Origin of the sequence: Epilithonimonas zeae, assembly GCF_023278365.1 — a bacterium.
Classification (GTDB): domain Bacteria; phylum Bacteroidota; class Bacteroidia; order Flavobacteriales; family Weeksellaceae; genus Epilithonimonas; species Epilithonimonas zeae_A.
Map to the genome: position 1 here is coordinate 3690064 of NZ_CP075338.1, position 57671 is coordinate 3747734.

Sequence of the window (57671 nt, forward strand, 5' to 3'; positions counted from 1 at the left end):
AGAACTCCTACAATTCAATAAAAAAGCAACAGAAGCTTACTTGTATCCAACCGTAGGATTGCAGGCAAACTACGGCTGGGGAGGACAAGGATCGAGATTTCCTTTGACTAATGGACTAAAAAATGATGTTCTTTGGAGCGACTATTCAGCAATTGGGTTGAATGTTAATATTCCAATCTTTACAGGTGGTGCTACCAAATCTAAAATTCAACAGGCAGAAATCGATATTTTGTCTTTAGATCAAGATATTCAGGCAACTCAGTTGAGTCTAAGTTTAGATTATAAAAATGCCATTACTAATATGGAAAATTCCATTATCAATATTGAGAGTATGAAAAATAATGTGTCTTTAGCTGAAAAAGTACAAAAAGATACACAAGCTAATTATCAATATGGATTGGCAACTTTAACAGAAGTTCTTGATTCTGAAAATGCACTTACAGATGCGAAACAGAATTATACAACAGCGTTATTAGATTACAAACAAGCTGAAATCAAGTTGATAAAGGCGAAAGGTGAACTTAATACTTTACAAAATCCATAATATCTCAATTGACAAAAAAATAAATTTCAAATGAAAAAAACTTTAATATATATCATCGTTGCGGCTGTGCTAATTGGATTGGCTGCTTGGAAAATTACTGATAACAAGAAAAAACAAGAAACTGAAGTAAAAGAAGTTGCAAAGCAAGTTGACAAAATTAATGTTAACGTGATTACCGCTTCTCGTGAAAATATTGATACAGATTATTCTGCAAACGGAACTTTTATTCCAAAACAAGAGACACAGCAATCTTCAGAAATTTCCGGACGTATCGTGAATGTGTTGGTAAAAGAAGGTTCTAGAGTAGGCGCCGGACAAGTTTTAGCAACGATTAAAAGAGATGCTATAGAAGTGGATGTAACTCAGGCTCAAAATACTTTGCAAAACGCAATTATTGATAACCAACGTTACGAAAATGCTTTCAAAACAGGTGGTGTTACAAAACAACAATTGGATAACTCTAGACTTCAATTGAAAAATGCACAAACTGCTGTGAGAGCTCAAGGTGTAAAAATCAATGATACAAGTGTAAGAGCGGGGATTAGCGGAACAATCAACAAAAAAATGGTTGAGCCTGGAATGGTGGTTGCCCCGGGAACTGCTTTGTTCGAGATTGTTAATATCAATACTTTGAAATTGTCTGTTTTAGTTGATGAGAGTCAAGTTGGAAGAATTCAATTAGGACAGGAGGTTAAGATTAATGTTAATGTGTTACCGGAAGATTCTTTCAGCGGTAGAATTACTTTCATTGCGCCTAAAAGTGATGCTTCTTTGAACTTCCCGGTTGAAGTAGAAGTTTCCAATAATGGTAAATTAAAAGCTGGTATGTACGCGACAGCAGTTTTCAAAACCAATCACGGTGCAGAAACTCAGAATATGTTAACTGTTCCGGCAGAAGCATTCGTAAATGGAGTAAGTTCAGGACAATTATTTGTTGTGAATAACGGCACTGCAAAATTAATTAAAGTTCAAACCGGAAAAGTTTATGGCGATAAAGTTCAAATCCTAAGTGGACTAAATGGTGGTGAACAAGTCATTACAAGTGGACAAATCAACCTGGATAACGGTTCAAAAATCAATATTGTAAAGTAACAGAAGATGAAGTTAGCAGAAATATCCATTAAAAGACCTTCGCTCGTTATCGTACTATTTACGATTCTGACGCTGGGAGGTTTGTTGAGTTACTCTATGATGGGGTACGAATTGATTCCGAAGTTTGAAACCAATATGGTAACAATCTCTACAGTTTATCCTGGAGCTTCGCCTGCAGAGGTGGAAACTTCCGTAACCAGAAAGATTGAAGATGCGGTTGGATCTTTGGAAAATGTTAAAAAAGTAGAATCTTCTTCTTACGAGAGTTTATCGGTAATTATGGTTCAGTTGAACACAGGTGCCGATGTCAACTATGCTTTGAATGATGCACAAAGAAAGGTAAATGCAATTTTAGCAGACCTTCCGGAAGATGCAGATCCGCCTTCACTACAAAAATTCTCACTGGATGATCTCCCGATTATGACTTTGAGTATTTCCAGTAGTAAAATGAATAACAAAGACCTTTACGATCTTTTAGATAAAAAAATTGAACCCATCTTTTCCCGTGTAAACGGTGTAGCTCAGGTTGACCTTGTTGGAGGACAGGAGAGAGAAATCCAGGTAAGCTTGGATGAAAAGAAAATGCAGGGTTACGGTCTTGCAATTGCAGATGTACAGCAGGCGATTCTTTCTTCAAACCTGGATTTCCCAACGGGAGCTTTGAAGACAAGAACTTCCAGATCTACTATCAGACTATCTGGAAAATATAGAGATGTACAGGAAATGAACAACCTTGTGGTTTCCAACAAAGATGGAGCGCAGGTTCGTTTGTCTGATATTGCAACGGTTTTTGATACTCAGAAAGATGTTGAGAAAGTGGCTAGATACAATCAGAATTCTACCATTTTGATGCAGATTAAAAAGCAATCTGATGCTAATGCCGTGTCGGTTTCAGAATTAGTTAAGAAAACCATTGCTCAGGTTGAAGGTAATTATAAAGTTCAGGATATCAAAGTCAATATTGTAGATGATACAACAGACTTTACACTTGAAGCAGCGGATCACGTAATTTTCGATTTATTCTTAGCGATTATTTTGGTGGCAGTTGTAATGTTATTATTCCTTCACAACATCAGAAATGCCTTCATCGTAATGGTTTCAATTCCAGTATCATTGATTGCAACGGTAATCGGAATGTACCTGATGGGATACACCTTGAACTTGATGAGTTTATTGGGACTTTCACTCGTTGTAGGTATTCTTGTGGATGATGCGATTGTAGTTTTGGAAAATGTTTACCGACATATGGAGATGGGGAAAAGCAGAATCCGTGCAGCATATGACGGAGCATCAGAAATTGGATTTACCGTAACAGCAATTACGATGGTAATTGTGGTGGTGTTCTTACCGATTGCGATGAGTTCAGGATTAGTTTCCGATATCCTTGCGCAGTTCTGTGTGACCGTAGTTATTGCAACAATGTTCTCATTATTGGCTTCGTTTACCATTATTCCTTGGTTATCTTCAAGATTTGGAAAGTTGGTTCATTTGACAGGTAAAAATCCTTTTGAGAAATTCATCCTTTGGTTTGAGAAACAATTGGAGAAATTTACACATTGGATTTCCGGAATTCTTGAATGGGCACTAAAAACAACATTAAGAAGAATAATGACTGTAATCGTGACATTTATTATTTTGATTTCTTCATTTATGTTGGTGGCATTTGGATTCATTGGAGGTGAATTCTTCCCTAAAATGGACAGAGGACAGTTCCTTGTTCAGATGGAATTACCAAAAGATGCTTCTGTAGAGAAGACCAATCAAGTAACATTAGCAGTTGAAAAATACTTGAGAAATGATAAAGATGTAGTGGATATGATTACCACAGTTGGTCAGCAGTCATCAGGTTTTGGTGGAGCTCAGGCAACTTTGTATCAGTCAGAAATTCAAGTAATCTTGGTTGATAAATCTGAACGTAACGAAAGTACCGATATCAAATCGGCTAAAATCAAGAGAGCTTTAGAAGAAAAATTCACTGGAGTTGAGTTTAAAACAGCACCAATCGGATTGATGGGAGCAGATAACGCACCAATTGAAATGGTTGTAACGGCTCAGGATAATGAAACAGCTAATAAAGAAGCAAATAGAATTCTTGAACTATTGAAAAAAGTTCCTGGTTCTGTAGATGCGGAATTGTCAACTGACTCAGGAAGCCCGGAAGTTCAGGTGAATATTGACAGAGATAAAATGGCTTCTTTAGGTTTGAATCTTTCCAGCGTTGGACAAACGATGCAAACTGCTTTCTCAGGAAATACTGACGGAAAATTCAGAGCTGGAGAATATGAGTATGACATCAACATCCGTTTTGGAGATGCCAACAGACAATCTATTGATGACGTTAGAAACCTGATGTTCACCAATCCTCAGGGAGAACAAATCAGATTGAGCCAATTCGCTGATGTGAAAATGGGATCTGGACCAAGTTTGTTGGAACGTAGAGATAAAGCGCCATCTGTAAAAGTAAAATCTAAAGTTGTTGGTCGTCCGGTAGGAGATGTTGCCAACGAATGGGCAGCGCAGTTTATGGATAACGAAAAAACAAAACCAGCAGGTGTAAGCTATATCTGGAGTGGTGATATGGAAAACCAGACCGAAGGTTTCGGTACTTTAGGAATTGCTTTGTTAGCGGCTATTGTATTGGTTTATTTGGTAATGGTTTCCTTGTACGACTCGTTTGTATATCCGTTTGTGGTATTATTCTCAATTCCATTGGCATTGATTGGAGTAATGGTAATTCTGGCAATCACAGGAAATTCATTAAATATCTTTACGATGCTGGGGATGATTATGTTGATTGGTTTGGTGGCGAAGAACGCGATTATGATTGTCGACTTTGCGAACATGAGAAAAGCAGCGGGAGCTAACACACACGACGCATTGATTCAGGCCAACCACGCTCGTCTTCGTCCGATTTTGATGACAACAATTGCGATGATCTTCGGTATGATCCCGATTGCGATTGCAAAAGGAGCTGGAGCCGAGATGAACAACGGTTTGGCTTGGGTAATCATCGGTGGTTTGACATCGTCATTATTTCTGACTTTGATTATTGTACCAGTTGTTTATTCATTGTTTGATTCAATGTTGAGAAGATTAGGCAAAGATGAAAAAATAGATTATGATGCTGAAATGAAAGCAGAATATAAACACAGAGAACTAAGTGAAGACGGATTTACGCCTAAACACGTAGATTAATATATAATTAATTAAGTTAACCGAGAAGCGCATCAATTTATTGATGCGCTTCTTTTATGAATTTTATAATCAAAAAAGCTTCCATATAAATATGAAAGCTTTAATATATTTTAAGATAGAAGATTAATCTGCCATTGCTTCACCAGATTTTCTATAGATAAAATTGCCATAGATATGTCTTCTTGCAAAACGACTGGGTGACTCAGAATTAACCATTTTGATATAAGTATTTCTTGGAACACCAATGTACTCGAACATTTTTCCGTTCAAATGCTGCACTTTCAAAATCGATTTTTCAAGATAGAAATCAGTGATAATTGAGTTGGTGATGGTTTCCGTGTATTCTTCTTTATATTTTTCCTGAGTTTCCTCATTAATGCTGACTAAGAAATGATAAGCTTCTATCACAGATTTGCTTTTCTCTTCCGCTTCCAGTTTTCCGGCTTCATCATTGATGAATTTATCAGGATGTGTATCCTTCATCGTGTTTCTGTAGATGGTTTTTAGATCCTTCAAAGTGGCAGTTTTGTCAACGCCAAGAAGTTTTCTGTGTTCAGCAATTCGTTTCATAATATGATTCCTTATTTCGGGGTGCAAAATTAAGCTTTTAAAATTTATAAATCATAACTTATTCATTATTAATTTATTTATGAACAAAAACCTAGGTCGTCTGTTCTCGATACAATTGCCTTAAGAATGAAAATTACTTGTAAAAATTAAGTTTCGAATTTTCATAAATGTATTTGGTACCATTGTTTTTGATGAATATATCTTTACTTCCAGGTTCCAAAAGCAGAGAATCTGCATCGAAAGTGAAGTTTATTTTCTGATTGGCTTCTTTGATTTTCAAAATTTTGGTCATTGGCAAATCCATTTCTTTGTATTCGATGTCCATATTTCCAAGGTACTTGATATCTTTTCCATCGATTAGGAAAGCTTCTCCGCCCATAAAATATTCATAAGCAATCTGGAAAACAATGATGATTTTATCATTGTTTTCATTCCTGAAAAAATGTGGTTCGAAAAGATATATATCTCCAAATCCAATAGACTTAAAAATGATTTTGTTCTGTTGGTTTAAAACCAGCAGCCGTCTTCCATTATCTTTTTCCGTATCCGGATGTACTATTTTTCCATCCACAGGCTCATAATAACCGGTAACAATCTTGTATTGATTCAGTTGGTGCGTTGTAAAAGTGTCAAATCCTTGAAGGCTTATATTTTTAATTGAATCTGCTTTGAATTCGTGATAATCAATCAATTCAGGATTTTTGTTTTCTATAATTGCTTGATTGGGTTTGGGATTTGCCGAAACCTTATTTTCTATTGATTTCTTATCACATTGGATTAGAAATATAACAGTGAATAAGACAATTAAACGCTTCATTCTGTTAAGAATTATTTATTAATCAAAATCTTTTCTATTGACTCTACAATTTCCTTTTCTACAGCTTCTTCATCAAGTGTTTTCAAGGTATAAGTTTGTTCTTTCAAAGCTGCAGTGCCTTTACCATTCTGAAAAATCGTGTCGAGATGAATACCGATTTTCTTGTAATACTTATCGGCAGTGAACATTATATGAGGAAACTTATTATTGGTATAAAAATTAGAATCTACATTTCTCGAAATTTGAAGCTTGATGTTTGGTTGTGCATTGATTCCTGTTCCGCTTTTGCTCTCTTCATTAAAAGTGATTTTGCAACCAAATCCATTCTGTCTCAACATTCGTCTGAACTCCTGCATTTTTGGGTCAATCAGATTTTTACACAACGTTTTGAATCCTTCCACAAAAAGGTCTTCCTCACTTTTCTGCTTTTCCTGACTTTCCTTTAGCCTCTCTTCTTCCGATTTTAGATTCGAAAATAAAGAATTGAGCCTGTTTAAATTTTCTTCTTTCATTTGATGTTGTTTTCTGAATTAATTTTTTAACTCTGATAATCCGTTGTTAAATAATTTTCAAATATAAAGAAAATCATAAAGTGCTAATAGAGCAGATTAAATGATAAACATTAGAAATTGGACTTTAAAATAATTATGTTAAAAAGAAAACCTTATCTTTGAATGTAATTTTATAAAAATGAAAAAACTTTTTTTTACATCTATATTGGCTCTAACCATTGTTTCTTGTACCAGCAGAGTAGGGAACGCTTCTAAAGTGGGAAAAAGTCAGGCATCGGTTACAGGAACGCAATGGGTTTTGGCAGATGATGTTACCAATAAACCAACTTTGCAAATTGAGCAAAACAGAATCTCGGGTAATGCAGGCTGCAACAATTACTTTTCTGATGTAACAATTGATACTTCGGCGGGAAATTTTTCTGCGAAAAACATTGGCTCTACAAGAAAAATGTGCAACAATATGACGACAGAAAATAGTTATCTTGGTGTTTTGAAAGAGGTTAACAAATATGTAGTGACAGAAACTACTTTAGAGTTGTATAAAGACAATTTGTTGTTGTTGAAATTCAATAAGCAACAATAATCTAAAATATTAAACACAAAAAAAGGAACTCAATTTGAGTTCCTTTTTTATTATTCTTCGTCGTCTTCGTCGTCGTATTTAGCAAGTTCTTCATCACACCACTTGAAGGCTTCTTCTACAACTTTCGTAGCTTCAGTAGCTACAGTTTCTTCATCATCTCCTTCCAAATCGTCCAACCACTCTACATCCTCTTCTTCTACGTTAAGGATGAAACGCGGGTACTCTGTGTGTACTACAAAAAGATCTTCTGGAAAATCAGAATTGTCGGCTAATAAAAACTTAGGTAATTTCATATGTAAAATATTTAATTTTAAAGATTAATTAGAGCTTCACTCTATGGTTCAAAGATAGAAAAATTCCCGAAAACTACTATTGATAATTATTTTTTTTGATATTGATTTTCTGCTCTACTTTATACCTTGTTAAAACATCTTTTTTTAGCGTATCAGAAGGTTTGAAGGTGATGTAGATTCTAGGATTTACAGTACTTATCAACTCAGCAGTTTGCCCGTCATTATCCATTTGATCTTTCATGAAGAACTTCAATTCTTTGTCCATCATTTTTTCTTCTTTTAAAAATTGAGTAATTGCTTTTCTGTTTTCAAGGTAATCTCCTTTTGATAACCAACTGAAAACAAATCCGGTCGCCAAACTCATAAAAGCAATAGCATAAGTGGTATCATCAAAAATTTGAAATATTTTTCTGAAGAAAACCATCCAAATCCCCATAGAAAATGGTGCTAACAAACGATAATCTATAGCGTTTACGGGATAAACATATTGAATTAAAAAAGAGCAAATAATGCAAATTATGGAAACAATAATGATGAATTGTTCTGCCTCAGAAATTTTAGTTTTGATGAATAAAAATAGCACTGCAACTATTGTTAAAATTCCCATCCCATAGATTCCATAATTGATGATTCCACCGTTCGGGTCAGCCATGTGAATAAATGGATTAAAAGTTGTTGTTAAGCCTTGAAACAATTCTAATAAAAAAGTGGGTGTAGATTTTAAACTGAATTCTAAGGATTGATTAATATAGTCTTTGTTAAAATAATCTATAAAAGTTACTTTATAAAGGCCATAAAAACCAACACCCAAAAAGCTTGAAATTGCAAAGGATTTCCAATAATGTTTCCCGATTTTCATCAATCCAAAAACAAGACTTCCAACACAAAAAAACAAAGCGCTGTAGCGAATATTAAGCAGCAGAATCAATACAAGTGTAAGATAAAAAATACCTTGGGTTTGACTGATTCTGTTTTTGATAATTTGACTAGCTGTGAAGAAAAATAATATGACGAAAGGCAATGTCAAAGCTTCGGACATCGTATAAGAAAGAATACTCACAAAGCTGAATAACGCTGACGAAATCATCAATTCTTTGAAATAAAATTTCCTTTTATAAGCAAAAATTAAAATGAAGGTATAAGCTAAAAGTCCGACTAGTTTGCTGCTCCAAAAATCATCAAAACCAAAGATGGTAAAGAATTTAATAAACAGAGGATAACCCAAAGGCGCTGTTGTATTATCAATGATCGGAAACATCTCAGATTGCCTTAGATATCTTATAGAATCTGGACTCACGCGACCTTTTTCATTCGATAGAAACCGGAAGATTATCATTATATAAGTCAGGATAATCAATAAAATCTGAAGCGTTTTCTCGTATTTTGGATTTAGTTTTACAGATATCATAGTTTAAAAATAAAAAACTTTGTCAAATCAATATTGACAAAGTTATAAATCGTAATTTAAATTGAAGTATTTACTGCTTATAAAGTCTCTTCTTCTCTGCCAGATAATACTGAACATCTTTATCGATGTAAGTAGAAAACACATTTCCAAGATTATCAAAATACGTTTTTGGTAAGACCATTTTCTTTTTTATCGGTGGCATTTTGACAAGTTTTGTCTTATTGTCATCAAAATAATTCCATTCTCCAATATAAGTATTCGTCAGAAGATTAACGCTGGATTCTCCGCTTCCATCATTATTGGCGGGACCAAATTCATAGCGTTCCATTCCTATCAAACGCATTTTTCCGGTTTCTTTTTCATAACGAAATTGATAAGTGTATCCGGCCCGCATTTGATTGAGGTTGACTTTAAACCCATTTTTAGCCTTATCAAAAAATATTTCTCCAGAATCTTCAAATTGATCAGAAGATACTTTATTGAATTTCTGAGAAGAAAGCTGATATACAACCGCTCCGTTATTAGAATCCAAATAAACTTTGTCTTTGATATTGTCGCCATCAAAATCTGCAGAAAGCATTTTTTCCTGAGCAAAAAACAATGTTGGAAAAGTCAGCAGAATTAGAAACTTTTTTGAAAACATCTCAGTCTATTTTAAAAACATTTTCGAAACTTTTTCAGCCTTTTTACTTTCCGAATAATCGTAGAAACCTTCACCGGATTTCACTCCTTTTTTTCCAGCCATTACCATATTGACTAATAATGGATTGGGTGCATATTTAGGATTTTTGAAACCGTCGTACATCACATTCAGGATTGCTAGACAAACATCCAATCCGATGAAATCTGCCAATTGCAAAGGTCCCATTGGATGCGCCATTCCAAGTTTCATCACCGTGTCAATTTCTTCAACACCAGCAACACCGTTGTAAAGTGTTTCGATAGCTTCATTAATCATTGGCATTAGGATTCTGTTAGCTACAAATCCTGGATAATCGTTCACTTCAGTAGGAACTTTTCCCAGTTGTTTAGATATCTCGAAAATCGTGTCAAAAGTCTCTTTGGAAGTCGAGTAACCCTTGATGATTTCTACCAATTTCATAATTGGAACAGGATTCATAAAGTGCATTCCGATGACTTTCTCAGGACGTTTTGTTGCTGCTGCAATCTGTGTGATAGAAATAGATGAGGTGTTAGTTGCAAGAATACAGTTTTCCGGTGCTAACTCATCAATCTGGGTGAAGATTTTTAATTTCAAATCCAGGTTTTCCGTTGCTGCTTCTACTATCAAATCAGCATTAGGAGCAGCTTCTTTCAAATCTGAGAATGTTGTAATGTTGCCAAGTGTAGTGGCTTTTTCTTCTTCGGTCAGATTTCCTTTGGCAATAATTCTGTCAAGATTGGTGGTGATGGTTTTTATGGCTTTATCAAGATTTTCCTGTTTCACGTCTACCAAACTTACCTGAAATCCGCTTTGAGCAAAGGTATGCGCAATGCCATTTCCCATAGTTCCAGCGCCTATTACAACAATATTTTTGATCATAATTTAATATTTTTATTCATAAATTCACGAACCTTTCGGTTTGCCTTTGTTTTTAATTTTTATGAGTTTTTTTTGCTTCGATTCTAATACTGTCAAAGAATGGATTTCCAAATTTTGCTTCCATCTCTAAATTCATCATTAGTTGATAGCATTTTTTACTTTTCTCTAATTTCTCTTCTGCTTCAATAATGCAAGAAGGCGGATATTTTGTTTTATAAATAACCTTTATGTTTTTGCTTTTCAAAATCTCACTAAATTCTTTATTGAAAGATTTATCATCAGTTAAATCTTGATATACATAATAAATATATTTCCCTTTTTCAAAATCTGATTTAGCCAGTTTTTCAGCATCTTGACAATTGGGGATTGCTTCTTTTTTTTCTGAGCAGGACAATATACTTAGAAAGCAAAAAGATATTATAAGTACAATTTTCAAAATTTTATTTTAATTTTTCTCGAGATAATAAAGATACTCTGTCGTTCCCGAAGCTTTGTGATTTCTGTTTTCTTCTTTATCGGCACGGAAACGCTGATACTCGGTTGTAAATATATCATATTTCCCGAATTTGGAAAGTATGTTTCTAATTTCACTTTCAGGCATCAATCCTTCGTTGTTGTAGCTTAGAAAAATATGTTGAAAATGAGCGTTTTGGATAAGGTTTTCAAAGCTTTTTGAAACCTCAATCTTGCTGCAGTATTTTGATTTTTGATAATTCCTCAGTCCCGTTTTTCCTTTTGGAGAGAAATTGTCATATTTCGCAATCGTGTTCAGAAGATGATAGTTGGCGCCGTATTGCCGTGCGTTGTAAGGCGGGTCGAGATAAAGAATATCGCCTTCGATCGTTTTGATTAATTCGTTGGCATCTTCATTATAAACCTCGTGATTGTTTTCAGTCAGTTCAAAATTAGCAGGCTGAAGTTCCAGTTTTTTCTGAGCCGATTTTTTGATTTGTTTCAAAAACGCACCATAAACCGAAGCCGTGTTGGCGATTTTATCAGCCGCTTCCAAAAGTGAACAAAGCAAAAAATAATATTGATCTTCGCTTATTTTCTGAGATGATTTCCAGTTTTCAATTTTTTGTCGAACCGAATCTATTTTTTTTCCGTTCTCTTCTGAAAAATAAAGCCGTTCTGATGTCCCATTTTCCGAATATTCATTAAAAATAAAACCAGATTTTCCATTAATAAGATTCAGTTCTTGAATCAGGTTTTTAAATTCAAATTTTTGATGATTCCCGATGTAATTTCGGTTAAGAACATAACTGTAAAATTCGAAATCGTTGCTGATGATTTTCTTGGTTTCTGCTTTGAAATTTCTGCCGACAATTCCGGTTCCAGCGAATAGATCGCAAAATGTTTTTTCGTTTAGATCTCTACCAACAACCTGATAAACGCTTTTTTTGATAAAATCCGAAAGTTTGTTTTTGGAACCGATGTAATTCATTAATAATTGGTCATAAAGGCTTCGAGAGCCTCAGCCTGACAAGGGTAAATTAGATTTGTCACACTGAGCGGAGTCGAAATGTTTTTTAATTTTAGGCTTTAATCCAAATAACATCAGACAAAATTTCCCTCGAATCCAAATTTAAGGAAACTAAATTGTCCTTGGAAAAATTACGTAGATAATCTTCAATCTTTTCTTGGATCAGAGTCAATTCTGTTTTCAGTTTCCAATGTTCGTTGCTTTTCTCATTGAAGAAAATAGTAAACAAACGGTTTTCAAGATGTTTTCTCCCTTGCTGACTTTGATTTTGATAAAGCCATTCAATCAATTCTTTTTTGTGATCAATCGCATAATCAAAACTTTTCCCCAATTGTTTTGGAAACACGCTGCTTTTATGATCAAATGGAATCTCCGAAATATAAAAGTCTACAGTTTTCGAAAACTGATTTTCTTCTTTTCTAACGTTGGGATGATTTATAAAAATTTGTTCAATCGCTTTTGCAGACCAGAAATTCAGCCAACGATTGAAAGCATAATTTCTCAGTTCTGAATCAAAATCTTTACATTGATTTTTAAGGTTTTCAAAATCCTGAATCTGGTAAATGAATTTCGTTTTTCTATCCCATTCATCCGACTGCTTTCTTCCCCAATTGTAAGGAAAATCAAGACGCTTCTTAAGCTCGGATTCTAAGGATTGGAGATTCATTTAATAATTTTTGGTGTAACTTTTTTTCTCTTGCAGATAAATTGGATTTGGACTTTCTTTCACCCGGAATTTAGTTTTATAATATGTTCTTTCTCCATCAATTTTATTAGTAAAAACTGAAAAGTGAAGATGTGGACCTTTGCTCCAACCAGTATTCCCACTATATCCAATTAGTTCTCCCTGTTTGACGTCGTCACCTTTTTTAACCGTTATGCCATCTTTCTTAAGATGTACATATTCCCCGAAGGTTCCATCATCGTGGAGAATGATAATTTTATTATTAAATTTTGCACAATCTTTTGTAAGACAAGATTGATTAGAATCTGATTTTGTAATGACTACTTTTCCACTTCTTGCTGCAAAAACTTGAGTTCCAAGTTTATGACTGAAATCTAAAGAGTAAGCATTTTGATGAGAAAAAGCACCATTATATCCTTGATAAATCGTTTGTGAAGTATTAGTCGGGTAGGGCAGCCAATAGACTTCTTCTATATCAGTAGGCTTTGAATTCACATCACCAAAAACATAATAGACATTATAATTGAATTTGTAAGATTTAAATTGATCTTGTGCGTCAATTTTTGAAATAATGAATTTTTTAGTATTTGCAGGGATTACAATAATACTTTTATTAGCTAAACTGGATTTTACATTTTCTCCAGAATATTCATACTCAATACTTACAGGGCAAAATTCATTATTGTCAACAGTAATTACGTTGGTTTTGTTTTCTAAATATTTGTCAAACTTTATGTCAGGAGATTCCTGAGAAAAAATAAGTAGAGGAAGAAATAATAAAAGATAAAAAACTTTATAATTCATAAATCCACTATTTCTGTATCAACCTCATAATCTCCAAAGCCACCTTCAAAGCTTCGGTTCCGTCTTCCAAGGAAACTTCTACTGGAACATCATTTTTAATGGCGTTCGCAAAGCTTTCCAATTCATCCAAAATCGCATTGTTGGGTTGAATATTCGGATATTCGAATAGGATTTGGTTTTTCTCGCCTTCCGCATTTTCGATAATCATATCAAAGTCGGACGGATTTTCCGGCGCAGGTTTCATTCGGATAACTTCTGCTTTTTTCTCTAAGAAATCTACAGAAACATAAGCATCTTGCTGGAAAAATCTTGATTTACGCATTGCTTTCATCGATATTCTGGATGTTGTCAGGTTTGCTACACAACCATTTTCGAACTCGATTCTCGCGTTACAAATGTCTGGCGTTTTGCTCACCACAGAAACACCGCTGGCATGGATTTGTTTCACTTTAGATTTTACCAGACTCAACAATATATCCAGATCATGAATCATCAGATCCAAAACCACAGAAACATCCGTTCCTCTCGGATTGAATTCTGCCAGCCTGTGAATCTCAATGAACATTGGATTCTGAATATAATCTTTCGCTCCGATGAAAGCTGGATTGTATCTTTCAACGTGACCAACTTGTGCTTTGATACCGAATTCTCTGCATTTGTAAAGAATTTCTTCCGCTTGTTCAAGAGTTTGAGTCACAGGTTTTTCGATAAAAAAATGGATGCCTTTTTCAATCGTTTTAAGTGCATAATCGTAGTGATAAAGCGTTGGTGTCACAATATCCAACATCTCGATTTCGTTCAACAAAGCTTCGAAGCTTTCAAAATATTTATAACCCAATTCCGCTTCCAGTTTTCTTCCGTTTTCCGCATCTTTATCGTGGAAACCAACGAGTTCGTACTTCTCAGATTGATTCAGTAATCTCAAATGGATTTTCCCGAGATGTCCTGCACCTACAAGTCCTGCTTTTATCATAGCTTATTTTTCTTAAGGAGGTAAATTTAAGAATTATCACAAATCCAAATAAAAAAAGACTTAGAATTTTTGAAGTTTCTGAGTCTTGTCATTTAATAATATTCGTTTGGGCAGCTTAATCCGCCTGTAGTTTGTCCTGAGCTTGTCGAAGGGCTCTCAATCTTTTCACTCCATTACGTTGCGTAAAAAGGATTTCCGCTCAAGTCGGGCTGCGGATTGAACTTTAATATTTTATTTAGAGATTTTTTAGTGCCGTTTTTAAGTGTTTCAAAAGAAGTGTAATTACTTCAATCTCTTCGTTAGAAAATGAATTTTTATTATTGTTTATAATGCTTTCAAAAGCTTCTGAAAAATCATACCAACCATCAGTTAATCTATTGACATAAGATTTGGCTGTTCTTAAATCTATTGCAATTTTGTACAAATTACCTTTTTCAATTTTGCTAATTAGTAAATCATAATTTTTCCAGTATTCTTCCCAATTGGTAATCTTCATAAGCATAATAATTTATTCACTTATAATTAATAATTCATAACTCAACCACTTCCTCTTTCTCAGAACTTTCCTTCGCTGCTTCAATCACTTTCATCGTATGGAAAGCTTGTTTTGCAGTCGCAGGAACTTTTTTGTCATTGGCAATGGCGTTGTAAAGATCATCGTAGAAATCCAGATAATTGCCTTGGAAAGTTGGAAAATTCACAATTCTGTCATTGTAAACCAAAAGTCCTGTTTTTTCTTCGGGTTCAGTTCCCCAATTCTCACGATTCGGAACTTTTCCGAGTTTCAATTCATCTTCCTGAATATCCGCTCTATGCTTTAAAAAACTACCTTTCTTTCCATGAAGAACAAATGCAGGTGTCATTTCTTTTACAAAATAACTGGATTTTAGTCTCACTCTTTTGTCAGGATAATAAAGAAGAATGTCAAAATAATCATCAATCTGTGTGTTCTCTCTTGTTCTTCTGATATCAGCAAAAACTTTTTCCGGATTTCCAAATAATGTCAAAGCCTGATCAATCACGTGCGAACCCAGATCCATCAAAATACTTGCGCCGGGATTACCGTTTTCTTTCCACGCTTTCGGGCTCAGTTCGGGATTGTATCTTTCAAACCGGATTTCAGCTTCAACGATTTCTCCGAGATAATCCTCTTCCAAAACTTTTTTCACGGTTCTGAAATCACTGTCATATCGTCGGTTTTGATACACGCAAAGTTTCAGATTTTTTTCTTTAGCGAGTTTGTGCAATTCTTCAGCCTCCTGAGAAGTCGTCGTAAAAGCCTTTTCTACCAAAGCGTGTTTTCCGGCTTCCAAAACTTTCTTGGTGAATTCGAAATGCGTGTCAATTGGTGTATTGACAACAACTAATTCTGCATCGCTTGCCAAAACTTCTTCCAGAGAATTAAAGCTTTTGACATTTGGATAATCGGTTTGTATATTTTTTTTGCTTCGTTCGTAGGCGCCTATCAATTCAAATCCATCATTGACCTCAAGAAACGGTGCATGGAACAACTTCCCTGAACCACCATAAGCTAACAAAGCAGTCTTTATTTGTCTCATAAATTTTAAAATAATTTTGATGATGCAATTTAACCAAATAAAAATTCAAGCCACAAAGACTTGCAACTTGAATCTTATTTAAGTTTTTAGCAGATTTTGCAAATAGTGCCGATTTTAAAAAAAATATTCTACCGAATCAGCATAATTTGCGAGATGTTCTATTCCAGGCTTCGAGACTCATTCTCAGGTTTCCGAAAGCTCTCATATTCTCAAACTCTCCAATTCATCAACCCAAATCATCCCATAATATGAAAACCTCCATCAACGTGACGGATTTCTCCGGTAATTCTGGTTTCTTTTCGGAAAAGATGAACAATCTCGTGCGCCAAATCTTCTGGCAAAGCATTTCCCAATGGACTGATTCTATTCGCTCTTTCTACATCTTCTACTTTCAAAGTTGCATTTCCTGCTTTGCTTCCCATATAAGGCGAGAATCGAATAGCATTGGCACGGATTCCGTATTTTTTTCCCAATTCGTAAGCCATTTCTATCGTCAATCTTTCGAGTGCCGCTTTTGCGATACTCATATTAATGTAAGGGAAAAACGAAACTTTCTCCGCAGCAATATAACTTAAAGAAACGATAGAAGCACCGTTTTGCAAAACGCCATTGGACAATAACGAATGACAAAGCGTCACCAACGAAAATGCTGACACATTCATCGTATCATTGAATTCCTCTGCAGTCACTTCCAGCATTGGTTTTACAGACTTATTTCTAATGGTTTTGTCCATTGCGATAGCGTGAAGAAAACCGTTCAGTTCGATATTTCTTGTTTTCAAATCATCAGCAAAATGACTTAAACTTTCTGGTAAAGTCACATCGAGTGGAGCTGTGTAAACATCATTTCCCAGCATTTTTTTACAAGCATTTTCGAAGTCTTCATAATTTTTATTGAGAAAAGATTCAGCTTTTTCGGAAAGATTTTTGTGAAATGGCGTTACGCCTAAGCCAGTACAAACAACTTTGCCGTTGTTCGCAAGAATTTTTTCGGCGGTTTTCATTGCAAGAGAATTTTCATCCGCAATTCCGGTAATTAGAAAAGTTTGATTATCTAACATAATTTCTTTTTTTAGTTGATGGTTGATAGTTTTTAGTTGATTGTAAGAAATATAATCCAACAACTATCAACCAAGAACCAACAACCTATTTTACGCTTTATAAAGTGCAGTTCCCCAAGTCCAGCCGGAACCAACCGCGGCAAACAATAAAAGATTTCCGGATTGTACACGACCGCTTTTGAAGGTTTCATCAAGCACAATCGGAATGGTTCCACCGGAAGTGTTGGCGTATTTGTCCATATTCGTCATTACTTTTTCGAATGGGATATTGGTTTTTCCCGCTGTTTCCTGTAAGATTCGGATACTTGGTTGGTGTGGAATTACCCAATCTACATTGTCAGAAGTCAGTTGGTTGGCTTCTAAAATTTCATTGATTGTTTCGGGTAAAACTCTGGTTGCTGTTTCGAAGACCTCTTTTCCGTTCATTTGGAAATAGTGAAGACCCTGTTTCAACGTTTCTTCCGAAGCCGGAATTTCTGAACCACCAGCCGGGATATTAAAATGATATTTTCCGGTTCCATCTGCGTGTAGTTTGAAGTCAAAAAATCCTTTATCTTCGGTCGTAGCGGATAATAAGATAGCACCAGCACCGTCTCCAAAGAAAACAGAATCTTTTCTTTCCCAATCCGTAATCGTCGAAAAAGTATCAGCGCCGATGACTAATACATTTTTATACATTCCAGTTTCGATAAACTGGCAACCGATCGCAATGCCGTAAAGTCCACCTGAACAAACCGCAGAAATATCGAAAGCAACCGCTTGTGGTGCTTCCATTTTTTCCTGAACGAAACATGCTGTTGATGGCGCTTGTCTGTCCGGAGTCGAGGTTGCGACAATTATTAGGTCGATGTCTTTTGGAGTAACGTCTGTGTTTTCTAAAGCTCGCAATCCGGCTTTGTAGGCCAAATCGCTGGTCACCTCACCTTCGGCAATTCGGCGTTCTCTGATTCCCAGGTTTTTAAAAATCCATTCGTCGGACGAGCCTACTTTTTCGAAAAAATCATTCTTTAAAATTTTTGGCGGAACATACGAACCAGTTCCTTTGATGTAAGCTCTTAATTTCTGCATAACACTCATTCTATCATTCAATTAATTTAAAATATATTTAAGTTTTTAATAAAAAAACAATCAAAGCTATAAACTTTATTTTAGATATGGATTAAATTTTTGATAATATTTTAATTTTATGATTCCTGTTTGGAATTTCAAATTTTACTTCGGAAATTGCAGAAGAATTATTAAAGAACTAAAACTAATAATGAGAGATACTTACGTTCACAAAGGCAAAAGGAAACAATTAATCGATTATCTTCATCAGAAAATCGGGATTAGTGATAGTTTTGTTTTGAATGCGATGAATGAAGTGCCAAGACATCTTTTTATCGAGAGTGTTTTTGAAGATTATGCTTATGAAGACCGAGCGTTTCCAATTGCTGCGAAACAAACCATTTCTCATCCGTCAACTGTTGCTGAACAAACCGAATTACTGGAAGTGAATGAAGGTGAAAAAGTATTGGAAATTGGTACAGGCTGCGGGTATCAGACAGCTGTTCTGATCCAAATGAAAGCTTTGGTTTACACAGTTGAACGCCAAAAAGATTTGTACAACTTTTCTACCAAGATTCTCAGAGAATTGAATTTGAGACCAAAGTTTCAAAGTTTCGGTGATGGATTTGCAGGCTTGCCAACGTTTGCACCTTTTGATAAAGTATTGGTGACGTGTGGTGCAGAAATTTTGCCAACCGAATTATTAAAACAACTTAAAGTTGGTGGTAAAATGGTGATTCCATTAGGGAAAACGGACGAACAGATTCTTTACAGGTTTACGAAAATTTCTGATACTCAGTTTGAAAAAGAAGAATTCGGGGTTTATAAATTTGTACCGATGCTTCAGAATAAATCACACTAATGAAAGTTTATACAAGCAAAAGGGATTGGGTTTATGGTTCTTTATTTTTAGGAATCAGCCTGCTTTTTGTTTGGATTGTTATTGCATCTTATTTTGATACGCCATTTTCAGGGTGGCTAGTGTTGTTATTAATTTTGTTAAGCATTAATTCGGTTTTACTAATTAGTTTTTTCTTTATTAAAATTAGGATTGACGGTGAAGAATTGGTTGTAAATGTCATTTTCGATATTTTCAGAGTGAGTATTTTTAAAATAACGAAAATCCGAATCGGGGAAACAATGTGGAGCGGATTCGTTAAATGTGGAACTTCGGTTGGTGGTTTGATTATCTTTTCGAAATACAAAAACGACCTTTACATCACACCGAAAAACCAGGATGAATTTCTAAAAAAATTACTGGGAATCAATAGTCATATTGTGATAGAGGATGTAAGGAAAGATAAAGGTTGAATTTGGCAAAGCTGCAGCCCGACTTGAACGGAAATCCTTTTTTGCTTGTTTTCATGTTCTATTGAACTTGAAAATTTCTGCAAAAAAGATTGGGAGTGGAAGGCGGAAATAGCTGCCCAAAAAATTTAAAAAAAATGAATACAAGAGAAGAAAAAATGGAGGCTTTTGGAAGGCTCCTCGATATAATGGATGATTTGCGGGAAAAATGTCCTTGGGATCAGAAACAAACATTTGAAACGTTGCGCCATCTGACTCTAGAAGAGACCTACGAACTGTCTGATGCGCTTCTGAATGAGGATTTGCAGGAGATCAAAAAGGAGTTGGGCGATGTTTTGTTACATTTGGTTTTTTATGCGAAAATTGGTTCTGAAAAGGAGAGTTTCGATATCGCTGATGTGATTAATTCTCTAAATGAAAAATTGATTTTCCGTCATCCGCATATTTACGGTGATACAGTTGCAGACGATGAAGAAACAGTAAAACAAAACTGGGAAAAACTGAAGTTGAAAGAGGGGAATAAGTCAATTTTATCAGGTGTTCCGAAAGGTTTGCCGCCGATTATCAAAGCTTATAGAATCCAGGATAAAGTGAAAGGAATCGGTTTTGAATTTGATTCTGCGGAAGATGCCTGGGCAAAAGTCCGGGAAGAATTGCAGGAGTTTCATCAGGAAACCGAAAAGGATAAAAAAGAATTGGAGTTGGGTGATGTGTTTTTCTCGTTGATCAATTACGCGAGAATCTCCGGACTGAATGCCGATACTGCTTTGGAAAAAACGAATTCTAAATTCATTTCGAGATTTCAGAAAATGGAGGAGTTGGCTTTGTCCAGGAACGTTAATCTTGCTGACCTGAATCTAATGGAAATAGACCAGCTTTGGGAAGAATCCAAGCTTTCTGAAAAATAAATATCTTGGATATATTTAATTTGTATATTTGGTTTAATTAAAAATTTAAACACATCAAACTATGAAAGGCAAAGGTTGTATTGTATTAATCGTTATTGTAGCATTAATCGCAATTGTAGGATTTTGGGCAGTTGGAATTAGAAATGGATTTGTAGGTCAGGAACAGACTGTGAATGCCAAATGGTCAAACGTGGAAACCGTTTATCAGAAAAGAGCGAACTTGATTCCAAATTTGGAAAGAACAGTAAAATCTTATGCTAAATTTGAATCTGAGACTTTAACAAAAGTAGTAGAAGCAAGGTCAAAAGCAACTTCTGTAAACATAGACCCCACTAATATGACCGAAGCTGATATGGCAAAATTCCAAGCAGCACAAGGCGAATTGAACGGCTCACTGAGCAGATTATTGGCTGTTGTAGAAAGTTATCCAAACTTAAAAGCTGACCAGCAATACATCAACTTCCAAAGAGAGTATACAGCAATTGAAAATAGCATTCGTTCAGAGACTGGGTACTATAACGATGCGGCGAGAGTGTACAACACGAGTATCAAAACGTTTCCAAATAACGTGATTGCCAGCTTCTCCAACTTCAAAGAAAAACCATATTTCAAAGCTGAAGCTGGTGCAGAAAAAGCACCTCCTGCATTTACAGAATAATGACAGATTTTCTTACCAATACAGAGATGGCTTCCCTTGTGGAGGCCATCAAAATAGCTGAAGACCATTCCTCAGGTGAGATTCGTGTGCATATCGATTCTACGAGTGAAAGTGATTTTGCTAAGAAAGCTTTCGAGATATTTCGTTCGTTAGAAATGCATCAGACTAAAGAAAGAAATGGTGTTTTGTTTTATGTGAATTTTGAACAGCATTATCTCACCATTATTGGTGATGAAGGGATTCATAAAAAAGTGCAGCAATCTTTTTGGGATACCGTTCATGACGAGATGACGTCTGAATTTGCTAAAGGAAATTATTATAAAGGTCTGAAAGAAGCCATTCTGAAAACCGGACTCGAACTGAAAAAATATTTCCCAATCTCTGGGGAAAATATTAATGAATTACCCAATGATATCAGCTTCTCTTAAACGATATATCTTCGCATTATTCTTAGTTTTTGGGTTATTTTCCAAAGCTCAGTTGGTGCCGGAAAAACCTGCCGTTCTTTATCCGGTTTATGATAAAGCCGGATTGTTGACAGAATCTGAAAAAGCATCACTGAATCAAAAATTAATTAAATTCTCCGATTCTACATCTACAGAAATCGAGGTCATTATTCTTCCCACTACAAGCGGCGAAGATGTGAATTATCTCGCAACAATGTACGGTGAAAAATGGGGAATCGGACAAAAAGGTGTTGATAATGGTGTGGTTTTCCTGATTGCAACAGAAGACCGGACAATGTCTATTCAGCAAGGCCGTGCGGTAGAACAATATTTAACGGCTTCGGTTGCGGGACAGATTCTTGATTATCTTGTGACACCAGCTTTCAAAAACGGGGAGTTTTATAATGGAATTGACCGTGGAACTTCTGCGATTATGGAAGCGGTTCAGGGGAAATTCAAACCGATTGTCAAAAAACAAGAGCAAGAAGGTGGAATCAGCATTGGAGCTATTATTCTGATCATTATCATCATTATTATTTTGATAAGTATAATAAACGGCAATAATGGGGGTAATTATGACGATGATGATTATACACTTTCCAGAAAAGGAAGACGAAGATACAGAGGAGGATTTTTTCCGTTTCCAGGTAGTTTTGGTGGTGGAGGATTTGGTGGCGGAAGCAGTAGCGGCGGAGGATTTGGAGGCTTCGGTGGAGGCGGCAGTTTCGGCGGAGGCGGTGCTTCTGGCGGATGGTAGATTAACAAACGAATATAATAAAACCCAGATTTTTGTCTGGGTTTCTTTTTTTTAGTATTTACTACTTCATTATCAAAATTTTCATCAAGATTTTTATGATGTAATGAATTGGTTTTCGATTAGTTTATTCTGACTAAAGTTCAAATGTCCTCAAATTACTTCTTACAAACAAAACAATTTTCAATTTCGTAACAGTACAATTCTTGATATAAAGCCAAAAAATCACTATATTTACGAAAATCGAGATTTCTTTGAAAAAAACATTGGTTCTATTTGCACATCCTTACTTCGAACATTCTACCACAAATGTTAGGTTGTTAGAATGTTATGATGATTTGGACAATGTCACGTTTCGGGATTTGTATGAGGATTATCCCGATTTTCATATTCAGCCTTTTCGAGAACGAAAGAGAATTGTAGAATATGAGCGCATTATTTTCCATTTTCCAATCATTTGGTTTGGACTTCCGCCCTTGCTAAAGTTGTGGATAGATGAGGTTTTTGATATGCGTTGGGTTTCGGAAAACGGAATCAATATCTTGTCAGGAAAAGATGCACTGATTATCACAAGCGTTGGCGGACGAGAAGCTAATTATACTAAAGAAGGCAAATACGAAACGGAAGTAGAAGAATTACTTTCAGGTCTGAAAGTTTCCTTGAAAGTGAACAATATCGACCTCAAAAAAATACACATTATTTATAACGCAGATAATCTGAATCACGAGCAATTGGATGTTCTTTCTGATGAATTATCTCAAACCCTCAAAATAAAATAGATGCAAGGTTCCATTGCGATGACAATTCTGATTTTTCTTGGTGCGGCCATTATTATGGTTCCGTTAGGAAAGAAACTTGGATTGAGTTCCGTCATTGGATATATTCTTGGCGGGATTTTGATTGGCCCGTTTTGTTTACAATTGACAGGTCGAGATGCGGAAGATATTATGCACGCATCGGAATTAGGCGTGATTATGCTGTTGTTCTTAGTCGGTTTGGAGCTGGAGCCTCAAAAACTTTGGCAAATCAGAAAACGGATTCTCGGACTTGGTTTGAGTCAAATGTTACTGAGTATTGTAGGGATTTTTATGGTATTTTACATTGCAGGATTTGGATTGAAAACATCATTTATTATTTCACTCTGTTTTGCAATGTCGTCCACAGCAATTGTGTTGCAGACTTTGAAAGAAAAAAACCTTTTCCGAACCGTCAGTGGGGAATCTTCTTTTTCCATTTTATTATTTCAGGATATTGCCGTCATTCCGATTTTGGCACTATTACCATTTTTATCAAAGTCCAAAAGAGCATTAGAACAGGCTGACCACGAAAAAATATTACTACAATATTTACCAGAATGGTTGCAACCTTTTACCGTGATTTTCGCCGTTTTAGCTTTGATATTATTAGGGCGATATATTTTCACGCCGTTTCTAAGATTTGTATCAAGGTCAGGATTGAATGAGTTATTGACCGCAGCTTCATTATTCTTAGTAATAGGTGTTTCTGAGTTGATGATTTCGGTTGATTTAAGTCCTGCGCTTGGTGCATTTATCGCTGGTGTAATGTTAGCTAACAGTGAATTCCGACACGAATTGGAAAGTGCCATCGACCCATTCAAAGGATTGTTACTGGCTGTGTTTTTCGTAAGTGTTGGCGCAACGATAAACTTTGATATTATTGTTTCCAAGCCTTTCTTTATATTTTCTGCTGCGTTTATCGTTTTGGCAGTTAAAGCGGTCGTTCTTTTTGGAATCGGGAAATATTACAAGATGAATAATGAGCAGAGTTTTTTCCTGGCTTTTGCATTGTCTCAGGTTGGAGAATTTGCATTCGTTTTGGTCAATTTTGCCGCGAGTTTATATTTGATTGATTATCAGGCTAACTCAGAATTAATGGCGATTGTTGCAATTACGATGTGTATTTCGCCATTACTTTTGATATTCAAAGAAAAAGTTCTCGATAAGAGATTCATCAAACAAAAAAATGAAGAAAATATAGAACTTGGAATTATCAAACAACGTAAAGTTATCATTGTTGGATTCGGATTTTTCGGAAGTACAGTTGGTCGACTTTTGAAAGCCAACGGAATTCGCTCTACGGTTTTGGACAATGACCCGGATAGGGTGGCGCTATTAAGATCAAATGGCTTTAATGTTTATTACGGCGATGCTACAAAACCAGCTTTGTTGCGTTCGGCAGGAATCGAGGAAGCTGAGCTTCTTGTGCTTTGTCTGGATGACCCGGAGAAGAATAAATTTCTGGTAGATTATGTCAAAGAAAATTATCCTGATGTCAAAATTTTTGTAAGAGCTAAAAACCGTTTGGACGCTTATGATTTCCTCAATAAAAATGTCAATCATATCTATCGTGAAACTTTGGGAACAGCGGTTGATATGGCAGTCGATATCCTCCAGGAAAATGGGATGCGAAAATATACCGCCAGAAGAATGGGCAAACGTTTTATGTTAATTGACAAAGCTATGACCAAACGTTTGGCAAAAGAAAAAGACAAGGATATGATTACCTTCACCCTTCGCGAATCCCTTGAACGTGAAGCCGAATTGCTGGCTCTGGATAGTATTTCTTTTGAAGAAAATCATTGGAGCGGTGATGAAGATGATGACGATAAATAAGTCCTCTTATTAAATTTATTATTAAATTTGATAAAAAAAGAACCAATGATTTCACTCATCAAAAACAGCAAATTAAGTTACGCTTTTTTTAATGTTTTCAATAAAAAAAAATTAGAACATAATATTCCGCTTTACAAGAAATATAAAATCAATAAAGCCTATTTTGCACCCATTTCCAGCAAAGATTTTAAAGGTATTGAAGATCAGTTCATTCGTAAAGAAAATCCGCAGGCTATACCAGAAACCACTTTTTATAAAAATCAAACCCCGGAAAATCAGCAAAGTCTGATTCATTTTTTTGATAAAGGTTATAGTGTTATCAGAAATTTTATTACAAAAGAACAGGCGGATCAAGTTAATGCAGAGATTCAGTCTTTGTTAGATAACAAGCAAATTGAGTTCAAATATGGTAACAAACTGATGTTCGCATTACATAAATCAAAGATTATTAAGGATATCGGTTTGGAAAAATCGTTATTAGAGTTGTTGGATGTATTGTTGGACGGAAAAACAAAGTTGTTCCAGAGTATCAATTTCATTAACGGCAGTCAGCAGAAAACACATTCCGACAGCATTCATATGACCACTTTCCCTTTAGGTGGACTGATTGGTGTTTGGGTGGCTTTAGAAGATGTGAGTGCAGATCAGGGTGCGCTTCATTATTATCCTGGTAGTCACAAGCTACCTTATTACATGAATTCTGATTATGATAATGAAGGAAACTTTTTTATGCTTGGAAAAAAAGGCTACAAAGGTTATGAAGTAATGCTGGAAGAAAAAGTTAAAGAACTCAATTTACAAAAAGAAGTTTTTGATTGTAAAAAAGGGGATATGCTGATTTGGCACGCTAATATTCTGCACGGCGGAGAACCACATACCAATAAAGATAAAACAAGAAAAAGTATGGTTTTTCATTTTTTTGATGAAAACTCGGTGTGCTACCACGAGATTACACAAAGACCTGCACTTTTCGAAAATTAATTATATGAAGAAAATAAGAACGACTTTATTAATCACTTTTTTAGCACTCAATGCGGGAAATATGACGATAAATGCTCAGCAGAAAAAAGCTTCTGCAACCACACAAAAATCTATGAACAACAATCCTTTTCTTAAAAAAAGTCCGTTGCAGTACCAAGCTCCGGAATTCGATAAAATAAAAGATGAACACTTCAAGCCAGCTTTCGAACAGGGTTTGAAAGAGCAATTGGCAAACATCGATAAAATCGTTAATAACAAAGCGGTTCCAACTTTTGAGAATACGGTTCTGGCTTTGGAAAACAGTGGCGAAACGCTTGGCCGGGCGACAATTCTTTTTTATAATTTGACAAGTTCCAACACCAATGACCAGCTTCAAAAATTAGAAGAGGAATATGCGCCGATTTTCGCTTCCCATTCGGATAAAATTAATTTGAATGAGAAACTTTACAAAAGATTAAAAGCCGTTAAAACGGATAAACTGGATGCAGAAAGCAAAAGGTTGACAGAGTTTTATTTGACTAATTTCGAAATTGCAGGCGCAAATCTTTCTGCTGAAAATAAAGAAAAGCTAAAGGAAATCAATCAACAATTGGCAACTTTAGCCACTCAATTCAGTAACAAATTGTTGGAAGCTAGAAAAAAAGGAGCTGTTTTGATTTCTGATGTCAAAGAATTAGACGGACTTTCTGCTGACGAAATCGCGGCTGCGGCAACCGATGCGGAACAAGCCGGACAAAAAGGAAAATACCTTCTGGCTTTACAAAATACAACGCAACAACCACTTTTGCAGAATCTGAAAAACAGAGCTACAAGAGAAAAACTCTTCAAAGCATCCTGGACAAGAGCTGAAAAAGGCGACGAAAATGATACAAGAGAAACGGTTGAGAAATTAGCAAAGTTAAGATTACAGAAAGCTCAACTTTTCGGGAAGAAGAACTTCGCTGAATGGAGTTTGCAAGACCAAATGGCAAAAACGCCGGAAGCGGCAATGGGATTGTTGACACAATTGGCAAAACCTGCTGTGGAAACGGCTAATCGTGAAGCTAAAGAAATTCAGGAAGTGATTGATGCGCAGAAAGGCGGTTTCAAAGTTGAACCTTGGGACTGGAATTTCTATTCTGAGCAAGTTAGAAAAGCCAAATATGACCTTGATGAAAACGAGATCAAACCTTACTTCGAAGTAACAACGGTTTTGGAAAAAGGTGTTTTCTATGCAGCTGAACAATTCTACGGCATCACTTTCAAAGAAAGAAAAGACCTTCCGGTTTATCATCCGGATGTGGTGGCTTACGAAGTTTTCGACAGAGACGGGAAATCTTTGGCGCTTTATTATTTGGATTTCTATACAAGAAGCAACAAAAGTGGTGGCGCTTGGATGAACAATTTCGTTCCTCAATCTCATCTTTTAGGTCAGAAACCAGTGATTGTAAATGTTTTCAATTATCAAAAACCAGCGCCGGGAAAGCCTTCTTTGATTTCTTATGACGATGTAGAAACTATGTTCCACGAGTTTGGTCATACGTTGCATGGTTTATTTGCGGACCAAAAATATGCATCCATTTCTGGAGCGAATACGCCAAGAGATTTCGTGGAATTCCCATCTCAAATCAATGAGCATTTTGCTTTGGAGCCGGAGATTTTGAAAAATTATGCTTTGCATTATCAGACCAAACAGCCGATGCCACAGACTTTGATTGATAAGATTAAAAAAGCATCTAACTTCAATCAGGGTTATGCAACGACTGAGTTAGTGGCTGCTGCGACATTGGATATGAATTGGCACACTGTGACTTCCGACAGCCAGTTGATTCCGGTTTTGGATTTTGAAAAACAAGCGTTGTCTAAATATGGATTATTAGTTCCACAAGTTCCGCCAAGATACCATACGCCTTACTTTGCACACATTTGGGGCGGCGGATATTCAGCAGGTTATTACGCTTACCTTTGGTCAGAGACTTTGGATTCTGATGCTTGGGAATGGATAAAAGCCAATGGCAGAATCAAGAGAGAGAACGGTGACAGATTCAGAAAATATATTCTTTCCGTCGGCAACAGTGTAGATTTGAACAAAGCTTTTGAAGAATTTACAGGTCATAAAGCGGATATCAAACCTTTGTTGAGAAGTAGAGGTTTTATCAAATAAAGATTCTACAATCAGATATAAAACGTTTCCAATTCGGAAGCGTTTTTTTGTGATGGTTTGGGCGGACAATTCGCGCTGTCCAGGGGTTCCGTCTAGCAAGATTTTTGCAAAAATCTTGCTAGACCGCTCGCTGCGCTCGCGCCCTTACCATCACGGCCGCAAAGACGTATCCGAAATCAACATTCCAACATCAATTGAAGATTTTTTTAATTAACTTCGTTTCAAATTCATCATTTTGTGAGAAAACTATTACTTCCTTTTTGCCTTTTAATATTAATTTTTATCATTAGTTGTAATCCCAAAGAACAAAATCAAACTAATGAAATCGAAACTAAAGACATTGATAAGAAAGATTCTATAATTGCAGTTGAAGTCGATTCAGCGCAGATTCCAAAATCAATTCTTTATAATGGAAATTTGAAAAAAGCAGTTCAATGGAAAGATGAAGTTGGAGAGAATCTGGTGATTCTTTCAGAGTCAGGTTATCACAGGAACGAAAAATTCAAACACGAATTTGATGACAGCGCAGACTTCGAATTGTTTGCTTACCATTTCAGTTTAGATAAAAATAATTTGCAGATTTGGAAAATGTACGATTTTGTGGCCGATTGTCCAGTTGATATCGAAGCCGAATTTTATCCTCAATTTCCAATCATTACAGATTTAGACAAAAACGGAATCGCTGAGGTTTGGATAATGTACAAAGTCGGTTGTCACGGCGATGTAAGTCCTGTCAATCTAAAATTAATAATGTACGAAGGCAACAAAAAATATGCAATGCGAGGTGAAAACAAAATTCAGTTTGGCGCTAATGAATACATAGGTGGAGAATATAAATTGGACAAAGCTTTCGACTCTGCACCTAGTGTTTTCAAAGATTACGCCATCCAATTGTGGAAAGAAAATGTTTACAAAAACTGAAATCCTAACCAAAACTGATCAGGATTTTTATTTGATTTTGAACCAAAAAATGCCCTTCTGCAAGTCCGATGGTTAGGGCGTTTGCAGAGGTGCCCAAAAAGACACGTGCATTTTTAGAAATTAGCTCTGAGTAACTTATTATTCTCCTATTTCTAATCTTGTACTCAAAGCGATTCTGTTCCAGGAATTGATGGTTACAATCGCCATAATTACCTCTGCAATTTGCTTTTCAGAAAAGACAGCTTTTGCTTTTTGATAAGTTTCCTCGCTAAGGCCATTCTGGCTGATTAGTGTGATTTCTTCTGTCATTTTAAGAGCAACTTTCTCTTCTTCTGTGAAGAATTTTTCCGCTTCGTGCCAGGCGCTTACCAGGAAAATTCTTTCAGCTGTTTCACCATATTTGATAGCGTCTTTAGTATGCATATCCAGACAGTAAGCACAGCCATTGATTTGCGAAGCTCTGATCTTGATAAGTTCTTTAATCGTTTTTGAGATTTCTGATTGTGCCAGATAACCTTCCAATCCTAACATTGCTTTGTAAGCCTGAGAATCTGTTTTGCTGATGTTGATGCGTTTTTCCATTGTTTTGATTTTATTTATTATTGATTTTGTTATCGATACTGAAATGAAATTGATTTTGACTAGATAATAAAAATGCTGCAGTACTGCCTATCCAAACCGAATAATCGAGTGGTGCTTTGATACCTAAAGTGATGCTCATAGACAAGGCGAACATCAATAAAAGAAAGCCTGTTCCAATGGCTGTCCATTTGGTTTTATAACCAAGAATTAAAAGTAGAGCGAAGACTGTTTCTAAAAATGTTGCAGCATAAGCTCCGAAAATGCTCATAGATTCTGGCAGAAAAGAAGTAATTTGTTTGGTGTAATTCTCAAAGTTCTCCCAGTTGCCCCAAGCCGAATTTTTTCCCCAAAACCCGAATCTGTCCGCAACAGCTGATAAAAGTGTGATAGCTAAAGCGAGTCGTAAAAATAATTGTTGAAACTGATTGTTGATAGTTGTTTCCATTCCCTTCGTTTTGATGGTACAAAGTTGGGAAATCGAAAACGTGAAAATCTTAAACTGGTTTAAGAAATACTTTTCTTGCGAATTTTACAGATGCTGAGGATTTTATTAATATGCAAAATTTGCTTGGTCTGCGAGAAATAAGTTTTACGAAATAGTCTTTTTTCGAATTTCGCTCAGATATTCCGGTGTGAAACCGAGAAAAGAAGCGATGAGATATTGCGGAACACGCTGAACAAACTCAGGATATTGTTTGAGTAATGAGAAGTAGAAGTCTTCTTTGGAATAGGTGAAAATATATTTGACTCGCCGTTGATTGGCGGCAAAAGCTCTTTGATAAACAATCCTGAAATACTTTTCCATGATTGGAAAATCATTGAGAAGTTTCTCCTGAGAATCGCTACTGATAGTCAAAACTTCCGATTTTTCCACCGTCTGAATACTGAAGTCTGCAGGTGCTTTGCGCTCGAACGAGAAATTATCGGTCATCCACCAGGTTTCCAAAGCAAAATCTGTGGTTTGTTCAATACCTTTTTCGTTGATGAAAAACTTTCTGAGAAGACCTTTCAAAACAAAATAATTCTGCCGACAAACCTGTCCTTCTTCTAGAAGAATTTCTTTCTTTCTAAAGTTTTTAACCTCAAAATAATCCAATATCAAAGCAAAATCCTCATCAGTAATTGTGATGAATTTATCGAGATGGGCTTTGAAGATTTGGGACATATTTTATTATTAATTTAAATCTTTTTAATTCAATCAAAAACTATCTCATCCAATTTATGGTATCTATCAACCAACCGCAGAAGCATTCCCGGCTAGTCATCAGACAACTAATATAGATGATGAAAACGGCAAACGGAATCAGAAAAGGAATATTTAAAAGCGCTATTTTGTACTCCTTTTTTGTAAGTCTGAAAATCAAATCTATAGTAAAACCAATGAACATAAATATAAGAATGAAGGCCAATAAAATCACAATTCCCAATCCCACGTCTGTCGGATGCTCTTTCTCCCGATTGGCTTTGAAAGCAATTTGAGAATAAAGAAAAAGTAGTAGAAGTGGAACGATGACAATTAAGAATCTTATTGCGAAAACTTTTAGTAGTTTCATTCTAAGCTTATTACATTCTGTTCAATATCTCTTTCTTTTTGGTTTCGTAATCTTCGAGAGATATCAAGTCATTGTCCAGAAATGCCTTTAGTTTCAGTAGCGTTTCCATTGGATCTTCAGCTGGTGTCTCCGATTTAGTTTCTTGTGGTTCTGCAGGTTTTTCCTGGTTTTCGTTTTGCGTATTGACAACAATTCCTCCTGATGCAGCTCTTCTTTCTTCAAGTTCTTTTTCTCTTCGGTATTCTATCATTTGCTCTTCTTTACCTTGAGCATATTGATAGAGTTTTCTGGCCTGAGATTTAGGAATATAATCTATTGTTTCAATGAATCCTGTGATTGCAGTCATCGTGAAAGTAGAACCTAAAATAGCCTCACTGATATGACTTTCCGCAACATCTTTCCAAAGATAATCGTTGAAATCCGTCACCAATCCAAATGATTTTGAGCGGAAAAACAGGATTCTTTTATTCGTAAGAACAATAGAATCCGGAGAGATGTTGATGGCAGGTTTGTTTTGTACTGCGATATATTCTACAGTTTCTCCATTGGTTAATAAATCGTTGACTTTTTCACTAATTTTCTCTACTGCTTTTGGGTCTTGGTCTTCGTTCAGGAATTTTTTTATATCGTTGATCATTGTTTTAAAATTTGTCTAATGTGAAATTACGAAAACAAAATGAGAATAGGACTTGTTAATGTAATGAAAACAAAAAAAGCAAAACCTCAATTGGCCTTGCTTTTAAAATTTTGATTGTAAAAATTTATTTCTGTTTCAATTGCTTTAGAATTTCTTCACCAACACTTTTTGCAGATTGCGGATTTTGTCCGGTGATTAATCTTCCGTCTGCAACTACGTGATTCTGCCAAAGCCCGGATTTATCAAAGATTGCTCCGCGTTCTTTCAATTGATTTTCCAATAAGAAAGGAACTACATTTTCCAGCTTCACAGCGGTTTCTTCCTCATTGGTGAAAGCATTCACTTTTTTACCTTCAATCAGATATTTTCCATTTGATAATTTGAGGTTTACAAGAGCAGAAGGTCCGTGGCAAACAGCACTTACGATGCCATTGTTTTCATAAATTTTTCTTGCAATATTCTGTAATTCTGTATTGTCCGGAAAATCCCACATTGTTCCGTGTCCGCCGGCGTAGAAGATTGCAGCATATTTTGACGGATCAATGTCGGAAGGCTTCATTGTGTTTTCGATTTTTGTACGGTATTCTTTGTTCTCCCAGAATTGTTTATTGACAGCATCTTCCAGATTAAGCCCGTCAACTGGTGCTTTTCCACCCTTTGGACTTACAAAATCGATGTCATAACCAGCAGAATGAAGAACTTCCCAAGGATGGGAAACTTCGCCAAGGTAATATCCTGTTGGTTCGTTTGTATTGCCTTTTTTGTCGTGACTTGTCACCACGAATAAGATTTTTTTGCTCATAACTTTGTTAGATTTTTTGTTCTGTGCACTTGCAATATTCAACATCGAAATGAATGCAAATAGAACAGAAAAGATTAAAACTTTGGTTTTCATTATCACAATTTTAAAATTTGATACTGCAAAATTCTATAAAATCGAGACCGAAAGAAAGGATGTAAATCAAGGTTTTTCTGTGATGTATGTCACATTTATTTTGACAATCTGCTGAGTGTCTCTCTGGAAACACCAAGGTAAGAAGCAATAAGAGATTTGGGAACGCGTTGAAAAAGAGAAGGGTAGTTGCTAAGCATCTGCTCATAACGTTCTTTTGCGCTATGAGTTAAAAGTGAAAGGATTCTTTGCTGAAGTGCAATGTAACCGAAGTTTGATTTTTTTCTGAAAAAATGTTCAATCTTATGAAGCTCAGCACAGATTTTTTCACGGTTTTCCAACGAAATAGAAAGTACTTCGACATCTTCTATACAATCGATGTTCAAGGTTGAATTAGTTTGATTGAAATAAGCCTGGAAATCTGTGATCCACCAGTTTTCCCAAGCAAACTGAAGAATGTGTTCTTTGCCATCATCAGGATTGGTATGATAAGCTTTCAATAAACCTGAAACTACAAAATGGTCGTTTCTGACAAGGTCGCCTTGCTGAATCAGAAACTGATGTTTTTTAAGTTTTTTGACAGAAAAATGAGACAGCAAATAAGCGAATTCTCTATCCGTAATCGGTGTGATTTCTTCGATATGTTGTCTTAATTTGTCGCTCATTTTTTAATTTCTTTTTCGAATATAAGAATTAAAAACAGGTTTATAAAAAATCCATTCATTTCGAATGGATTAAATATTTTAAAATTAATTCTCTAATTGACTCCCAAGATACTCCCATTCCTGCAAAGTAAGATCCAGTTCTTCTTTGGTTTTGTTGTAAGCTTCCAATACTTGTTCAGTAGGATTATCTTTCGTAAAAGAACTTTCAAATTCCTCGATTTTTAATTCCAGTTCAGAGATTTTTTCTTCTACTTTTTTAAGCTTGTTCTGGATGTTTTTTTGTTCTTTGCTAACAATCCTAGTTGGTTGATTGTTGCTGGCTACTGGTTTTGATTCTTGCTTCTTTGGTCTTGGTTCTTCAACTTCTTCCTGATGCAATTTTGCTTTTTCTGCAGAAATTTCTCGGATACTTTCTTTTTGTCTGTACTCCAAGTATTCATCAATGTTTCCAAGGAATTCTTTCATTTTCCCATCTCGGAATTCGAAGATTTTATCTGATAAACCTTGCAGGAATTCACGGTCGTGAGAAATCACGATTAATGTTCCTTCATATTTCTGAAGCGCCAATTTGATAATCTCCTTTGACTGGATATCTAAGTGGTTCGTAGGCTCATCCATAATCAAAGTGTTGAACGGACGAAGCAATAATTTACAAAGCGCCAAACGGTTTCTTTCACCTCCGGAAAGAACTTTGGTTTTCTTGGTCACATCTTCACCTTGAAACAAGAAAGAACCCAAAAGGTCACGAACTCTAGGTCTGGTTTCTTCCGTTGCAGAATCTTCTGCTTCTTGCAAAACAGTTTTTTCAGGCGTCAAAACTTCTTCCTGATTCTGAGCAAAATAACCGATGCTCACATTGTGGCCAAGATTCCATTCTCCTGTATAATCCTTGATGTCGCCGGCAAGAATCTTCGCCAAAGTAGTTTTTCCCTGTCCGTTTTGTCCTAAAAGAGAAATTCTGTCACCACGTTCTATGAAGAAATCTACATTGTCGAAAATTTGTTTATCGCCGTAAGCCTTCCCAAGGTTTTTAGCTTCGAAAATCACTTTTCCTGGCGTTACAGAAGGCTGGAAACGAATGTTGAATTTAGAAACATCTTCATTCTCAACTTCGATGCGTTCTACTTTTTCTAATTTCTTAATCAATGACTGTGCAAAAGAGGCTTTGGAAGCACTCGCACGGAATTTATTGATTAGTTCCTCGGTATGTTTTATCTCTGCATCCTGATTTTTCTTAGCCTGGATGAGTTTTTCTTTTCTGTCTTTTCTCAGCTCAAGATATTTGGAATAATTGGCCTTGTAATCATCGATTTTCTTGTTGTTCACATCGAAAGTTCTGTTACAAGTAGAAGTCATAAACTGCTTATCGTGACTCACCAATAACATCGAGCCCGGATAATCTTTCAAAAATTCTTCCAGCCAAATGATAGATTCCATATCCAAGTGGTTGGTCGGCTCATCCAGAAGCATCAAATCGTTTTGCTGAAGAAGCAGTTTTGCCAACTCGATTCTCATTCTCCAACCTCCCGAAAACTCATCGGTTATTTTGTGAAAATCACTCGCTTTGAAACCTAAACCAAATAAAATTTTCTCCACATCGCCTTCCAAATTATACGCATCGTGATTCATTAATAAATCATTCAAATCCGTCATTCTGTTGATGAGATCTGTGTAAGCATCGCTTTCGTAGTCGGTTCTTGTAGCTAATTGATTATTGACTTCTTCCAACTCATCTTTCAATGCATTGATTTGTTCAAAAGCTTGCATTGTCTCGTCCCAAACAGTTCTTCCTTTTACGAAATCTAAATCCTGTTTTAGAAATCCAATGGTGATATTACCTTCCGGAACTACATTTCCTTCGTAGAAGTTGATTTCTCCGGAAAGAATTTTGAGAAGCGTAGATTTTCCGGCTCCGTTTTTTCCGACCAATCCAATTTTATCGCCTTTTTTGATGGTGAAATTGGTGTCTCTGAAAAGATAATTTCCTGCGTGATGTAAGCCTAATCCCTGAACCGAAAGCATTGTATTCTATATTTTGTTTGAATTTGCAAAAGTAGTGAAATATGATGGAAGTTGGAAAATGGATGTCGGAAGTTTATATTTGGTTAATAACTAAAGTGTTATTGAAGGAAATCGATGGCTTCGAGAGCCTCAGACTGACAATTCTATTATTGAAATCATCCAACTTCTGAGTTCCATCATCCAAACAAATCCTTATCTTTGCAAAAATCTTAAACAAAATGAGCAAACCGATTACTGAGTTCATAGAAAAATATTATTTGCACTTCAATGCGGCGGCTTTGGTAGATGCTTCCAAAGCTTATGTTGCACACCTGAAAGATGGTGGGAAAATGATGATTACGCTTGCAGGAGCAATGTCAACAGCGGAATTAGGAAAAATCTTGGCTGAGATGATTCGTCAAGGGAAAGTGGATTTCATTTCTTGTACTGGAGCAAATCTTGAAGAAGATTTGATGAATCTTGTAGCACATACACATTACGAGAGAGTTCCTAATTACAGAGACCTTACGCCAAAAGAAGAATGGGATTTGCTGGAAAGAGGACTTAACAGAGTGACTGATACTTGTATCCCTGAGGAAGAAGCTTTCAGAAGATTACAAAAACATATCTATGAAATATGGAAAGATGCGGATGATAAAGGAGAGCGTTATTTCCCACACGAATATATGTACAAAATGATTTTATCAGGTGTTCTTGAGCAGTATTATGAAATCCCGAGAGAGAACTCTTGGATGATTGCTGCGGCAGAGAAAAACTTGCCAATTGTTGTGCCTGGATGGGAAGATTCTACAATGGGTAATATTTTTACTTCTTATTGTATCAAAGGAGATTTGAAGTTTTCTACAATGAAATCCGGAATCGAATATATGGCTTATTTGGCTGATTGGTATCCAAAAAATTCTGGTGGAAAAGGCGTTGGATTCTTCCAAGTTGGAGGTGGAATTGCTGGAGATTTCCCAATTTGTGTAGTACCGATGTTATATCAGGATATGGAAATGCACGATATTCCTTTCTGGAGTTATTTCTGTCAGATTTCTGATTCTACAACATCTTACGGTTCCTATTCCGGGGCTGTTCCGAATGAAAAAATCACTTGGGGTAAATTAGATATTACAACTCCGAAATTCATTGTTGAAAGTGATGCGACAATTTGTGCACCATTGATGTTCAGCTATATTTTGGAGAATTCATAAAGTTTAAGAACGGAAGTCTGAAGCTGGAAGATAAAAAAAGCGCTCAAAATAGTTTGAGCGCTTTTCTTTTATTTTAAATTGATGATTTGTTAGTCTAATGAATTGATTAAAACCAAATAACGATAGCCGAAAATTGCCTTTTGAAATTTATTCAATTTTGTGAAATCTCTTTTGCTGTATTTGGGTAAAATAGCAACATTTATTTTGTTTAGAAATTTAAAAAATGATTTTTTCATAACATTAAATTTAATTTTAAAATACAAGATTTACGCCACTATAAAATCACTCATCATTTTATAATTACAACATCATTACACCTTCGATGGTTGCTACTTTTTTATAAATATTAATGACTTGGTCTGCATCTAATACAAAACAATCGATAGAAACAGAAGTGTATTTTCCAGTAGAGCTTTCTTTGTTGGATAAAGTATATTTCAAATTATCAAATACTCTCAGGATTTCTGTTATTTTCTCAGAATCACTTGTAACGATGAATTTGAAAAGATATTCTTCCGGAAAATTATGCTGTTCTTCTAATTTTTCTTTCAGTGATTTGTAAAATTCTTCTGGATTTGCGTGATTGCTATCTATAATATCTGCCATTTAATTTTAAGTCTTGAATTAATAAAAAATCTCCGTAAAAAACGGAGACCAAAGTTAGTGATATTTAATTTGATGTTAAGAAGGATTTTCTGCTGTTGCTTCCTGAGGTAAGGAAACTTCATCTGCGGCAGCTTCCAAAGTTTTGTCCAAAGTAAATAATGACTCGTCGCTGGCGCTATCTCCACCTGCAATTTTCAATTTATCAATCAATTCAAGTGCTAATTTTTCTTCTTCAATCTGTTCTTTTACAAACCACTGCATAAAATTCCAAGTTGCCCAATCTTTTTCTTCAAAAGATAAATTGACTAAATTGTATATAGAAGTTGTATTGTCAACTTCGTGTTGGAAAACTTTATTAAAGCAATCCGTTAAATTTTGAGGATTTTCTGGTGGAGCAGGAATAGCTTCCACTTTAGCTTCCCCGCCTCTGTCTAGGATGTAGCGCATAAACTTAATCATATGATTCCTTTCTTCTTGAGAATGTCGATACAAGAAATTAGCAATTCCGCCATAACCCTTTACATCTGCCCAACAGCCATAAGAAAGAAATATTTGTGAAGCATGCGCTTCTTTTGTCATCTGTTTAATCAATGCATTTTGCATATTGTTAGACAATCTGTTAGTGTTCATAATTTATATGTTTAATAATTTTTATTGCTGATTAAATATCTAAAACCAGATGTGTTTAAATTAATACCTCAATTTGAGTAATTAATACCTTTATTATGTTAAATAGACAAATATTGAGCCACAAATTGGGGACAATATTTATTGGTCGATTCATTGATTCTTTATAAATCAATGTTTTAAGTGATTGATTTTCAGTTTTTTAAAATTTTATGTTAAAATTAACACTGAGTTAATAAAAAGATTTATATTCGGTGTAAGAAAATAATACTTAAGAATATTATGAGAAAAAATTATGTAAAATTACCATTGTTGATTGCTGCTTTGTACTTTGGCGGTGATTTACATGCACAATCCACACAGGATACTACTACGAAAGAGAATAAAATCGAGGAGGTGGTTGTGATTGGATATGGTACACAGAAAAAAGAGAATGTTACTGGGAGTATTGGTATTGTAACTGCTAAAGATTTAGCAGATAAACCAAATGCTAACCCATTAAACTCTGTACAAGGAAAACTTGCTGGGGTAAATGTTGTTACATCTGGTACGCCAGGTGGCTCTCCTAGAGTAGATATTCGTGGTGTTGGGTCATTGTCAGGAAATACAGTATTTATCGTTGATGGTATGTTGACAGAAGATATTTCTTTCCTAAATCCTCAGGATATTGAATCAATGAGTGTTTTAAAAGATCCTTCCAGTTTAGCAATTTTTGGTGCTAAAGCAGCAAATGGAGCGGTGATTATTAAAACTAAGAGTGGAAAAGGTAAGCCAGTTTTTAATGTTAATTCTTATTTAGGAATCAAAACTGTTACCAACGTCCCAAAAATGGTAAATGCAGATCAATATATTGAATTGTACAATGAGAAATTGTTGAATGACAATGGGTCTTCTGCAGGGTCAATTAGTAGAGCAGATTTTCCAGCAGATACAGATTGGTTTAAAGAAATTTTCCGTACCAGTATCATTAATTCTAATGATTTTTCTGCTTCGGGAAGTTTAGGGAAGTTGAATTATTATGGTAGTGTAGGATATCTTCAGGATGAAGGTAATTTAGCTGCTGGGCAAGGTATTAACTCAGGAAGTGGTTTTAACAGGTTCAATACAAAATTGAACTTGAGTTATAAAATTACTGATAATATTACAATTGGAGATAATTTTTCTTTTTCGAAAACACGGACTGACGTTGCAAATAATCCTTTGTTAGATGCACGTAACTCTCCACCGTTATTTGGTCCAATTAATTCTGCAACAGGGACTTATCAGTTTTTTAATGGTTATTCTATTGCCAATCCAAGAGCAACTTTGGATCTTTATAGATCACAGGTAAGACAAGAAAGAATGCTTAATAACGTTTTTGTTGATATTAAGTTTTTAAAGGATTTTACTTTTAGAAGTAGTTATACCACAGATAATTATACTCCTGTGCAATATGAATATACTCCAGCAATAACTTATATACCAAACCCAACTATTTCTAATTTGATAACCAGAACTAATAGATATAGAAATTATGTTTGGGATAATACAATTAATTGGAAAAAGACCTTTGGTAATCATAATTTAGAATTGTTAGCTGGTTTTTCAAGAATCAGAGATTCTAGATCAGAAGATGTTTGGATTGCTAAAAATGTAAGTTATGACGGTACTAATGGATCTCTAAATATCGGAAATGGTACAGATATTTTTAATTATCAAGATACTGCGGCTGCAGTTACCAATGGTAGACCTGCCGCTACACAGGATCAACAAAGAATTGAATCTTTCTTTGGGAGAATCAATTATGATTATGCTGGGAAATATCTTTTAAATGCCTCTGTACGTAGAGATGCTAGTTCACAAATCTCAACAGACAGATATAAAACTTTCCCTGCTATAAGTGTTGGTTGGGTAGTTTCTAAAGAAGGTTTTATGAGTGAGCAGAACATTTTTAATTTGTTAAAATTAAGAGCTAGCTGGGGAGAGTTAGGTAACCCGAGAGTTAAGAGAGATTTTTCTGCGATTGTAACTAACATTGGTGGAGGTGCATATTATGGTAATACTGGATATGCCGCAGCAACAGTTGATAGAGTGATTGATCCATCTATTGGCTGGGAAACAACAACGGGTTCGGACTTTGGTGTTGAGATGGCATTTTTAAATAATAAACTAAAAGTTGAAGGGACATATTATAATAAAGAATCAAAAGATATAGTTTACGGAGTTAATCAGGCTACTATTTCCGGAGCTAGTAATCCGTATGATTTTATCACTAATGCTTATTCTTTTAGAAATAAAGGATTTGAAGTGTCTGCAAATTATAATACAGATCTAAGTGAAAGTGTAAAACTAGGTTTCTATGGTAACTTCACGTCTCTTAAAAATGAGATTACAAGCGTCTACCAAGGGTCATTCTTAGAAACAGGTGCTAGCTTATTCGGAAATTCAATTGTAAGACTACAAGCTGGGCAAGCAGTAGGTTCTTACTATGGATACCAAGTTGATGGCGTGTTCCAAACAGATGCTGAGGCTGCTGGTTCTGGACAAACTGGTGCTAAAGCAGGCTGGTTTAAGTTTGCTGACTTAGATGGTAATGGAGTTATTGATACAAGAGATAAAACATTTTTGGGAAGCCCAATCCCAAAAGGAACTTATGGTTTTGGATTTAACTTAACAGTTCATTCTATCGATTTTGGAATCGATTTCCAAGGTGTATTTGGTAATAAAATCTACAATTATAATCGTGAGCAAAGATATGGTAACGAGAGCTGGGATTTAGATATGTATAACAACAGATGGCGTGGAGCAGGAACATCTAATACTAATTCTATGATTACTTCTAACCAGTCTATTATTTTGCCAAACAGTTTCTATGTTGAGGACGGTAGCTATTTTAGAATTAGAAATATTCAAGTTGGATATAATTTGCCATCAGGAATTGCACAATCTCTATCTGTTAAAAAACTGAGAATTTATCTAAGTGCACAAAATCCTTGGACTAGTTTCAAATATAATGGATTCTCTCCAGAGATCATGAATCAGGACAGAGTACAAATGGGTATTGATCAAAATATCTATCCAATTTCAGCAATTTATACAATGGGTATGAACTTAACATTTTAATTAGAAAAATCATGAAAAAAATATTTTTAACACTCTCCATATTTTCGGTAATTGCAAGTTGTAGTGATGATTTTGTGGATATCAAACCAGAAGGGGTAGTAATAGCTGACGATTTTTATAAAACGGAAGCTGATGCTATGAAAGCGACGAACGCTATATATAGCTTCTTAAGAAGTTGGGAGAATAGTGGATTCCCAGCACAATATGTATTTGGAGTGACGGGTGATGATGTAGAAAAAGGATCAAATCCTGGAGATGCATCTTTTATCAATGCATATGATAATTTTTCTTTTACAATTAGTGATGATGGAGTCAATGGCTATTGGACAGGTCAATGGCAGGCAGTACAAAGAACTAATCAAGTAATTACTAATGTTCCAAATATTGACATGGATACAGCTCTTAAAACTAGATTGGTTGCGGAAGCTAAAATGTTGAGAGCCTACTTCTATTTTAATTTAGTAAGAATATATGGTGGCGTTCCTATTTTTGATGGATTGCAAACTGATTATATAAACCAGCCCAGAAATACTGCAGCAGAGGTATATGCATTTATTGTTAAGGATTTAACTGAAGCATCTGAAATTTTACCGCAAACATATCCTGCAGGTCAAGAAGGGAGAGTTACAAAAGGTGGTGCTTTGGGATTGCTTTCAAAAGTATATCTTTACATGAAGGAATACCAAAAAGCATATGATACATCTAACTTAGTAATTGGAATGGGTTATAAATTAGATCCTGATTTTAATCATTTGTTTAGACCGGCTGGAGAATTTGGAACTGAGTCTGTTTTTGAAGTGAACTGCGGTTGTTCTCCCGAATTTGGAGGTAGTCAGTATGCGGAAGTTCAAGGCGTAAGAAACCAATATGGTTGGGGATTCTTTACGCCTACTCAGGCATTGGAAGATGCATTTGAGCCTGGTGATGTAAGAAAACAATTTACTATTCTTAGAGAAGGTGAGACTACACCAGAAGGGGATCTTATAAAAAAAGGAGATCCACAAGCGGGCAATACTTGGAATTATAAAACTTATGTTCCTTCATCACTTAACAATAATGCTTGTGGATATGGATCGATCCAAAACATAAGAATTTTGAGATTTGCTGATATTTTATTAATTAATGCAGAGGCTGCTAATGAATTAGGTAATTCTGGTGTTGCTATTGCAAATGTTAACAAAGTTAGACATAGAGCTAATTTGGGAGATACTCCAGCATCAACACAATCTGCTTTAAGATTGGCAATTTGGCAAGAAAGAAGAGTTGAGCTTGCTATGGAAATGGATAGATTTCCTGATTTAGTAAGAACAGGCCAAGCAGAGCAATTTTTAGGTTCTAAAGGGTTTCAAAAAGGTAAAAACGAGTTGTTTCCAATTCCTTTAAGAGCTATTACGGACAGTAAAGGTGTATTAACACAAAATCCTGGTTATAATTAATTTTTTATATACTAAATAATAAAGAGAGGAGAGTTTTAACTCTCCTCTTTTTTATTAATTCAAAAATACATTGATCTTATTTCTATAAAGGTAATGTTATTTTCAACTTAAGAAAATTAATGTAGTTAGCTTTTTTGTTGATAAATAGAGGATAAACAATTAAAATAGAATAACAAAAATTAAAATCAATAATGAAAACACAAACCAAAAATTTAATTACATGTTTTTGCTTGCTATTATTATCTATTAATACTTTCTCACAGAGTTGTGTTATAACAAGATTACCTAGTTCTGGAGATTTCTCAAACAGTGGTAATACAAATAGTTTTTCCATCATTTATCAAAAAAATTGCACACCTACTATTATCAAGAGTAATGACAGTTGGTTTTCTTATACTGTAACAACTAATAATAGTCGACCATCGTACAATGAAATATTACTCTATGTTACAACTTCTCCAAATTATGGAAACCCAAGAACAGGCTATATTTATGTTAATAATAATGAATCTTTTAAAATTACAATTAATCAAGCTGCAGGAGCAAATGTAAATGTTCCGGTTTCAGGAGTTAGTGTAAATCCAACATCAGCATTTTTGAGTATTAATGAGACAGTTAGCTTGTATCCAACAGTATTACCAATGCAGGCTACTAATAAAAATATTATTTGGAATACAAGTAATCCTAATATTGCTACAATAGCTTATTCTAGTAACTATGTAACTTCTATTAAAGGCATAAGCCCAGGAAAAGTACAGATTACAGCAACAACAGAAGATGGAGGACATATTGCTGCAAGTAATATTACAGTAACAGGAGAAGCTAAATCTTTTTCGTGGAAGAACTACACGGATATGGATGGAACAATAAAAGATTTTACCACACCAGCCAAAGATCAGATAACGCAAGGTCCATGCTTTTTATTTGCAGCAATAGGTATGGTAGAAGCAAAATATAAGATACAAAATAGTACAACAAATAACATTGATCTATCAGAAGCAAGCTTACATCCTAATTGTACAGGATTATATGAAAGTATATATAACTCACTCACTTATATAAAGAATAATGGAGTTTTGGAAGAAAGTTGTTATCCTTATTCTCTTTCAGCCTATGCTTATGGAAGCTTACCATATCCTAACTGTCAGACAGGAATTTGTACAGGCACAACAAAAAAATATAAAGTGGCTAGTTTTTCACAAATTAATTTTAGCAATTTGGATCCGAATTTAAGATCTGACTATCTGAAAAGTATTATAAGACAAAACGGTACAGTAGCAGTATCCTTTAGCGGAAGTAGTTTGCATAATGGGGCTTCACACGCTTATGAAATTTATGGATGGAATGGTCTGTATTGGTTATTAAAAGACAGTTGGCCTAATGAAGTTAATTCAGCATTATCGACAGATATTGATATTCCAGAAATTCTAGCAGCTAATAGTACGGGTCAGTTTGCAGCTTATTATATAAATGGTAATGTTAACATCAGCAATAAAATAGGAATGGTTAAAGGAAGACAAAATTCTGTTTCTAGTGATCAAGATGATATAAATTTTGAAATTGTACCTAACCCAGCCAATAACCAAATTAGAATATTAAATTTTCCTAAAGAAGGTGCACTTGTTCAAATATCTACTACCGATGGAAGATTAGTATTTAATAATTGGATAAAATATAATGTTATTGATATAACACAACTTCCAAAAGGTAGTTATTTAATGAAATTTAATTCAAATGATAAACAGAATATTTTAAAGTTTATTAAACAATAACTTTTAAATTATAAGATCAAGATTTATATATTAAGTATTTTTGTTTAAATATACTTTATCATTTTATGTTTATTTAAGCAAACTTAATCTAAACAATTACCAATGAAAAACCTACTATCAATATCAATCATATCCTTATCAGTCTTGCTTTCCTGCAAGAACGCCCAGGTCTCGAAAACAGTTAGCGAAACAAAACCGGTTTCAAAAAATCTGACAGACAATCAATTAATGGATAAAGTCCAAAGCGATGCCCTAAAATATTTTTGGGATTTTGCAGAACCCCATTCATTATTAGGAAGAGAACGTTATCACGAAGACAATATCTATCCGGATAACGACAAACATGTGATTACAACTGGCGGATCGGGATTTGGTTTAATGACAATCCTAGTTGGTGTTGACAGAAAATACATTCCGCGTCAGGAAGCTGTGAAAAGACTGACGCATATTGCGGATTTTTTAGAAAAAGCAGACCGTTTTCACGGGGCTTGGTCACATTGGATTAATGGCGAGACGGGTAAAGTCGTTCCCTTTGGAAAAAAAGATAATGGTGGAGATCTGGTAGAAACCGCTTTTCTTACACAAGGCATTATTTGCGTCCGCGAATATTTCAAGAACGGAAATGCAGAAGAGAAAGCACTCGCTGCAAAAATGGACAAACTCTGGAAAGGGATAGAATGGAACTGGTACACAAAAGGTGGTGAAAAAGTGCTCTATTGGCACTGGTCTCCATCATACGGCTGGGAAATGAATTTCCCACTGGAAGGTTACAATGAGTGTCTTATCACTTATATTTTAGCAGCATCATCACCCAATTATTCCATCGATTCTGAGACTTATAACAAAGGCTGGTCAAGAAACGGAACTTACACAACAGACCGAACAAAATACGGACTTCCACTGTATGTTAAACATAATTACGCAGAAGAATTTGGTGGTCCATTATTCTGGTCACAGTATTCCTATTTAGGTTTGGATCCAAGAGGACTTTCCGACAAATATGTAAAAAGTTATTGGGACTTAAACCGAAATCATGTTCTTATAGATTATAAATATTGTTTAGAAAATCCGTTAAATTATAAAGGTTATTCAGAGAAATATTGGGGACTTACCGCGGGTTATACAAGAAACAAAGATGGCTCTGTTGGTTATGCAGCGCATCAACCTATGAAAGAAGATTTGGGCGTAATTACTCCGACGGCTGCGTTGAGCTCAATGCCTTACACGCCAAAAGAATCGATGGCGGTTTTAAGATTTTTGTACGATGAAAAACCAAATTTCATTGGACAAGCCGGACCTTATGATGCAACTTCCATCAATTTTAATGATTGGACCACACCTCGCTATCTCGCTATCGATCAGGGAACTATTGCGCCAATGATTGAGAATTACCGCACAGGATTGTTATGGAATTTGTTTATGAATGCGCCGGACATCAGAGAAGGACTCAAGAAAATTGGATTTAAGTCCACGGAACACCAAATCCAATAGCCAAAAAGTAGTATCTTTAAACACTAAAATTTATTGTCTCAATTTGAAATAATAAAAATTTAGGAGCTATTTCCCGCTTTCCACTATATCTTTTTTTGTTTAGAAGATTCAGTCATAAAAACAAAATTTCTACAAAACAAAAAAAGGATGCCGTTGCAAATCGAGGAACGAGATTCGACGATTCAAAAACAAAATAAAAAAGGATAGAGTCAATCGGGGCTAGGGCATTGGACATAAAATAAAAATTCAACAATTTGTAGAGGATTCAAAGCCTCAAATAAATTTTTTGAAAATTTAAAATATGAAATTAAAAAACATCATTCTTCTATTATTGGGGTTTTCATCTTTTGCAACAGCACAGGAAATCAAAGCTGAGTTCAATAAAGAAATTAAAATCCAAAAGAATCTATCCTACATTCTGGATATTCCAAAAGATGTAAAAACCAAAGTTCCATTAATTGTTTTCCTTCACGGCTCTGGTGAAAGAGGCAATGATTTGGAAATTGTAAAAGCGCACAGTCCTTTTACTTATAGAAATTTAATCAAAGAACCTGTTGCGATTTTGGCGCCGCAATGTCCAGCAAATACTTGGTGGGATACAGATGCGGTTTATTTCCTGATTAAAGAGATTTCAGAAAAATATAAAATCGATAAAGAAAGAATCTATCTCACAGGATTATCAATGGGTGGTTGGGGAACTTTGAAATTAGCAGGTGAACATCCCGAAATGTTTGCAGCGGTCGCATCAGTCTGTGCGCCGACAGATCGTGTAATGTGGGCAAACATCCACAACTACAAAGATATGAATCTGAAGATTTTCCATGGCGGAATGGACGATGTTGTTCTTCCGGAAAATGCGTTCAATTTCTATCAAAAATTGCATCCAATCAATCCAAAAGCAGAATTAACGATTTTCCCAAATGACAATCACAATTCTTGGGATTCTACATATTCTGACCCGAAATTATATGAATGGTTGTTGTCATTCAAAAAAGAATCAATAAAAAATTAAAATAATATATATAATGAAAAAGTTTGTAATCTTAGCTGCGTTGGCTTTATCGCCTTTCTTTTTGGCGCAGGAACTTGTAACCAAACCAGTTCAGTCTTATCAAACAGAAAAATACCAGTCAAAGAAAAAAGCTTTCATCGATAATCTGATTTCAAAAATGACTCTGGAAGAAAAAATCGGTCAGTTGAATTTGCCTTCATCTGGAGACTTTACAACTGGTACAGCCCAGAGTTCAGATATCGGAAAAAAAATTGAACAAGGTTTAGTTGGCGGTTTATTTAACATAAAAGGTGTTGATAAAATCCGCGACGTTCAGAAGGTAGCAGTAGAGAAAAGCCGTCTGAAAATTCCAATGATTTTCGGTATGGATGTGATCCACGGTTATGAAACTTCTTTCCCTATTCCATTAGGTTTAGCCTCATCGTGGGATATTAATTTAATCCAAAGATCAGCTCAGATTGCCGCCCAGGAATCTACAGCAGATGGTATCAACTGGACGTTCTCTCCAATGACGGATATCTCAAGAGATCCAAGATGGGGTAGAGTTTCCGAGGGTTCTGGTGAAGATCCATATCTGGGAAGTGAGGTTGCAAAGGCAATGGTTTTTGGTTACCAAGGAACAGACCTTTCTAAAAATAACACAATGTTGGCTTGTCTTAAACACTTTGCGCTTTACGGAGCACCGGAAGGTGGAAGAGATTACAATACAGTTGATATGAGCCACGTATCAATGTTTAACAATTACTTTCCACCTTACAAAGCGGCTGTTGAAGCTGGAGTTGGTTCTGTGATGGCTTCTTTTAACGAAGTGGATGGTGTTCCTGCAACTGGAAACAAGTGGTTGATGACAGATGTTCTGAGAGACCAATGGAAGTTCAAAGGCTTTGTGGTGACGGATTACACAGGAATCAATGAAATGGTAGATCACGGAATGGGAGATTTGCAACAGGTTTCTGCTTTGGCAATGAACGCCGGAATTGACATGGATATGGTTGGTGAGGGTTTCCTTAAAACTTTGAAAAAATCAATCTCTGAAGGAAAAGTTTCTGAACAAACTGTAACAGATGCCGCAAGAAGAATCTTGGAAGCTAAATATGATCTTGGTCTTTTTGATGATCCTTACAAATATACGGACTCTAAAAGAGCTCAGAAAGAGGTTTTCAGCCCGAAACATTTGGAAGCAGCAAGAACTATTTCTGCGAATTCTATGGTTTTGATGAAAAATGACAAGCAGGTTCTTCCTCTTAAAAAATCAGGCACTGTTGCTGTAATTGGCCCATTGGCTGATAACTCAGTTAATATGCCAGGAACCTGGAGCGTTGCTGCAAAACATGCTAATTCGATCTCATTATTGAGAGGTCTTAAAGAAACTGTGGGTAAAGACGTGAATTTCATCTACGCAAAAGGAAGCAACATTTACGAATCTGCAACAATGGAAGAAAGAGCAACAATGTTCGGGAAAACTGCAGACAGAGATAACCGTTCTGCAGATCAAATCAGAAAAGAAGCTGTTGAGATTGCAAGCAAAGCGGATGTAGTGGTTTTAGCAATTGGGGAAAGTGCCGAGATGAGCGGAGAATCTAGCTCAAGAACAGATATCGGAATTCCGGAAACTCAAAAAGAATTGTTGAGAGAACTTAAGAAAACCGGAAAACCAATTGTTTTAGTTCTGTTTACGGGTCGTCCATTAGTATTAACAGAAGAATCTGAACTAGCAGATGCAATGTTGAATGTTTGGTTTCCTGGAAGTATGGCTGGATACGCAGTTTCTGATGTGCTTTACGGAAAAGTGAATCCTTCGGCGAAGTTGCCGATGACTTTCCCAAGAAGTGTTGGTCAGGTTCCAATCTACTACAATGCTAAAAATACGGGTCGTCCACTAAGTACCGAGAATACTGAGAAATGTAATTTTGATAAATTCCGTTCCAATTATCTGGACGAGTGTAACACGCCGCTTTATCCATTTGGATATGGTTTGAGTTATTCTAAATTCGATTATTCTGATATTTCAGTTTCTAATGCAAAACCATCTGGAAATGCAGAAATCGAAGCGACTGTAACATTGACCAATAGTGGAAAATATGATGGAGCAGAAGTGGTTCAGCTTTATATCAGAGATTTGGTTGGAAGTATTACAAGACCGGTTAAAGAATTGAAAGGTTTCCAAAAAGTTTATCTGAAAGCAGGCGAAAGCAAAAAAGTAACGTTCAAAATCTCTCCGGAAGATTTGAAGTTCTATAACAGCCAATTGAAGTTTGATTGGGAAGCTGGCGATTTCGATGTGATGATCGGAACCAATTCTCACGATGTGAAAACAACGAGAATTACCTGGACAAAATAAAATTTAATCCAAATTAATATTAAAAAGCCTTTCAGAACTTATATCTGAAAGGCTTTTATTTTTATAAATATTTTAAGTCTGAAGCTCTTTGATAAATCAAAATTGTCAGCTTGAGGCTCTTGAAGACTTTATAAATAATTTATTCCTTAATAATTTTTGTAGTCAAAATTCTCATACCTTCTTTTTTAAGATTGAGAATATAAGTTCCAGTTTTTAGCATGGAAACATCAACTGATTGATTAACATCGGAAACCAAAGCCTGATGAACAATCTTTCCTGATAAATCAACAACTTCTGCAGAAATATTTTTCTCATTAAGGTTTTTGATAAAAATTATATTTTTTGCAGGATTAGGTGTTACAAGAATTTGATTTTTATTAAGGTCGGAAACTGCCAGGTTATTGGTTTTTATTTTAAAAATCTTCCCGTTAGATGCAGCAATGTAGAGTTGTTTGTCATTATCTTCCCCGAATGTGGTAAACATATTTCCAGAAAAAGCGGATGTCCAGATAATGGTTGTGTTATCAAGAATGCCGATTTGAGTTGAACAATAATCTGCAAAAAGATACTTGCCAATCAGGTCTGTGTAGAGATTTCCTCTGTAAACGTATCCGCCCGTAATGGAACATTTTCCACCAGAATGATCATATTGCACAATCGGAAAAGTCATTGTAGAAGCACTGGCGCAACCGGCTGTATTATAGGTGTTGTTTCCTTCGTAGCATCTCCAGCCGTAGTTTACAGCAGGCGTTGTTGCGGGAACTTTATTTATTTCTTCAATCAAATTTTGACCTACGTCTGCAATCCAGATATTGTTCGTAGTTCTGTCAAAAGAATATTTCCAGCCGTTTCTAAGTCCGTACGACCAGATTTCATCCGCACCATCTATACCAACAAAGGGATTGGTCGGAGGAATATTGTAAGCATTGTCAGAATTAACATCGATTCTCAATAGTTTTCCCAATAGAGAATTTTTGTTTTGTGCATTGTTATCAGTATCGCCGGCACCTCCGCCATCACCAGTAGAGATGTAAAGGTAACCATCCGCACCGAAATGAATACTTCCTCCATTGTGATTGGTATTATTTTTTGGAATGGATACCATCACTTTTTCAGTGGTCACATCCGCCGTGTTTGGGTTGCTGGAATTGGCTGTAAATCTGGAAACCGTAATGGTTCTGCCAGCTCTATTGTAATAAACATAGAAATAACGATTGTTGGCAAAGTCTGGGTGGAAAGCCAAGCCCAATAAGCCCATTTCTCCGCTGAAATTGACTCGGTCTGTGATATTAAGAAAATTAGTGGTTTCAAAGGTTCCGTTGGTGTTCAAAATTCTGATGGTTCCGGATTGTTGGACAACAAAAAGTCTGTTGTCATTGGTTGGCGAAGCGATAATTTCTACAGGATTGGAGGCGGTTGCAAACTCTTCAAGAGAAATTTGTTGAGATTGGACTTCCGAAGCAAAAGCCAAGGAAAGAAGAAGTAAGATTTTTTTCATAACTGATTATTTTAGAATTGGTTATTTAAATTATCAAAATTAATACCTAATTTAATTATTTTTATTTAATCTTTAAAATTCATCAATTTTTATCAGATTTTTATTAAAAAAATAAGATATATTATTTGTAAATAGCCAATGTCCGCATATTTCTCATTTTCAAATTCTTATTTCCACTATAAATCATTATATTTGCCGACTAAAATTATATATATCGTAAGAAAATGCAAGGAAAAGGACTCGTTACACTAGTTGCCATCGTTCTTGGATTGATTTGTCTCAATGAGCTTCTGCCTTCTTTCTATGCCAATAAAATAGAAAAAGAAGCAAGAGCTGTTGCAGGTGAGAATCAGTTGAAATACCAAGCCGAACTCGACAGACTTTCTAAAGACACGCTTAATTTAGGTTTTACAAAACTGGATTATGCTTCGGCTAGACAGAAAGAAATGAAACTCGGATTGGATCTTAAAGGTGGTATCAACGTATTGCTAGAGATCAACCAAAGAGATTTGGTTAACGATCTTAGTAATTATTCTACAAATGCTACTTTAATAGAAGCACTTAACAGAACCGACAAAGCTCAGAAAAACTCAAGTAAACAATACATCGAGGATTTCTTCACCCAGTTCGAAGCTGTTAACAAAGAAAAGGGAACCAACCTAAAACTTGCAGATCCTGAGATCTTCGGTAATACTAATCTTTCTGAGATTAAGTTCAATACACCAGATGAGCAGGTCAAAAATATCGTAAGAAAAAAAATCGATGCGTCTGTTGGAACAGCTTATGAAGTTCTTAGAACACGTATCGACAAAATGGGTGTTACGCAGCCAAACGTTCAGAGAGTTCCTGGAACTGGAAGAATCTTGGTGGAAATGCCTGGTATCAAAGATATCGAAAGAGTTAAAAAAATGTTGGCGACTTCTGCGAAACTTCAGTTTTGGGAAGTACAGTTAATGCAGGAAGTTGTTCCTTATTTCTCTCAGTTGGATCAATTGGTTAAAGCTAAAGGAGACTCTATCGGTGTTGCAAAAACTACGAATTTGATGAACTTGATTCAATTGAATTCTACACCTGGAAATGCTGTTGCAAACGTAAAATTGTCTGATACTGCAGTTGTAAATAAATTACTTAATAGTGATGCGGCAATCAAAGCAAGACCTATTAACTTGAAATACACCCAGTTTATGTGGGGTTACAAGCCTGAGAATAATACTTCTAACAGCCTTGTATTATACGCTATCCGTGGAAATATCACTCAGAAAGCACCAGTTGACGGTGCTGTAGAATCTGCAAATATCAACTATGACCAATTGGGTCGTATCGTGGTAGATATGCAGATGGATTCTCAGGGAGCTCGTGATTGGAAAACAATGACGGAAAAAAACAAAGGTAAAGTAGTTGCTGTAACTTTGGATAACAGAGTGTACACAGCGCCTTCTGTAAATGAAGTGATTCCTAACGGTAGAACTCAGATTTCCGGAAACTTTACTCAGGAAGAAGCTAAAGATTTGGTAGACGTTCTTGGTGCTGGAAAATTGCCTGCAGGTGCAAAAATTGTACAGGCAGACGTTGTAGGTCCATCTCTTGGCGCGGAGTCTATCAATGATGGTATTATGTCATTCCTTATTGCATTTGCTATTATCATTGTTTACATCATTTTCTATTACGGTGGAGCAGGTGTGTATGCAGTTATTGCAATGACCATTAACTTGTTCTACATCTTCGGAATTATGGATTCTGTGGATGCTACTCTTACACTTCCTGGTATTGCGGGTATCGTATTATCTATGGCGATGGCGGTAGATGCGAACGTAATTATCTATGAAAGAACCAAAGAAGAATTGTTCCTTGGAAAAGGAATTATGGAGGCTTATAAAGATGGTTTCAAACATGCGATTTCTGCGATTATTGATGGTCACGCAACGACTTTCATTACAGCATTGATTCTTTATATCTTCGGAACTGGACCGATTAAAGGTTTTGCAGTAACGTTGATGATTGGATTGGTAATGACATTGTTTACTTCGGTATTGTTATCGAGAGTGATGATTTTCAGCAGACTGGAAAAAGGAAAAACGCTTTCTGTTTGGACTGCACCTACCAAAAATCTTTTCAGAAATACTTGGTTAGATTTTATCGGAAAAAGAAAATGGTCTTACATCGTATCAGGTATATTAATGGTAATCGCCATTGCATCTATTGCAATCAACGGTTTCAAATATGGTATTGATTTCACAGGTGGACGTAACTTTGTAGTGAGATTCGAAAAACCGGTTGATGCAGAAAAAATTGAAGCTAGTATCGGCAAATTGATGGTAACTGCGGATGGTCAGAATAATATCGTAGAAGCTAAAACATTTGGTAACTCTTCTCAATTGAAAATCACAACCGATTATTTAATTGATGATGAGTCATTAACAGCTGACCAGACTGTAGAACAAAAAATATACGAAGGATTGAAGTCTGAATTACCAGCAGGTATGACTTTAGCAGAATTTAAGTCTGCAGATAAAGGTCACGCTGGTATTGTTTCTTCAACCAAAGTTGGACCTACAGTGGCGGATGATATCAAAACACACGGTATGTTGGCAGTAGCTGCATCATTGCTTGGTATCTTCATCTATATCTTGGTAAGATTTGACAAATGGCAGTTCTCTCTTGGAGCGGTTGCTGGTCTATTCCACGATACGGTGGTGATCTTAGGTGTTTACTCATTGTTCTACAAAGTGATGCCTTTCAATATGGAAATCAATCAGGATTTCATTGCAGCGATTTTGACGGTAATTGGTTACTCAATTAATGATACCGTAATTATCTTTGACAGAATTAGAGAATATCTTCGTGAGAAAAAAGCATTGACTTTGGCTGGATTGTTTGATGATTCAATTTCTAGTACAATCGGTCGAACGTTCAACACGTCTTTCACTACGATCTTGGTAATCTTGGCGATTTTCATCTTCGGTGGAGATAACCTAAGAGGATTTATGTTCTGTCTATTGATTGGTATTGGATTTGGTACTTATTCATCCATCTTCATTGCATCGGCCACGGCTTATGACTTCCTAAAAGGAAAGAAGAAAGAAGATAAAGTAACAGGGAAATCTTCCATCAGCAATGCTGAAATAGTGAATTAATTTTCTTAAAATATATAATGAAAAGCTCTCAATCACTTGAGAGCTTTTTTTGTGCTTTCACTCAAACTTTAAATATATTTTAAAAAAGCATTTTTGTCATTCTGAAGGAATCTATGCAAAGTGAATCAACGCAATGAATTATCTGCTATGTCTAGATTCCTCTGGAATGACAAACTAAGTGTTCTACCAATAGAAATCAAAAAATCCTGCAGCCCAAAGCTCTACATGATAAAAATTGAACCAACTCATTTGTATAATATTGAATTGGAATTATTGCTTTGTAAGTGTCCAGGTGCCTTGTTGGTCTTTATCTTTCCAAGTACCCTTTTTGTCTTTTAAGTTACCATATAATGTAAAACTCAATGTGTCGGACATCACAGGTTGTAATGTGCCATCGTCATAGACATAGCTGGCCAGATCTACTTCTGTACGACCTAAAGAGCCAGTGATATTACCACTTTTAGAAACTTCAATGGTCAATGTTCCTACTTGAGCGCCGTTGTAAGTCCCTACCCATTTTCCCATAAAGGGTGAGGTATGGTTTTCTTCTTCTTTCTGTTTCCAATAATTGTCTGAGATTTGGTCGCAGGATGTGATGGCGAAAAATAAGGCTAAAATTAGCATGATTTTGATTTTCATTGGTGGTTAAGTATTTTTAAAGAAACAAATTAAAGATATAGTATTTTTTTGTTCCAATATGAGTCCATATTTATTTTTTTCTCTTCTGGTATTGAGTATATCGAAAAATATCTTTTGCAAGTCCTTTTGATAGATTGTCTGCCCAAATTATAATGTTATTACCATACATTGAAGGAACAATCGCTTCATTATTTAGCTATTGATTTATGTAATTAGACTTAAAATTATCAGATATTTAATTTAAATTTTTTTTCTAAAAATAGCAATTCTAAGATTTTTAAATAGAATTGTAATTTCAAAAAAATATTATCTTCGCAGACATGAAAACAAACCAAAAATCAGCAGCTATAGGATTTATATTTATCACTTTGTTGATCGATATTACAGGTTGGGGGATTATCATTCCCGTGGTACCGAAACTGATAGAAGAACTGATCCACGCAGACATCAGTGAGGCTGCCAAATATGGTGGTTGGTTGAGTTTTGCTTATGCTTTCATACAATTCGTTTTTTCGCCTTTGGTTGGTAATCTGAGTGATAAATACGGTAGAAGACCAGTGATTTTGTTGTCGCTTTTTGGGTTTTCTATAGACTATATTTTTCTGGCGTTGGCGCCAAGTATCTGGTGGCTTTTCGTAGGTAGAATCATTGCCGGAATCACCGGAGCGAGTGTCACGACTGCGAGTGCCTACATTGCCGATATCTCTACAGATGAAGATCGTGCGAAGAATTTTGGATTGATTGGGGCAGCTTTTGGCTTAGGCTTTATCATCGGTCCTGTATTAGGTGGTGTTTTGGGACATTATGGAGCGAGAGTTCCGTTCTATGCAGCAGCGGTTTTGTGTATGATCAATTTTATTTACGGTTATTTTATCCTGCCGGAAAGTCTTAGCAAGGAAAACCGAAGAGAGTTCAGTTGGAAAAGAGCGAACCCGATCGGGTCTTTCAAATTCCTAAGAAAACACCCTGAAATCTCAGCGCTCACCACTGCTTTGATTTTGATTTATATTGGCGGACACGCCGTACAAAGTAACTGGAGTTTCTACACGATGTACAGATTTAGCTGGGATGAAAGAATGGTAGGAATTTCGCTGGGTGTTGTTGGTCTTTTGGTTGGATTGGTGCAAGGTGTTCTGATCCGATGGATCAATCCTAAAATAGGTGATCAGAAAAGTATCTTTTATGGACTGATGCTGTATGCTGCGGGAATGCTGCTTTACGCTTTTGCAACAGAAGGTTGGATGATGTTGGTTTTCACAATTCCTTATTGTTTAGGTGGGATTTGTGGTCCTGCGTTGCAGTCCATCATTACCAAGAATATTCCGTCCAACGAGCAGGGCGAACTACAAGGTGCGTTAACGAGTCTAATGAGTGCAACTTCTATCATCGGTCCGCCCTTGATGACGAATCTATTTTATTATTTCACACACAAAGATGCACCGTTTTTGTTTCCGGGAGCGCCATTTTTCTTGGCATTCTTGCTATTTGCAGTAAGTATTTATTTTGTTTATATAAGCTTTAAAAAGGACAAAATTTAGTTACTAATAAAACCACATAGACACATAGGGATTTTTAAACTTAGTTTTTATCTTAAACACAAAACTATGTGTCTATGTGGTTCAGAATTTTCCAGAATAATTAAAATAATCCGCTGAATCTGTCAGATTGGCAAGGGTGTTAATCTAAGATTTCGGAACGTAAGTATAAACGTTGTAAGGGATAATTTTTTCTGCTGTTTTTTTAGCAATCAAACTTCCTAAAAGAATCGGGAAGAATAATTCGTAACCGTTGGGAACCAAACAGCAAGTGAGAATCAAGGCGGTGAAAGGTGCGTAAATAGCTGCTGATAGAGTAGCAGCAATACCAATCAGAACGAAATTAATATAAATCAAAGAGGTTCCAAAAAAGTTGTTGCAAACAATTGCAAATGCCAAACCCAAATAAGCACCCGCCACAATGCTTGGTGCAAAAACACCACCGTCTCCGCCTGCTCCCAGTGTTAATGATGAAGCTAATGGTTTCAACAATACCAAAGCTAAAATTAAAAGTACAGAATAACTTTGGGGATGAGAAATCAATTCATTCAACGAATGATAACTGTCGCCGTAAAGGAAAGGAAAAAGGCAAATCAAAATCCCAACTGATAGAGTACCAAGATTCACTTTTATAAAATTGTTATGGATTCCGGAGAAAAAATCTTTCATTTTAATTACTAATAAGGTAAAATAAACTGAGAGAGTGCCACACAATAAACTTAGAATTATCATAAAAGGAACAGCCATCCAGTTCCAATGCGTTACCGGAAAATTAATCAACGGTTTTGAAGGAAAAAAGTAAAGAAACATCCAAGAAATTAAAGCTGCAGAAACACAACTGATGAATAAGGTTTTATTGATTTTTCTCGCAATTACTTCCAAAGCGAAAAGGCAACCAACCAAAGGATTCCCAAAAAGGACAGCCACTCCGGCAACTACTCCGGCACAAATCAATTCCAATTTGTAAACATTAGCAGCAAACTGTTTCTCGTAAACCGAATTCCCAACTGTAGCTGTCGCAACCACTGTAGAAACCTCAATCCCTGTAGAACCTCCGAAAATAACCGTCAAAAATCCATTGAAATAATGGGACGGAATCTTGAAAAAAGGCAAATGGTCTTTTCTCTGATCCACAGTTTTATAAATCTCTGTAATACCTTTATTCTTTCGATTTTTGAAAAGATATTTCCTCAAAAAGTAAATCGCAGTTATCCCAATCGTTGGCAAAATGATGAATAAAAAAGCATTGTTCTTTTCTACAAATTCAAATAAATGTTCCTGACAAAACTCTGTAATTTTTTTGAGTGTCAGTCCTAAAATGGATGCGATAATCCCGATGAATAATGATGAAATAATTAATTTGAAATAATTGTGCGCTTGTACTTTCTGTCTTTTCATTTTTCCTATCTCTTAGAGATCACAAATTTACGTCAAAATTATTTGTTAGTCTTTTTATGGGATGAGATTAATTTCTAAGCTATTTTTAAGTAAAAATTAATAAAATTCTCTGTATCAATTCTCTAAATGTTTCTTAATTTTGTCAAATGGAATTGAGTATTGGAGAAATGCTGATGATTGCTCTGGCAATTGTTGTTTTGTTCGGACCAGATAAATTACCCGAGATTGCCAGAGGTCTTGGCGAAGGCGTCCGTAAAATGCGCGGTGCGGTAGATGATATCAAAACCGAGATTATGAAGGAGGCAGATAACCCTGTTTCCGAAATCAAAAAAGAAATCGAGAAAGTGAAGCAGTCTGCACAGGAATTCAACCCTTTGGGAGATAAGAAATTAGAATCTTTTGCTCAGCAGGAAACACCTAAAGTAGATCTTTCCGAAGACGATTCTCACGAAGGTCCCGTAAGCCGATAATCTATGGACGAACTGATTTCTCTTGACCAACAATTACTTGTATTTCTCAATGGATTGGGAAGTTCCACATTTGACCCGTTTTGGCTTTTGGTTACAGGAAAATGGTTTTGGATACCGTTTTATGTGATTTTACTTTACCTTGTTT

General features: G+C 35.6%; 55 protein-coding genes (2 of these 55 only partly in view). 26 read left to right on the top strand and 29 right to left on the bottom strand.

Annotated features, from left to right (window positions below):
• The 3 genes in view from KI430_RS16905 to KI430_RS16915 are tightly spaced (at most 30 nt apart) and all read left to right on the top strand, a layout consistent with a single transcriptional unit that may run on beyond the window.
• Nucleotides 1–544 carry the final stretch of a TolC family protein gene (locus KI430_RS16905; protein WP_248876057.1) on the top strand. The gene continues 809 nt to the left of window position 1, outside the view, so 544 of the gene's 1353 nt are visible here — the last part of the coding sequence; the start codon falls outside the window, past its left edge; the stop codon is at nucleotides 542–544.
• 30 nt (nucleotides 545–574) lie between these two features.
• Nucleotides 575–1636, top strand: coding sequence for an efflux RND transporter periplasmic adaptor subunit (locus tag KI430_RS16910; RefSeq protein WP_248876058.1), 1062 nt, complete (start codon nucleotides 575–577; stop codon nucleotides 1634–1636).
• A 6-nt stretch (nucleotides 1637–1642) separates the two neighbouring features.
• Nucleotides 1643–4831: an efflux RND transporter permease subunit gene (locus KI430_RS16915; RefSeq protein ID WP_248876059.1), complete on the top strand. Its 3189-nt coding sequence runs from the start codon at nucleotides 1643–1645 to the stop codon at nucleotides 4829–4831.
• A gap of 123 nt (nucleotides 4832–4954) precedes the next feature.
• Here KI430_RS16915 and KI430_RS16920 read toward each other — a convergent pair whose 3' ends face one another.
• The 3 genes from KI430_RS16920 to KI430_RS16930 form a co-directional block, all read right to left on the bottom strand.
• A complete protein-coding gene (locus KI430_RS16920) occupies nucleotides 4955–5401 on the bottom strand; it encodes a KTSC domain-containing protein (protein ID WP_248876060.1) in 447 nt (148 codons plus the stop codon).
• Nucleotides 5402–5534: 133 nt separating this feature from the next.
• Nucleotides 5535–6218, bottom strand: coding sequence for a hypothetical protein (locus tag KI430_RS16925; protein WP_248876061.1), 684 nt, complete (start codon nucleotides 6216–6218; stop codon nucleotides 5535–5537).
• Between the two features lie 11 nt (nucleotides 6219–6229).
• On the bottom strand, nucleotides 6230–6730 hold the full coding sequence (locus KI430_RS16930) for a hypothetical protein (protein WP_248876062.1): 501 nt from the start codon (nucleotides 6728–6730) through the stop codon (nucleotides 6230–6232).
• Between the two features lie 178 nt (nucleotides 6731–6908).
• Here KI430_RS16930 and KI430_RS16935 point away from each other — a divergent pair, with 178 nt between their 5' ends.
• Nucleotides 6909–7313 (top strand): META domain-containing protein, encoded by a 405-nt coding sequence (locus tag KI430_RS16935; protein ID WP_248876063.1) that lies wholly within the window; start codon nucleotides 6909–6911, stop codon nucleotides 7311–7313.
• A 50-nt stretch (nucleotides 7314–7363) separates the two neighbouring features.
• Here KI430_RS16935 and KI430_RS16940 read toward each other — a convergent pair whose 3' ends face one another.
• The 13 genes from KI430_RS16940 to KI430_RS17000 form a co-directional block, all read right to left on the bottom strand.
• Complete coding sequence (locus KI430_RS16940) at nucleotides 7364–7606, bottom strand: hypothetical protein (RefSeq protein WP_248876064.1); 243 nt, start codon at nucleotides 7604–7606, stop codon at nucleotides 7364–7366.
• Between the two features lie 76 nt (nucleotides 7607–7682).
• Complete coding sequence (locus tag KI430_RS16945) at nucleotides 7683–9014, bottom strand: hypothetical protein (protein ID WP_248876065.1); 1332 nt, start codon at nucleotides 9012–9014, stop codon at nucleotides 7683–7685.
• A 70-nt stretch (nucleotides 9015–9084) separates the two neighbouring features.
• On the bottom strand, nucleotides 9085–9657 hold the full coding sequence (locus KI430_RS16950; RefSeq protein ID WP_248876066.1) for a hypothetical protein: 573 nt from the start codon (nucleotides 9655–9657) through the stop codon (nucleotides 9085–9087).
• 6 nt (nucleotides 9658–9663) lie between these two features.
• Nucleotides 9664–10554, bottom strand: a complete 891-nt coding sequence (locus KI430_RS16955) for a 3-hydroxyacyl-CoA dehydrogenase family protein (RefSeq protein WP_248878368.1) — start codon at nucleotides 10552–10554, stop codon at nucleotides 9664–9666.
• Between the two features lie 55 nt (nucleotides 10555–10609).
• Nucleotides 10610–10993, bottom strand: a complete 384-nt coding sequence (locus tag KI430_RS16960) for a hypothetical protein (RefSeq protein WP_248876067.1) — start codon at nucleotides 10991–10993, stop codon at nucleotides 10610–10612.
• A gap of 9 nt (nucleotides 10994–11002) precedes the next feature.
• The gene (locus KI430_RS16965; protein ID WP_248876068.1) at nucleotides 11003–12001 is read right to left on the bottom strand and encodes a DNA adenine methylase; all 999 of its coding nucleotides are present in this window, start codon (nucleotides 11999–12001) and stop codon (nucleotides 11003–11005) included.
• Nucleotides 12002–12092: 91 nt separating this feature from the next.
• Nucleotides 12093–12707: a hypothetical protein gene (locus tag KI430_RS16970; RefSeq protein ID WP_248876069.1), complete on the bottom strand. Its 615-nt coding sequence runs from the start codon at nucleotides 12705–12707 to the stop codon at nucleotides 12093–12095.
• The gene (locus KI430_RS16975) at nucleotides 12708–13529 is read right to left on the bottom strand and encodes a M23 family metallopeptidase (protein ID WP_248876070.1); all 822 of its coding nucleotides are present in this window, start codon (nucleotides 13527–13529) and stop codon (nucleotides 12708–12710) included.
• Nucleotides 13530–13536: 7 nt separating this feature from the next.
• Nucleotides 13537–14502, bottom strand: a complete 966-nt coding sequence (locus tag KI430_RS16980; RefSeq protein WP_248876071.1) for a Gfo/Idh/MocA family protein — start codon at nucleotides 14500–14502, stop codon at nucleotides 13537–13539.
• A gap of 235 nt (nucleotides 14503–14737) precedes the next feature.
• Entirely contained in the window at nucleotides 14738–14998 is a 261-nt protein-coding gene (locus KI430_RS16985; RefSeq protein WP_248876072.1) for a hypothetical protein, read from the bottom strand.
• A 34-nt stretch (nucleotides 14999–15032) separates the two neighbouring features.
• On the bottom strand, nucleotides 15033–16061 hold the full coding sequence (locus KI430_RS16990) for a Gfo/Idh/MocA family oxidoreductase (protein WP_248876073.1): 1029 nt from the start codon (nucleotides 16059–16061) through the stop codon (nucleotides 15033–15035).
• 236 nt (nucleotides 16062–16297) lie between these two features.
• On the bottom strand, nucleotides 16298–17122 hold the full coding sequence (locus tag KI430_RS16995; RefSeq protein WP_248876074.1) for an SDR family oxidoreductase: 825 nt from the start codon (nucleotides 17120–17122) through the stop codon (nucleotides 16298–16300).
• 90 nt (nucleotides 17123–17212) lie between these two features.
• Nucleotides 17213–18190, bottom strand: coding sequence for a 3-oxoacyl-ACP synthase III family protein (locus tag KI430_RS17000; protein WP_248876075.1), 978 nt, complete (start codon nucleotides 18188–18190; stop codon nucleotides 17213–17215).
• 190 nt (nucleotides 18191–18380) lie between these two features.
• Between KI430_RS17000 and KI430_RS17005 the strand changes: the two genes are divergently transcribed.
• The 11 genes from KI430_RS17005 (at nucleotide 18381) to KI430_RS17055 (ending at nucleotide 28921) form a co-directional block, all read left to right on the top strand.
• Nucleotides 18381–19031: a protein-L-isoaspartate(D-aspartate) O-methyltransferase gene (locus KI430_RS17005; protein WP_248876076.1), complete on the top strand. Its 651-nt coding sequence runs from the start codon at nucleotides 18381–18383 to the stop codon at nucleotides 19029–19031.
• On the top strand, nucleotides 19031–19480 hold the full coding sequence (locus tag KI430_RS17010) for a PH domain-containing protein (RefSeq protein ID WP_248876077.1): 450 nt from the start codon (nucleotides 19031–19033) through the stop codon (nucleotides 19478–19480). Before KI430_RS17005 ends, KI430_RS17010 begins: the two co-directional genes overlap by 1 nt.
• 134 nt (nucleotides 19481–19614) lie before the next feature.
• The gene (mazG, locus tag KI430_RS17015) at nucleotides 19615–20385 is read left to right on the top strand and encodes a nucleoside triphosphate pyrophosphohydrolase (RefSeq protein ID WP_248876078.1); all 771 of its coding nucleotides are present in this window, start codon (nucleotides 19615–19617) and stop codon (nucleotides 20383–20385) included.
• 61 nt (nucleotides 20386–20446) lie between these two features.
• Nucleotides 20447–21043 carry a LemA family protein gene (locus KI430_RS17020; protein ID WP_248876079.1) on the top strand — a complete coding sequence of 199 codons (597 nt, stop codon included), beginning with the start codon at nucleotides 20447–20449 and terminating at the stop codon, nucleotides 21041–21043.
• Nucleotides 21040–21471, top strand: coding sequence for a TPM domain-containing protein (locus KI430_RS17025; RefSeq protein ID WP_248878369.1), 432 nt, complete (start codon nucleotides 21040–21042; stop codon nucleotides 21469–21471). Before KI430_RS17020 ends, KI430_RS17025 begins: the two co-directional genes overlap by 4 nt.
• On the top strand, nucleotides 21452–22246 hold the full coding sequence (locus KI430_RS17030; protein ID WP_248876080.1) for a TPM domain-containing protein: 795 nt from the start codon (nucleotides 21452–21454) through the stop codon (nucleotides 22244–22246). The genes KI430_RS17025 and KI430_RS17030 overlap by 20 nt, the downstream gene beginning before the upstream one ends.
• A 251-nt stretch (nucleotides 22247–22497) precedes the next feature.
• Nucleotides 22498–23022: an NAD(P)H-dependent oxidoreductase gene (locus KI430_RS17035; RefSeq protein WP_248876081.1), complete on the top strand. Its 525-nt coding sequence runs from the start codon at nucleotides 22498–22500 to the stop codon at nucleotides 23020–23022.
• On the top strand, nucleotides 23023–24876 hold the full coding sequence (locus KI430_RS17040; protein WP_248876082.1) for a monovalent cation:proton antiporter-2 (CPA2) family protein: 1854 nt from the start codon (nucleotides 23023–23025) through the stop codon (nucleotides 24874–24876).
• 45 nt (nucleotides 24877–24921) lie between these two features.
• Complete coding sequence (locus tag KI430_RS17045) at nucleotides 24922–25857, top strand: phytanoyl-CoA dioxygenase family protein (RefSeq protein ID WP_248876083.1); 936 nt, start codon at nucleotides 24922–24924, stop codon at nucleotides 25855–25857.
• A gap of 61 nt (nucleotides 25858–25918) precedes the next feature.
• Nucleotides 25919–28000 (top strand): M3 family metallopeptidase, encoded by a 2082-nt coding sequence (locus KI430_RS17050; RefSeq protein ID WP_248878370.1) that lies wholly within the window; start codon nucleotides 25919–25921, stop codon nucleotides 27998–28000.
• 237 nt (nucleotides 28001–28237) lie between these two features.
• Entirely contained in the window at nucleotides 28238–28921 is a 684-nt protein-coding gene (locus KI430_RS17055; protein ID WP_248876084.1) for a M949_RS01915 family surface polysaccharide biosynthesis protein, read from the top strand.
• 138 nt (nucleotides 28922–29059) lie between these two features.
• Here KI430_RS17055 and KI430_RS17060 read toward each other — a convergent pair whose 3' ends face one another.
• The 8 genes from KI430_RS17060 to abc-f form a co-directional block, all read right to left on the bottom strand.
• Nucleotides 29060–29503, bottom strand: a complete 444-nt coding sequence (locus tag KI430_RS17060; protein WP_248876085.1) for a carboxymuconolactone decarboxylase family protein — start codon at nucleotides 29501–29503, stop codon at nucleotides 29060–29062.
• A 10-nt stretch (nucleotides 29504–29513) separates the two neighbouring features.
• Entirely contained in the window at nucleotides 29514–29948 is a 435-nt protein-coding gene (locus KI430_RS17065) for a DoxX family protein (protein ID WP_248876086.1), read from the bottom strand.
• Between the two features lie 144 nt (nucleotides 29949–30092).
• A complete protein-coding gene (locus KI430_RS17070; protein WP_248876087.1) occupies nucleotides 30093–30668 on the bottom strand; it encodes a Crp/Fnr family transcriptional regulator in 576 nt (191 codons plus the stop codon).
• A 40-nt stretch (nucleotides 30669–30708) separates the two neighbouring features.
• Nucleotides 30709–31056, bottom strand: a complete 348-nt coding sequence (locus tag KI430_RS17075) for a hypothetical protein (protein ID WP_248876088.1) — start codon at nucleotides 31054–31056, stop codon at nucleotides 30709–30711.
• Nucleotides 31057–31066: 10 nt separating this feature from the next.
• Nucleotides 31067–31693, bottom strand: a complete 627-nt coding sequence (locus tag KI430_RS17080) for a PH domain-containing protein (RefSeq protein WP_248876089.1) — start codon at nucleotides 31691–31693, stop codon at nucleotides 31067–31069.
• Between the two features lie 124 nt (nucleotides 31694–31817).
• Nucleotides 31818–32588, bottom strand: a complete 771-nt coding sequence (locus KI430_RS17085) for a type 1 glutamine amidotransferase domain-containing protein (RefSeq protein WP_248876090.1) — start codon at nucleotides 32586–32588, stop codon at nucleotides 31818–31820.
• A 95-nt stretch (nucleotides 32589–32683) separates the two neighbouring features.
• Nucleotides 32684–33250, bottom strand: coding sequence for a Crp/Fnr family transcriptional regulator (locus KI430_RS17090; protein ID WP_248876091.1), 567 nt, complete (start codon nucleotides 33248–33250; stop codon nucleotides 32684–32686).
• A gap of 84 nt (nucleotides 33251–33334) precedes the next feature.
• Nucleotides 33335–35272, bottom strand: a complete 1938-nt coding sequence (abc-f, locus tag KI430_RS17095; RefSeq protein WP_248876092.1) for a ribosomal protection-like ABC-F family protein — start codon at nucleotides 35270–35272, stop codon at nucleotides 33335–33337.
• A 218-nt stretch (nucleotides 35273–35490) separates the two neighbouring features.
• Here abc-f and KI430_RS17100 point away from each other — a divergent pair, with 218 nt between their 5' ends.
• Nucleotides 35491–36465: a deoxyhypusine synthase family protein gene (locus tag KI430_RS17100; RefSeq protein ID WP_074236569.1), complete on the top strand. Its 975-nt coding sequence runs from the start codon at nucleotides 35491–35493 to the stop codon at nucleotides 36463–36465.
• 300 nt (nucleotides 36466–36765) lie between these two features.
• Here the strand turns inward: KI430_RS17100 and KI430_RS17105 are convergent, their stop codons facing one another.
• Nucleotides 36766–37071: a DUF493 domain-containing protein gene (locus KI430_RS17105; protein ID WP_248876093.1), complete on the bottom strand. Its 306-nt coding sequence runs from the start codon at nucleotides 37069–37071 to the stop codon at nucleotides 36766–36768.
• 75 nt (nucleotides 37072–37146) lie between these two features.
• A complete protein-coding gene (locus KI430_RS17110) occupies nucleotides 37147–37701 on the bottom strand; it encodes a ferritin (RefSeq protein ID WP_248876094.1) in 555 nt (184 codons plus the stop codon).
• A gap of 279 nt (nucleotides 37702–37980) precedes the next feature.
• On the opposite strand from KI430_RS17110, the gene KI430_RS17115 reads away from it, so the two are divergent.
• The 6 genes from KI430_RS17115 (at nucleotide 37981) to bglX (ending at nucleotide 48852) form a co-directional block, all read left to right on the top strand.
• Nucleotides 37981–40800: a SusC/RagA family TonB-linked outer membrane protein gene (locus KI430_RS17115; RefSeq protein ID WP_248876095.1), complete on the top strand. Its 2820-nt coding sequence runs from the start codon at nucleotides 37981–37983 to the stop codon at nucleotides 40798–40800.
• Nucleotides 40801–40811: 11 nt separating this feature from the next.
• On the top strand, nucleotides 40812–42236 hold the full coding sequence (locus KI430_RS17120) for a RagB/SusD family nutrient uptake outer membrane protein (RefSeq protein WP_248876096.1): 1425 nt from the start codon (nucleotides 40812–40814) through the stop codon (nucleotides 42234–42236).
• A 191-nt stretch (nucleotides 42237–42427) separates the two neighbouring features.
• Complete coding sequence (locus KI430_RS17125; protein ID WP_248876097.1) at nucleotides 42428–44008, top strand: C1 family peptidase; 1581 nt, start codon at nucleotides 42428–42430, stop codon at nucleotides 44006–44008.
• 102 nt (nucleotides 44009–44110) lie between these two features.
• Nucleotides 44111–45499 (top strand): glucoamylase family protein, encoded by a 1389-nt coding sequence (locus KI430_RS17130; RefSeq protein ID WP_248876098.1) that lies wholly within the window; start codon nucleotides 44111–44113, stop codon nucleotides 45497–45499.
• Between the two features lie 301 nt (nucleotides 45500–45800).
• A complete protein-coding gene (locus KI430_RS17135; RefSeq protein ID WP_248876099.1) occupies nucleotides 45801–46511 on the top strand; it encodes a prolyl oligopeptidase family serine peptidase in 711 nt (236 codons plus the stop codon).
• A 13-nt stretch (nucleotides 46512–46524) separates the two neighbouring features.
• Complete coding sequence (bglX, locus tag KI430_RS17140) at nucleotides 46525–48852, top strand: beta-glucosidase BglX (protein ID WP_248876100.1); 2328 nt, start codon at nucleotides 46525–46527, stop codon at nucleotides 48850–48852.
• A 139-nt stretch (nucleotides 48853–48991) separates the two neighbouring features.
• On the opposite strand, the gene KI430_RS17145 is transcribed toward bglX, so the two are convergent.
• Entirely contained in the window at nucleotides 48992–50350 is a 1359-nt protein-coding gene (locus KI430_RS17145) for a PQQ-dependent sugar dehydrogenase (protein WP_248876101.1), read from the bottom strand.
• A gap of 224 nt (nucleotides 50351–50574) precedes the next feature.
• Between KI430_RS17145 and secD the strand changes: the two genes are divergently transcribed.
• Nucleotides 50575–53484: a protein translocase subunit SecD gene (gene secD / locus KI430_RS17150; RefSeq protein WP_248876102.1), complete on the top strand. Its 2910-nt coding sequence runs from the start codon at nucleotides 50575–50577 to the stop codon at nucleotides 53482–53484.
• A gap of 270 nt (nucleotides 53485–53754) precedes the next feature.
• Here the strand turns inward: secD and KI430_RS17155 are convergent, their stop codons facing one another.
• Nucleotides 53755–54123, bottom strand: coding sequence for a hypothetical protein (locus tag KI430_RS17155; RefSeq protein ID WP_248876103.1), 369 nt, complete (start codon nucleotides 54121–54123; stop codon nucleotides 53755–53757).
• Between the two features lie 320 nt (nucleotides 54124–54443).
• Here KI430_RS17155 and KI430_RS17160 point away from each other — a divergent pair, with 320 nt between their 5' ends.
• Nucleotides 54444–55661, top strand: a complete 1218-nt coding sequence (locus KI430_RS17160; RefSeq protein WP_248876104.1) for a TCR/Tet family MFS transporter — start codon at nucleotides 54444–54446, stop codon at nucleotides 55659–55661.
• A gap of 144 nt (nucleotides 55662–55805) precedes the next feature.
• Here the strand turns inward: KI430_RS17160 and KI430_RS17165 are convergent, their stop codons facing one another.
• A complete protein-coding gene (locus KI430_RS17165) occupies nucleotides 55806–57056 on the bottom strand; it encodes a chloride channel protein (protein ID WP_248876105.1) in 1251 nt (416 codons plus the stop codon).
• A 146-nt stretch (nucleotides 57057–57202) separates the two neighbouring features.
• On the opposite strand from KI430_RS17165, the gene KI430_RS17170 reads away from it, so the two are divergent.
• Both KI430_RS17170 and KI430_RS17175 read left to right on the top strand, forming a co-directional pair.
• Nucleotides 57203–57526: a twin-arginine translocase TatA/TatE family subunit gene (locus KI430_RS17170; protein ID WP_248876106.1), complete on the top strand. Its 324-nt coding sequence runs from the start codon at nucleotides 57203–57205 to the stop codon at nucleotides 57524–57526.
• A gap of 3 nt (nucleotides 57527–57529) precedes the next feature.
• Nucleotides 57530–57671, top strand: partial view of a phosphatase PAP2 family protein gene (locus KI430_RS17175; RefSeq protein WP_248876107.1) — the start only. 428 nt of this gene lie beyond the right edge of the window; 142 of the gene's 570 nt are visible here — the first part of the coding sequence; the start codon lies at nucleotides 57530–57532; its stop codon lies beyond the right edge, outside the window.

Bases quoted from the DNA above. Each gene is read 5' to 3' on its own strand.
- KI430_RS16985 (WP_248876072.1), bottom strand. From the start codon at position 14,998: ATGAAGATTACCAATTGGGAAGAATACTGGAAAAATTATGATTTACTA.
- KI430_RS17170 (WP_248876106.1), top strand. From the start codon at position 57,203: ATGGAATTGAGTATTGGAGAAATGCTGATGATTGCTCTGGCAATTGTT.
- KI430_RS17105 (WP_248876093.1), bottom strand. From the start codon at position 37,071: ATGGCAGATATTATAGATAGCAATCACGCAAATCCAGAAGAATTTTAC.
- KI430_RS16940 (WP_248876064.1), bottom strand. From the start codon at position 7,606: ATGAAATTACCTAAGTTTTTATTAGCCGACAATTCTGATTTTCCAGAA.
- KI430_RS17080 (WP_248876089.1), bottom strand. From the start codon at position 31,693: ATGATCAACGATATAAAAAAATTCCTGAACGAAGACCAAGACCCAAAA.
- KI430_RS17020 (WP_248876079.1), top strand. From the start codon at position 20,447: ATGAAAGGCAAAGGTTGTATTGTATTAATCGTTATTGTAGCATTAATC.
- KI430_RS16945 (WP_248876065.1), bottom strand. From the start codon at position 9,014: ATGATATCTGTAAAACTAAATCCAAAATACGAGAAAACGCTTCAGATT.
- KI430_RS16950 (WP_248876066.1), bottom strand. From the start codon at position 9,657: ATGTTTTCAAAAAAGTTTCTAATTCTGCTGACTTTTCCAACATTGTTT.
- KI430_RS17075 (WP_248876088.1), bottom strand. From the start codon at position 31,056: ATGAAACTACTAAAAGTTTTCGCAATAAGATTCTTAATTGTCATCGTT.
- KI430_RS16990 (WP_248876073.1), bottom strand. From the start codon at position 16,061: ATGAGACAAATAAAGACTGCTTTGTTAGCTTATGGTGGTTCAGGGAAG.
- KI430_RS16965 (WP_248876068.1), bottom strand. From the start codon at position 12,001: ATGAATTACATCGGTTCCAAAAACAAACTTTCGGATTTTATCAAAAAA.
- abc-f (WP_248876092.1), bottom strand. From the start codon at position 35,272: ATGCTTTCGGTTCAGGGATTAGGCTTACATCACGCAGGAAATTATCTT.
- KI430_RS16910 (WP_248876058.1), top strand. From the start codon at position 575: ATGAAAAAAACTTTAATATATATCATCGTTGCGGCTGTGCTAATTGGA.
- KI430_RS16925 (WP_248876061.1), bottom strand. From the start codon at position 6,218: ATGAAGCGTTTAATTGTCTTATTCACTGTTATATTTCTAATCCAATGT.
- KI430_RS17100 (WP_074236569.1), top strand. From the start codon at position 35,491: ATGAGCAAACCGATTACTGAGTTCATAGAAAAATATTATTTGCACTTC.
- KI430_RS17030 (WP_248876080.1), top strand. From the start codon at position 21,452: ATGATATCAGCTTCTCTTAAACGATATATCTTCGCATTATTCTTAGTT.
- KI430_RS17120 (WP_248876096.1), top strand. From the start codon at position 40,812: ATGAAAAAAATATTTTTAACACTCTCCATATTTTCGGTAATTGCAAGT.
- secD (WP_248876102.1), top strand. From the start codon at position 50,575: ATGCAAGGAAAAGGACTCGTTACACTAGTTGCCATCGTTCTTGGATTG.
- KI430_RS17065 (WP_248876086.1), bottom strand. From the start codon at position 29,948: ATGGAAACAACTATCAACAATCAGTTTCAACAATTATTTTTACGACTC.
- KI430_RS17000 (WP_248876075.1), bottom strand. From the start codon at position 18,190: ATGCAGAAATTAAGAGCTTACATCAAAGGAACTGGTTCGTATGTTCCG.
- KI430_RS17115 (WP_248876095.1), top strand. From the start codon at position 37,981: ATGAGAAAAAATTATGTAAAATTACCATTGTTGATTGCTGCTTTGTAC.
- KI430_RS16930 (WP_248876062.1), bottom strand. From the start codon at position 6,730: ATGAAAGAAGAAAATTTAAACAGGCTCAATTCTTTATTTTCGAATCTA.
- mazG (WP_248876078.1), top strand. From the start codon at position 19,615: ATGAATACAAGAGAAGAAAAAATGGAGGCTTTTGGAAGGCTCCTCGAT.
- KI430_RS17040 (WP_248876082.1), top strand. From the start codon at position 23,023: ATGCAAGGTTCCATTGCGATGACAATTCTGATTTTTCTTGGTGCGGCC.
- KI430_RS17090 (WP_248876091.1), bottom strand. From the start codon at position 33,250: ATGAGCGACAAATTAAGACAACATATCGAAGAAATCACACCGATTACG.
- KI430_RS17085 (WP_248876090.1), bottom strand. From the start codon at position 32,588: ATGAAAACCAAAGTTTTAATCTTTTCTGTTCTATTTGCATTCATTTCG.
- KI430_RS16995 (WP_248876074.1), bottom strand. From the start codon at position 17,122: ATGTTAGATAATCAAACTTTTCTAATTACCGGAATTGCGGATGAAAAT.
- KI430_RS17135 (WP_248876099.1), top strand. From the start codon at position 45,801: ATGAAATTAAAAAACATCATTCTTCTATTATTGGGGTTTTCATCTTTT.
- KI430_RS16970 (WP_248876069.1), bottom strand. From the start codon at position 12,707: ATGAATCTCCAATCCTTAGAATCCGAGCTTAAGAAGCGTCTTGATTTT.
- KI430_RS17160 (WP_248876104.1), top strand. From the start codon at position 54,444: ATGAAAACAAACCAAAAATCAGCAGCTATAGGATTTATATTTATCACT.
- KI430_RS17070 (WP_248876087.1), bottom strand. From the start codon at position 30,668: ATGTCCCAAATCTTCAAAGCCCATCTCGATAAATTCATCACAATTACT.
- KI430_RS17045 (WP_248876083.1), top strand. From the start codon at position 24,922: ATGATTTCACTCATCAAAAACAGCAAATTAAGTTACGCTTTTTTTAAT.
- KI430_RS17005 (WP_248876076.1), top strand. From the start codon at position 18,381: ATGAGAGATACTTACGTTCACAAAGGCAAAAGGAAACAATTAATCGAT.
- KI430_RS17010 (WP_248876077.1), top strand. From the start codon at position 19,031: ATGAAAGTTTATACAAGCAAAAGGGATTGGGTTTATGGTTCTTTATTT.
- KI430_RS17125 (WP_248876097.1), top strand. From the start codon at position 42,428: ATGAAAACACAAACCAAAAATTTAATTACATGTTTTTGCTTGCTATTA.
- KI430_RS16975 (WP_248876070.1), bottom strand. From the start codon at position 13,529: ATGAATTATAAAGTTTTTTATCTTTTATTATTTCTTCCTCTACTTATT.
- KI430_RS16980 (WP_248876071.1), bottom strand. From the start codon at position 14,502: ATGATAAAAGCAGGACTTGTAGGTGCAGGACATCTCGGGAAAATCCAT.
- KI430_RS17155 (WP_248876103.1), bottom strand. From the start codon at position 54,123: ATGAAAATCAAAATCATGCTAATTTTAGCCTTATTTTTCGCCATCACA.
- KI430_RS17145 (WP_248876101.1), bottom strand. From the start codon at position 50,350: ATGAAAAAAATCTTACTTCTTCTTTCCTTGGCTTTTGCTTCGGAAGTC.
- KI430_RS17165 (WP_248876105.1), bottom strand. From the start codon at position 57,056: ATGAAAAGACAGAAAGTACAAGCGCACAATTATTTCAAATTAATTATT.
- KI430_RS17060 (WP_248876085.1), bottom strand. From the start codon at position 29,503: ATGGAAAAACGCATCAACATCAGCAAAACAGATTCTCAGGCTTACAAA.
- KI430_RS16915 (WP_248876059.1), top strand. From the start codon at position 1,643: ATGAAGTTAGCAGAAATATCCATTAAAAGACCTTCGCTCGTTATCGTA.
- KI430_RS17050 (WP_248878370.1), top strand. From the start codon at position 25,919: ATGACGATAAATGCTCAGCAGAAAAAAGCTTCTGCAACCACACAAAAA.
- bglX (WP_248876100.1), top strand. From the start codon at position 46,525: ATGAAAAAGTTTGTAATCTTAGCTGCGTTGGCTTTATCGCCTTTCTTT.
- KI430_RS17130 (WP_248876098.1), top strand. From the start codon at position 44,111: ATGAAAAACCTACTATCAATATCAATCATATCCTTATCAGTCTTGCTT.
- KI430_RS16920 (WP_248876060.1), bottom strand. From the start codon at position 5,401: ATGAAACGAATTGCTGAACACAGAAAACTTCTTGGCGTTGACAAAACT.
- KI430_RS16935 (WP_248876063.1), top strand. From the start codon at position 6,909: ATGAAAAAACTTTTTTTTACATCTATATTGGCTCTAACCATTGTTTCT.
- KI430_RS17110 (WP_248876094.1), bottom strand. From the start codon at position 37,701: ATGAACACTAACAGATTGTCTAACAATATGCAAAATGCATTGATTAAA.